This window comes from Streptomyces sp. SudanB25_2051 (assembly GCF_964272635.1).
Lineage (GTDB): Bacteria > Actinomycetota > Actinomycetes > Streptomycetales > Streptomycetaceae > Streptomyces.
This window is the reverse complement of the sequence record NZ_OZ186787.1, coordinates 4,139,617-4,195,134: the sequence shown is the minus strand read 5'-3', so window position 1 is coordinate 4,195,134 and position 55,518 is coordinate 4,139,617. Positions and strand designations below refer to the sequence as shown.

The following is a 55,518-nucleotide window of genomic DNA, read 5'->3' as shown; positions in this document are numbered from 1 at the left end:
CTCCGGGTCCACCAGGACGACGAGGTCGAACTCCAGGCCCTTCGCCAGCTGCGGGGTCAGCGACCGGACCCGGGGCCGCTCGCGGAAGTCCGGGGCGCCGATCACACACGCGACTCCGTCCGCGTGCTCGCCCAGCCAGCCGTCCAGGACCGCGTCCAGCTCCGCGACCGACCCGTACCGGACGGGGACGCCGCTGCGGCGGATCGACGTCGGCACGTTGGCGTCCGGCAGCGCGGCCCGGATGACCGGCTCCGCCTCCGCCATGACCTCCTCCGGGGTCCGGTAGTTGACGCTCAGCGACGCCACCTCCACCCGGTCGAGGCCGACCCGCGCCAGCCGCTCCTCCCACGACTCCGTGAAGCCGTGCCGGGCCTGCGCCCGGTCGCCGACCACGGTGAAGCTCCGCGACGGGCAGCGCAGCAGCAGCATCTGCCACTCCGCGTCGGTCAGTTCCTGCGCCTCGTCCACGACGACGTGCGCGAACGGCCCGGCCAGCGGCTCCACCTCGGCGGCGGGCAGCGCGGACTCGTCGATCAGGGTGTCCCGCAGGTCCTGCCCGTGCAGCATCGTCACCGCGCCCTCGCCGTCGTCGTCGGCGGCGATCACGTTGTCGATGACCCCCGCCATCCGCTCCCGTTCGGCGGCGACCGACGCCTTGTGGCGGCGCTTGCGCAGCGCCTCCTTCGGGTCGCCGAGCCGCTGCCGCGCCGCGTCCAGCAGCGGCAGGTCGGACACGGTCCACGCCCGCGCGTCCGCCCGCTGGAGCCTCGTCACGTCGTCACGGCTCAGCCACGGCGCGCACATCCGCAGGTACGCCGGTACGGTCCACAGGTCCCCGACCAGGTCCGCGGCGTCGATCAGCGGCCACGCGGCGCCGAGCGCGCCCGTCAGCTCGCGGTCGGCCGCCAGTGCCCGGCGGAACAGCCCGACCGGTACGTCCTCCTCGTACTTGTCCAGCAGGATCGCGACCAGCTCGTCCCAGATCAGCTCACGCGCCTCGTTGTGCGGCACGCCCGGTTCGGCCGCGTCGAACGCCTCCGCCCAGTCGTCGGCGCTCAGCGGCACCGGGCCCCACGGCGTCGTCACCGTCATGCCCTCGGTGGGCGGCGACTCGTAGAACCGGACGGCCTTCTCGACGGCCTTCACCAGGTCGGCGGACGCCTTCAGCCGCGCCACCTCCGGGTCGGCCTCCACGCCCGCCCGCGCGCCCTCCGGGACCAGGTCGCGCAGGGTGCACGTACGCACGCCCTCCTCGCCGAGGCTGGGCAGTACGTCCTCCACGTACGCGAGGTACGGCTCGTGCGGGCCGACGAACAGCACGCCGCCGCGCCGGTGGCCCAGGCGCGGGTCGGAGTACAGCAGGTACGCGGAACGGTGCAGCGCGACGACGGTCTTGCCCGTGCCGGGGCCGCCGTCCACGACGAGGGCGCCGCGCGAGCCCGCCCGGATGATGGCGTCCTGGTCGGCCTGGATGGTGGCGAGCACGTCCCGCATGCGCGCCGAGCGGTTGGTGCCCAGACTGGCGATGAACGCGGACTGGTCGTCCAGCGCGGCGTTTCCCTCCAGCCCGTCGGCGGTGAACACCTCGTCCCAGTAGTCGCTGATCCGGCCGCGGGTCCAGCGGTACCGGCGGCGGCTGGCGAGGCCCATGGGGTTGGCGTGGGTCGCCGCGAAGAACGGCTCGGCCGCCGGTGAACGCCAGTCCACCAGCAGGCGGCGGCCCGCGCTGTCGGTGAGGCCGAGGCGCCCCACGTACACCGGCTCCCCGCCGTCGGCCCCGACCATGTGGCCGAGGCACAGGTCGAGCCCGAAGCGGCGCAGGGTGCGCAGGCGGGCGGTCAGCCGGTGGATCTCGATGTCGCGCTCCATCGCCTCCCGGCCGGCGCCGCCGGGGGCGCGGCGCTCGGCGTCGAGGCGGTCGGACAGTTCGGCGATCGTCTGCTCCAGGCAGTGCGCGATGGCCGCGAAGTGCTCCTCGTCGCGGGCGATCAGCGCGGGGGCGGCCTTGGCGGCGAGCCGCTCGGACAAGTCGAACGCGCTGGTGGCACGGGGCTTCCCGGCAGGGCGAGCCTCGCCATGGACGAATGCGCTCATATCTGGTGAATCTCGCAATCCCGCAGGTTCCGGCAACAGGCCTGCGATTGTGCGCCACGAAGGGGGCCTTGCCGCAAGCCCCCCGGTGCGCTATACGTTGAGAGTGGCGAGGAGCGCGGCTCCCGCCTTTTTTGCTGCCCAGGCCGCGCGCCACGCGCCGCGGGGCGCCCACCCGGAGCACCCGGCCGGCAGCTCCCCGTCCGGCCCAACGCCCCCACACGCGTTTCTTCCCGCCCCTTCGCGAGGTGCCGCCCGGTGGAAGGGCCCCCGCAGCGGCCGGCGGCGGAACCCGGGCTCCCCGACCCCGCAGCGGAGGCCTCCGACGCCCCGCTTCGGCCGGCGCCCCTCGGCCACCGCGACCCGCTCTCTCGCCCCGCCCGCAGGGCCCGTGTCCGGGACACCGCCCGTGCCAGGCCCTGACCAGCCCGGACAGCCGGGGCCCGTCCGGGACAGCCGGTTGCCGTTGCCGCGGCCCGCCGGCGGCCAGCAGCCTGTGCCCTGCCCGGCCGACGAACGTGGGATCGCGGGGCATCCGTCACCGTTCCGCGCCTCCGTGGCACCGGAACGCCGACTAAGGAGAGTGCATTGATCAGGAAGACCGTGTCATCCGTTCTCGTGGCCGCAGGACTCGTCGCCGGAGGGCTCGTGGGCGCCTCCGCCGCGCAGGCCGCCCCTTCGGACTGCCCGACGGGCTATTTCTGCATGTGGCCCGAGTACGAGCACCGGGGCACGCCGCAGAAGTACAGCTGGCACAAGAGCGACCTCGGTTCCTTCAAGAACCGGGACCGTTCGTCGTACAACCGGATGTCGCAGGCCGGGATGGAGCTCTACCGGCAGACCGGCTACGTCGGATACATCGCCTGCTCCAGGCCGGGGTCGATCTGGACGCACCACAGCCCGGCGCTGGACACCGAGTCCGTCTACAAGGTGTCGAGCTGCTGACACGCCGCCGCGCGCGGGGGCCGGTACGGGGAGCCGCGCGCCGGCCCCCCGTACCGTCCGTCGCCGACCCGAGGAAGGCCGTCATGATCCGCCGTGGTGCACTCGTCCGTCCGCCGCTTCTCACCGCCGCGGTCCTCGCGCTGTCCGTCGCCGCCTGCTCCGCCCCCACCGCCGGTTCGCCTCCGCCGGCCTCGACGCGTACGGGCACCCCTCAGCCCGGCCCGGCGGAGCTCCGGCGTCTGGCGGACGGCCTGGACCTCGCGCCGCGCACCCGGCAGGTGCTGCACGAGGCCGAGTCCGCCCTGGTCCGGGAGTGCATGGCGGAGAAGGGGTTCGCGTCCTTCCACGAACCGCTGTCCCTGGAAGCGGCCAGGGCCACGGAGGAGAACCGGACGAGGGAGCTGAGCGGGGACGACGTGGACCGGGCACGCCGGGAAGCCTTCGGCGCCGACCGCCCGCAGACGCGGGCCACCGACACCGGACGCCGGGAAGCGGCCTACCTGGCCACGCTGTCCCCGGCCCGGCGCGACGCGTGGGTCCGGGCGCTCCACGGAGACCCCGCACAGCGGATGGTCGAGGTCGAGGTTCCGGGCGTGGGGACGCTGCGGGCCCCCACGGACGGGTGCTTCGCCTCCGCCAGGACCGGACTGTACGGCGACTACGAGAAGTGGGTGCGCGCGGACGCGTTCGTCACCTCCCGCTACCTGCCCGTGAACGAGGCGGTACGGAAGCAGCCCGCCTACGTCCGGGCCACGCAGCGGTGGAGCGCCTGCATGCGCGCGAACGGCCACCACTTCGCCGATCCCGGCGCGGCCGCCCGGTCCGCGGGCGCCACCGGGAACGGACCGGCGGCGGTACGGCTGGCGGTGTCGTCTGCCGTGTGCGACCGGCAGACCGGGCGGTCGCGTACCCATCGCGAGCTGTTCCGGCGGCAGACCCTCCAGTGGGTGAGGGAACACCATGCCGAGGCTCTCGATTTCACCGTCCTCAACCGCCAGGCCGCAGGGCGCGCCACGGCGCTGACCACGGCGAGGTGACGTCACCGCCCCCTGCATGGGCGAACCCGCGCTCCGGCGGAAGGGGGCCGCGCAGGGTCGCCCCCGCAGGGGTCGGCGGCACAACCCGGGCACCCGCCCTCAGGCCCCGAGCCGCCCCCGCCACCGCCACCAGCGGCACCACCAAGCCAGGCCCACCACCATCACCGCACCCCCTGTGACCCGCCTCACCCGCGCCCCGCTCACCTGCCGCTTCCGCCCCTCGGATGGCCTCCGCCGACCCCCGGGGCTGTACAGGCCGCTACGCGCGTAGATATGCTCCCCTGGTGACCATGCCCACCAATGCACTTGCTGACGTGACCGCGTCCGACAGCACTCTGCGCCGCTTCCTTCACGGGCTGCCCGGTGTGGATGCCGTCGGCCTCGAGGCGCGTGCCGCCGCGCTCGGTACGCGCTCGATCAAGACCACGGCCAAGGCGTACGCCCTCGATCTGGCCATCTCGATGATCGACCTGACGACGCTCGAAGGCGCGGACACCCCGGGCAAGGTCCGGGCGCTCGCCGCCAAGGCCGTACGTCCCGACCCGACCGACCGGACCACCCCGCACACGGCGGCGGTCTGCGTCTACCCCGACATGGTGGCGACCGCGAAGGCCGCGCTGGCCGCCGCGGGCGCGACCGAGGTGAAGGTCGCCTCCGTCGCCACCGCGTTCCCCGCCGGCCGCGCCGCGCTCGACGTGAAGCTCGCGGACACCCGTGACGCCGTCGCCGCCGGGGCGGACGAGATCGACATGGTGATCGACCGGGGCGCGTTCCTCGCCGGGAACTACATGAAGGTGTACGAGGAGATCCGCGCCGTGAAGGAGGCCAGCGGCGCCGCCCGCCTGAAGGTCATCTTCGAGACCGGCGAACTCTCCACGTACGACAACATCCGCCGCGCCTCCTGGCTCGGCATGCTCGCGGGCGCGGACTTCATCAAGACCTCGACCGGCAAGGTCGCGGTGAACGCCACCCCCGCGAACACGCTCCTGATGCTGGAGGCGGTGCGCGACTTCCGCGCCCAGACGGGTATCCAGGTGGGTGTGAAGCCCGCGGGCGGCATCCGCACCTCCAAGGACGCGATCAAGTTCCTGGTCCTGGTCAACGAGACCGCGGGCGAGGACTGGCTGGACAACCACTGGTTCCGCTTCGGCGCGTCGAGCCTGCTGAACGACCTGCTGATGCAGCGTCAGAAGCTGGCCACCGGACGGTACTCCGGTCCCGACTACGTGACGGTGGACTGATCACCATGGCATCTGCATTCGAGTACGCACCCGCTCCCGAGTCCCGCTCGGTCGTCGACATCGCCCCCTCGTACGGCCTGTTCATCGACGGCGAGTTCACCGAGGCCGCCGACGGCAAGGTCTTCAAGACGGTCGCCCCGGCCACCGAGGAGGTCCTCTCCGAGGTCGCCCAGGCCGGCGCCGAGGACGTGGACCGGGCCGTGAGGGCCGCCCGCAAGGCGTTCGCCAAGTGGTCGGCGCTGCCCGGCTCCGAGCGCGCCAAGTACCTGTTCCGCATCGCGCGGATCATCCAGGAGCGCTCCCGCGAGCTGGCGGTCCTGGAGACCCTGGACAACGGCAAGCCGATCAAGGAGACCCGCGACCACGACCTGCCGCTGGTCGCCGGGCACTTCTTCTACTACGCGGGCTGGGCCGACAAGCTGAGCCACGCGGGCTTCGGCCCGGACCCGAGGCCGCTGGGCGTGGCCGGCCAGGTCATCCCGTGGAACTTCCCGCTGCTGATGCTCGCGTGGAAGATCGCCCCGGCGCTGGCCGCGGGCAACACGGTCGTGCTGAAGCCGGCCGAGACGACCCCGCTGTCGGCGCTGTTCTTCGCGGACGTGTGCCGCCAGGCGGGCCTGCCCAAGGGCGTCGTCAACATCCTCCCCGGCTACGGGGACGCGGGCGCCGCGCTGGTCGAGCACCCGGACGTCGACAAGGTCGCGTTCACCGGCTCCACCGCGGTCGGCAAGGCCATCGCCCGGCAGGTCGCGGGCACCCGCAAGAAGCTCACGCTGGAGCTGGGCGGCAAGGGCGCGAACATCGTCTTCGACGACGCCCCGATCGACCAGGCCGTCGAGGGCATCGTCACGGGCATCTTCTTCAACCAGGGCCAGGTCTGCTGCGCGGGCTCGCGCCTGCTGGTGCAGGAGTCGGTGCAGGACGAGTTCCTGGACGCCCTCAAGCGCCGCCTGTCCACGCTGCGCCTGGGCGACCCGCTGGACAAGAACACCGACATCGGCGCGATCAACTCGGCCGAGCAGCTGGCCCGGATCAAGGCGCTGGCGGACACCGGCGAGGCGGAGGGCGCCGAGCGCTGGTCGCCCGCCTGCGAGCTGCCGTCCCAGGGCTACTGGTTCGCGCCGACGCTGTTCACCGGCGTCACGCAGGCCCACACGGTCGCCCGCGACGAGATCTTCGGCCCGGTCCTGTCGGTGCTGACGTTCCGTACGCCCGCGGAGGCGGTCGCCAAGGCGAACAACAGCCAGTACGGCCTGTCGGCGGGCATCTGGACGGAGAAGGGCTCCCGCATGCTCGCGGTCGCCGACAAGCTCCGCGCGGGTGTCGTCTGGGCCAACACATTCAACAAGCTGGACCCGGCGTCGCCGTTCGGCGGCTACAAGGAGTCGGGCTTCGGCCGCGAGGGCGGCAGGCACGGCCTGGAGGCGTACCTCGCCCTGTCGAGCCGGGAGGGTGAGCGCTGATGAGCAGCACCGATGAGCACAACCGTCTGAGCGTCTTCAAGACCTACAAGCTGTACGTCGGGGGCAAGTTCCCCCGCAGCGAGAGCGGCCGGGTGTACGAGGTGACAGACAGCAGGGGCAAGTGGCTGGCGAACGCGCCGCTCTCCTCCCGCAAGGACGCGCGTGACGCGGTCGTCGCCGCGCGCAAGGCGTTCCCCGGCTGGTCGGGTTCCACGGCGTATCTGCGCGGCCAGATCCTGTACCGGGTCGCGGAGATGATGGAGGGCCGCCGGGGCCAGTTCGTGCGCGAGGTGGCGGACGCGGAGGGCCTGTCGAAGTCGAAGGCCGCCGAGGTCGTCGAGGCCGCCGTGGACCGCTGGGTCTGGTACGCGGGCTGGACCGACAAGGTGGCCCAGGTGCTCGGCGGCGCGAACCCGGTGTCGGGGCCGTACTTCAACCTGTCCACGCCCGAGCCGACCGGTGTCGTCGCGGTCGTCGCCCCGCAGGAGTCGTCGCTGCTGGGCCTGGTCTCGGTGCTCGCCCCGGTGATCGCCACGGGCAACACCGCGGTCGTCGTGGCCAGTGAGAAGGCCCCGCTGCCGGCGCTGTCGCTGGCCGAGGTGGTGGCCACGTCGGACGTGCCGGGCGGTGTCGTGAACATCCTGTCGGGCCGTACGGCGGAGATCGCCGCGCCGCTCGCCGCGCACCAGGACGTCAACGCCATCGACCTGACGGGCGCGGGCGCCGAGCTGGCCCGCGATCTGGAGGTCGCGGCGGCGGACAACCTCAAGCGCGTACTGCGTCCACAGGCTGTGGACGGCGGCGCGGACTGGACCGCCGACCCGGGTACGGGCCGCCTCACGGCGTTCCTGGAGACCAAGACGGTCTGGCACCCGACGGGCTCCCTGGGCGTGTCCGGCTCGGCGTACTGACCGCCGGCCGCGCGGACGGCCCCGCCTTCCCGTGTCCGGGGAGGCGGGGCCGTGTCGCGTGCGGGCGCCCGCGTGCGGGGCTCCGCCGCCGCTTCAGCCGGGGATGAGACCGCCCAGCAGGGGACCGGCGACGGGCAGGTCGGGCGCGCTGGTCAGCGAGCCGGTCACGGATGTCGTGTCGACGGGCCGGAAGTCCGAGACCTGCGTGCCGACCCCGTTGTCGAGCGGGTCCACGCCCGTGCCCGCCAGCGGGTTGATCTTCAGGTGCTTCACCGGGGCCGCGACGTGCGGGACCGTGTCCGTGACGGCCTGCACGGCCGCCGCGGGGTCGACGTCCCGCAGGTCGGCCGCCTGGGCCTGGCCGCCGGCGGCGCCGAGCGCGGCGCCCAGGGCCGACACGGTCAGTCCGGCCTTCAGCAAGCGGTTCATGGGAGTTCCTGCCTGGAGGGGGTGAGCGGTCGGACACACACCGTAGGCGAGGTGTGATGCTCGATACCAACGGGTCCCCGGCGGGGTCCCCCTACCGGGTCAATGGTTCACACTGGTGTCCCGTGAGTTCCCAACCGATCCCGACCCGCGTCGTGCTGCTCGCGGGCCCCTCAGGCTCCGGCAAGTCGTCCCTCGCCGCCCGCGCCGGCCTTCCCGTGCTCCGGCTCGACGACTTCTACAAGGAGGCCGGCGACCCGACCCTGCCGCTCGTGCCGGGCAGCACGGACATCGACTGGGACTCCCCCGCGTCGTGGGACGCGGACGCGGCGGTCGCCGCCATCACGGAGCTGTGCGCCACGGGCCGCACGACGGTCCCGGTGTACGACATCTCCACGAGCTCCCGCGTCGGCAGCGAGCCCCTGGACATCGCCCGTACGCCGCTGTTCATCGCGGAGGGCATCTTCGCCGCCGACATCGTGCGCCGCTGCGAGGACCTGGGCGTGCTGGCGGACGCGCTGTGCCTGCGGGGCCGGCCGTCCACCACGTTCCGCCGCAGGCTGCTGCGGGATCTGCGGGAGGGCCGCAAGTCGGTGCCGTTCCTGCTGCGGCGCGGGTGGCGGCTGATGCGCGCGGAGCGGTCGATCGTGGCGCGGCAGACGGCGCTCGGCGCGCATCCGTGCGGCAAGGACGAGGCGCTGGGCCGGCTGGCGGCCGCGGCGGCGGGCCGCCACCGCACGCCGAGGGCCCCGGAACCGGCGTAACGGACGCGGCACACGCCCCCGGCGCGAGCGGACTGCCGCACGCGCCGGAACACGGTCCGTACGGTCCGGACGCCGGGACACGGCCCGCACGGTACGGACAGCCGGCGTCCGGACACGGCCCGACAGCCGGGGCGCGGCCCGGACACAGGAGTGCGCCGGACAAGCCCCCCAGCTTGCCCGGCGCGGTGTTTCCCCCGTGATACCCCCCGTTTCCCCCGTGGGTACCCCCTTGCTTCCCCGCGGCCGTGGAGGCTGCCCTCCGCGGCCGGCGGGAGCGGGTTCCGGGGCGCGAGGATCCCCCCGTGATCCCCGGGACTCCCGGTCCCCGCTTCCTCCCCCGTGTCCCCCCGTGCGGGATCCCACGTCCCCCGTGGATCCCTTGCCGGGCCCCACGTCCCCCGTGGGCCCCGTTCCCCCCGTCCCTCAGGCCACGAGCTGGCCGAAGGACTCCTCCTGGTCACGGCCGAAGCTGAGGACCTCGTCCTCGCGCAGCCGGCGGAGCGACCGCCAGATGCTCGACTTCACCGTGCCGACGCTGATGTCCAGTATGTCCGCGATCTCCGGGTCGGTGCGGCCCTCGTAGTAGCGCAGGACCAGCATGGTGCGCTGCAGTTCGGGCAGCCGGGCGAGCGCCTGCCAGAGCACCGCGCGCAGTTCCGTGCCGCGCATCGCGTCGGAGTCGCCCACCGTCTCCGGCAGTTCCTCCGTCGGGTACTCGTTGAGCTTGCGCCTGCGCCAGGCGCTGATGTGCAGGTTCGTCATCGTGCGGCGGAGATAGCCGCCCACGGCCGCCTTGTCGCTGATCCGGTCCCAGGCGCGGTACGTCGAGAACAGCGCGCTCTGCAGCAGGTCCTCGGCCTCGTGCCGGTCGCCGGTCAGGTGGTAGGCGGTGGCGTACAGGGAGGCGCGGCGCTCCTGGACGTAGGCGGTGAACGCGGCTTCCGCGCTCGCCCTCCCCGCCGGGGCCTTCCGCTCTCCCGTGACCTCCCCGTACGCCCTTCCCCCGTCAGACAGGGCGACCACTCGGGGCGCCTTGTGCTGACGTCCGACACCGCGGCCGCACCCCCGCATGGTCGCGGTGCCGGACTTCTCACCGCTCCGCGCGACGTCGTGGAGACGCGTGACAACTGCGTTCGAGGTGGTGCTGTGCTGCACTGCGTTCATCACGCCCCCCTGTCGTCGTGGAGTCGGCCGGTCCGTTCATCCGTGTGGAAAAAAGACTGCCGAGGGGAGTTCATGACGGTGTCCGCCGACTGTCACAGGCGTGTCACAGGGGCCGGTGACATACCGGTCTGGTACCGGACGGGCCCTGGGAGCGCTCCACGGGTCGAACTCGTCTCCTCCCATGGGACAGAATGACGCCGTGCCTTTCCTGTTGCTGATCGAGGACGACGACGCCATCCGCACGGCCCTCGAACTCTCGCTGTCCCGCCAGGGCCACCGTGTGGCCACCGCGGCGACGGGTGAGGACGGCCTGAAGCTGCTCAGGGAACAGCGTCCGGACCTGATCGTCCTGGACGTGATGCTGCCCGGCATCGACGGTTTCGAGGTGTGCCGCCGCATCCGGCGCACGGACCAGCTGCCGATCATCCTGCTGACGGCCCGCAGCGACGACATCGACGTGGTCGTCGGCCTGGAGTCGGGCGCGGACGACTATGTCGTCAAGCCGGTGCAGGGACGGGTGCTGGACGCGCGGATCCGGGCCGTGCTGCGGCGCGGTGAGCGGGAGACGACGGATTCGGCGACGTTCGGTTCGCTGGTCATCGACCGGTCCGCGATGACGGTGACGAAGAACGGCGAGGAGCTGCAGCTGACGCCGACCGAGCTGCGGCTGCTCCTGGAGCTGAGCCGCCGGCCGGGTCAGGCGCTGTCGCGGCAGCAGCTGCTGCGGCTGGTGTGGGAGCACGACTACCTGGGCGACTCGCGTCTGGTGGACGCGTGTGTGCAGCGGCTGAGGGCGAAGGTGGAGGACGTTCCGTCGTCGCCGACCCTGATCCGTACGGTGCGCGGCGTCGGCTACCGGCTCGATTCGCCCGCGTGAGCATGTGTGAGGAACAGGACGGCACGTCGGGCGGTGCCGCGAAGGGCGGGCGGAGAGCGCTGAGCGCGGGCAAGCGGTGGACGAGTCTGCGGGTGCGGCTGATCGTCGTGTTCGGTCTTGTCGCGTTGACGGCGGCCGTCTCGGCGTCGGGGATCGCGTACTGGCTGAACCGCGAGGCGGTGCTGACGCGTACGCAGGACGCGGCGCTCGGCGACTTCAAGCAGGAGATGCAGAACCGGGCGGCCGCGCTGCCGCTGCGGCCGACGCCCGAGGAGCTGCGGCGGACCGCCGAGCAGATGGCGCAGGGCGGCGGCGGGTACAGCGTGGTGCTGCTCGGCGAGCGTGACGAGGGCAAGCCCATCGTGGGCGTCTCGGACCCGGACCGGTTCACGCTGCGCGACGTGCCCGCGTCGCTGCGGGCGGCGGTGGACGAGGAGCAGGAGCTCGGCGCCGGCAACCAGCACTCGTACCACGTGTTCTGGCTGCGGACGAATCTGCGCGGCACGCCGTACCTGGTGGGCGGGACGCGGATCATCGGCGGCGGGCCGACCGGCTACATGCTGAAGTCGCTGGAGCCGGAGCGGCAGGACCTCAACTCGCTGGGCTGGTCGCTGGGTGTGGCGACGCTGCTGGCGCTGCTGGGCTCGGCGCTGCTGGCGCAGGTCGCGGCGACCACGGTGCTGAAGCCGGTGCACCGGCTGGGCGAGGCCGCGCGGCGGCTCGGCGAGGGCAAGCTCGACACGCGGCTGCGGGTGTCCGGCACGGACGAACTGGCCGAGCTGGCTCGGACGTTCAACAGCGCCGCGGAGAGCCTGCAGAAGAAGGTCGCCGACATGAGCGCCCGCGAGGAGTCCAGCCGCCGGTTCGTGGCGGACATGTCGCACGAGCTGCGCACACCGATGACGGCGCTGACCGCGGTGACGGAGGTCCTGGAGGAGGAGCAGGACAGCCTCGACCCGATGGTCGCGCCGGCGGTGTCGCTGGTGATCAGCGAGACGCGGCGGCTGAACACGCTGGTGGAGAACCTGATGGAGGTCACGCGGTTCGACGCCGGTACGGCGAAGCTGGTCCTGGACGACGTGGACGTGGCCGACCAGGTGACGGCGTGCATCGACGCGCGGGCGTGGCTGGACGCGGTGGAGCTGGACGCCGAGCGGGGCATCGTGGCGCGGCTGGACCCGCGCCGGCTGGACGTCATACTCGCCAACCTGATCGGCAACGCGCTGAAGCACGGCGGTTCGCCGGTGCGGGTGTCGGTGCGGACGGCGGGCGACGACCTGCTCGTGCGGGTGCGGGACCACGGGCCCGGCATCCCGGAGGAGGTACTGCCGCACGTCTTCGACCGGTTCTACAAGGCGAGCGCGTCCCGGCCACGTTCGGAGGGCAGTGGGCTCGGGCTGTCGATCGCCATGGAGAACGCGCTGATCCACGGTGGTGACATCACCGCGGCCAACTCGCCCGACGGGGACGGCGCGGTGTTCACGCTGCGGCTGCCCCGCGACGGTTCGGAGGTCGCGGCCCGCGACGGGGACGCCGGGGAGGGCGGCTCCGGGCGGAGTGGGGACGGCCGCGACGGCCGACGGAACGACGGTCCAGGGGATGAGGAACAGCACAGTGGCAAGCGGGATGCGCGTGCCTGACGCGGACGTACGAACGGCCCGCCGCCGGTCGGCCGGGGCCCCGCGGGCGGCTCGCGGCCTGCGGGTGCTGGCCGCCGCGGCCGTGCTGGCCGCGGTGACGGCCGGTTGCGGCATCCGTACGACGTCGGTGCCGGTCGACGCGGGCGGCGCGCCGTCGCGGGTGCCGTGCAGCCTGTCGGAGGCGGCGCTGACGGCGGCGCCGGACGCGGGCGTGCCGACGCGGGTGTACCTGGTGTGCGCGTCGGGCCTGGAGCCGGTGCACCGGACCGTACGGCCCGAGGGCGCCGGGCCGGGTGACTCGGCGCGGGTGGCGACGGCGCAGGCCCTGCTGGAGGCGATGCGGGAGCGGCCGTCGGAGCGTGAGCGGCAGGCGGGCTTCACGACGTACCTGGACGAGCCGCTGAAGGTGGCGGCGGGCCGCGCGGGCGACCCGGAGGGCGCGTTGCGGCTGAGCCGCCAGCCCGAGGACCTGCCGCCGGCGGCACTGGCGCAGATCGTGTGCACGTACGCCGAGTCGGACGCCACGTCCGTGAGCGGCACGGTGCTCCTGGGCGGCCCGGGGAAGTACCCGGTGCGCCGGTACGTGTGCGACGAGTCGGTGAAGGCCCGCCCGGAGAGCCCCCTGCCGACGAGGGCCCCCTGACCCCCGCACGCCGACCGGCCCCCTGACCCGCACTGTGCCTGTGCGGTGCGCGGGAGCCTGACGGCCGCACTCTGCCTGCACGGCGAGCGGGAGCCCGAAGGCCGCACTCTGCCTGCACGGCGAGCGGGAGCCCGAAGGCCGCACTACGCCTGCACGGCGAGCGGGAGCCTGACGGCTGAGCACCGGGACCGCGAGCGGAGCCGAAGGGGCGCGCGGGTGCCGAGAGGACGGCCGCGCGCAGCGCCCGAGGAACGAGGGCCGAGCACGGACGTCCTCTCGGCACCCGCACAAAGCGCCCCGGAGGCGAAGCGAGCCAAGAAGAAAGGGGAACCGATCCTGCCGGGGTGCGCGTCTTGGGGGGCGTGCAGCGTCAAGGTCAGGGCGGCATGGCCGCCATCCGCTACCGCGTGGCGGGGCTCGCTCTTCTCGTCGTCCATCTGGGGCTCGTGGGGTGGCTGACGCTGCGGCCGCTGGATGTGATGTGGGTGACGGCGGCGAATCTGGAGCCCCTGGCGGGGATAAAGGCCGATCTGGCCCTGGGTCCGGCGGAGGCCGCGCGGCGGATCGGTGAGGGCCTGCTGCTGCTGGCGCCGCTGGGTGTGCTGCTGCCGCTGGCGGACGCGCGGCTGGACGTGGCGCGGTGGGCGTCTCTCGTACGGACGGTGTCGGCGGGGGCGCTGGTGTCCCTGGGGATCGAGCTGCTGCAGACGGCGGTGCCGGGCCGGGTCGTGGACGTGGACGCGGTGCTGTTGAACACGACGGGTGTGGCGCTGGCGCATCTGGCGGTCGTTCCGGCGTGGCGGACGCGGCTGCGGCGCAGGCTGGCGGCCGGTCCGGGGGGCGGTGCCGGGGGGCCGCGCGCGGGGGCCGGTGCGGGGCGTCCTGCGGGGTCCGTCGCGGGGAGGAGCCGGCGGCGGGGCGGTGCCCTGCGCCGGGAGGACGTTTCCCAGGGGGCGACCCCGAGGATTCCCAGGGTCGGGATCGCCCCGTAGTCCGATGCTTTGTCCGGGGTAGGCGGGGAGGATGGACGTATCGGAGGCCGGTCGGCGGCTTCCGTGAAGCCCTGACGAAGGAGCCCACCATGGCCGCACTTGCCCGCCCGCGCGACGGACGCATGATCGGTGGAGTGTGCGCGGCGCTGGCCCGGCGTTTCGGCACCTCGGTGACGACGATGCGGGTCATATTCGTCGCGTCGTGTCTGCTGCCGGGACCGCAGTTCCTGCTGTACCTGGCGCTGTGGATGCTGCTGCCGTCGGAGAAGTCCGCGAACCCGGCCTGGTAGCGGCCGCGGCGTTCGCGCCAGGCCTGACGGCGACCGCACGACGGCGGGCGCGCCCCTTTTCCGGGTGCGCGCCCGCCGTCTTCGTGTGCCGTGCCGGGTCAGCCGAGGCCGGCGGCCGGGAGGCTGCCGCCGACGGGGAGGCCGCCGAGGAGGCCCACGACGGGGTCGACCGGGGTGTCGACGGGGACGGCGGGGGCGGCCTGGGTGACGGCGCCGAGGGCGCCTTCCGCGATGGCGGCGGTCTCGCCGGCGCCGCCGGGGAGGGCGGAGACGGCCTGCGCGACCGGGAGGGCCTTGGTGGCGGTCTCCAGGACGGGACCGGTCGGGACGGCGGTGAGCGCGGAGGCGCTGCCGGCGGCGGAGACGGCGAAAGCGGCACCCAGCGCGGCGACACCGAGGGTCTTGGCAGCGGACTGCTTCATCGAAATTCGTCCTTGGGGGTATTCGGGGGCATGAGCGGCTCTGCAACCTAGCGATCGCGTGATGCGGCCCGCAAACACCGCCGAACGGCCGGGTCGTGGTTTTCCCGGCCGTTCCCGCTGCCTCGCGCGTCGTGTCGTCTCAGGCGGTTTCGCTGGAAGAAGCCCTGGTGGTGACGGTCTGAGTGAACAGCCATTCGGATTTCAGCTCGGCGTATCCGGGCTTGATCACATCGTTGATCATGGCGAGTCGTTCATCGAAAGGAATGAACGCCGACTTCATTCCATTGACCGTGAACCACTGCATGTCGTCGAGCGTGTAGCCGAATGTCTCGCTCAGCAGCTCGAATTCCCGGCTCATGCTGGTGCCGGACATCAGCCGGTTGTCGGTGTTGACGGTGGTGCGGAAGTGGAGGCGGCGGAGCAGGCCGATGGGGTGCTCGGCGTAGGACGCGGCGGCGCCGGTCTGCAGATTGGAGGTGGGGCACATCTCCAGGGGGATGCGCTTGTCCCGTACGTAGGCGGCGAGGCGGCCGAGGGTGACGGTGCCGTCGTCGGCGACCTCGATGTCGTCGATGATGCGGACGCCGTGGCCGAGGCGGTCGGCGCCGCACCACTGGATGGCCTGCCAGATGGAGGGCAGGCCGAACGCCTCGCCGGCGTGGATGGTGAAGTGGTTGTTCTCCCGCTTCAGGTATTCGAAGGCGTCGAGGTGGCGGGTGGGCGGGAAGCCCGCCTCGGCGCCCGCGATGTCGAAGCCGACGACGCCCGCGTCGCGGTGGGCGTTGGCGAGTTCGGCGATCTCCAGGGACCGGGCGGCGTGCCGCATGGCCGTGAGGAGGGCGCCGACGCGGATGCGGTGGCCGCGTTCGCGGGCTCGGCGCTCGCCCTCGCGGAAGCCGTCGTTGACGGCGGCGACGACCTCGTCGAGGGTGAGGCCGCCCTCCAGGTGCTGCTCGGGGGCGTAGCGCACCTCCGCGTACACGACGCCGTCGTCGGCGAGGTCCTCCGCGCACTCGGCGGCGACGCGGAAGAGGGCGTCGCGGGTCTGCATGACGGCGCAGGTGTGGGCGAAGGTCTCCAGATACCGCTCCAGCGAGCCGGAGTCGGCGGCCTCGCGGAACCACCGGCCGAGCCGCTCGGGGTCGGTCTCGGGGAGGGCGTCGTAGCCGCACGCGCGGGCCAGGTCGACGACCGTGCCGGGGCGCAGCCCTCCGTCGAGGTGGTCGTGGAGCAGGACCTTCGGGGCTCGGCGGATCTGGTCCGCGGTGGGGAGGTTGAGGTTCTGGCTCGTCATTCGCGCACTGTAGCCCTTCACTCGATACGGAACAGTGACCGCGTGTACGGGTGGCGTACACCTCCTCTTCTGAGACTGTTCTGCCATGGCACACCACGCACTCGTAGGGCCGGGCCGTGCTCGGCAGCCGCGCCTGGGGCGGGCCGTCGGGGGGTCGGACGCGACGGCGGTCGGAGGGGTGGTGCTCCTCCTGCCGGACGGCGCGGCCGAGTCGGCGCGCAGGGCTTCGCCGTTGCACCGGGCCGCGCTGCTGCCGCTGGCGCGGCGCCTGGTCCGGGCGGGCCGCGACGACGGGGTGACCGCGCATGTGGTGCGGTACCGGGGGCGCGGCTGGAACGGCACGGACGCCCGGCTGGCGGCGGACGCGCAGTGGGCGGTCGCCGAGGTGGTGCGCCGCCACGGCGACGTACCGGTGTGCCTGGTGGGGCACGGCATGGGCGGCCGGGCGGCGCTGCGGGCGGCGGGGCACGCGGCGGTCGCCTCGGTGCTGGCGCTGGCGCCGTGGCTGCCGGAGGACGACGTGGCGGCGGAGCCGGAGCCGGTACGGCAGTTGGTGGGCCGTCAGGTGCTGATCGTGCACGGCACGACCGACGCGGTGGCCCATCCGGACCTGTCGTACCGGCTGGCCGTACGCGCGAAGAAGGCGAACCGGTCGACGTGCCGCTTCGAGGTCCACTCGGACGGGCACGCGCTGCGCCAGCACCACGAGGAAGTACTGTCGCTGGCCGCCGACTTCGTGCTCGGTTCGCTCTTCGGCCGCCCGTACACCCGGCCGGTCACCGACGCGTTCGCGGCGCCGCCGCCGCTGGGGCTGCGGATGCCGCTGGCGGCCGGGTTCGGGCGGTCGCTGCGGCCCTGAGCCGCCGGGCGCGTGGCGGTCACCGGTCGTCGTCGCGGCGGCGGCGCGGGTCGGGCTCTCCCCCGGCGATGGTGTCGGCGTACTCGGACGGGTCGATGGTGCCCTCGCGGTCCGGGTTGATGCCGGGGCTGCCGCCGGGCTGTCCGCCGCCGGTGGTGCCGTACCCGCCGGGGATGCCGGGCACGCTGTCCGCGTCGGCCTCCTCGCGGGTGACGTGCCGAGTGGCGCGGACGCCGGCGCGGCGCTCGCCGTGCGGATAGCTGAAGGGCCGGGACCCGGCGCGTTCCTCCTCGGCGCGGCGCGCCGCCTCGGCGGCCTCCGCCTCGTGGCCGGCGCGCTGGTCGACCGGGCGGCGCCCGGTGTCCCGCTCCTGTGCGCCGTGCGGCCCGGTGCTGTCCCGTCGTACGGGGTGCTGGTCGTCGTTGCTGGTCATGTCCGCCGGGTACCCGGACCGCGCCGACCGATGCCGCCGCCCCCTCGCGCGGTGGGCGCGCCGGGTGCGCGGAACATCGGGCGCGCGGCGCGGGGGCCGGGCGGGTGTACGGGGCGCGTGGCGGGCGCGGCTACTGTTCGGCGACGCCCAGGAGGCGGCCGCGGCGGGACAGCAGGAACTTCTTGAACGCCGCGACCGGGGGTGTGTCGGGGCGGCCCGCCTGCCAGGCGACGCCGATCTCCCGTACCGCGCGCGGCGCGGTCACCGTCAGCTCCACCACGCCCGGCCGGGGCACGGCGGGCGGCGGCAGCAGGGCGACGCCGAGGCCCGCGGCGACCAGGCCCCGCAGCGTCTCGGCCTCCTCGCCCTCGAACGCGACGCGCGGCCGGAAGCCCGCCTCGGCGCACAGGTCGTCGGTGATGCGGCGCAGCCCGTACCCCGGCTCCAGGGTCACGAACGCCTCGTCGGCCGCCTCCGCGAGCCGGATCCGCTTGCGGCCCGCCAGCCGGTGGTCGTCCGGCACGACCAGCCGCAGCCGCTGCTCGTCCAGGCGCCGCCCGACCAGGTCCGGGGCGTCGGGCACCGGCGAGGTCAGGCACAGGTCCAGCTCGCCCGCCCGCAGCCGCTCGATCATGGCCTCGCCGTAGTTCTGGACGAGCGTGAAGCGGACCTTCGGATGGTCGACGCGGAACGCCCGCAGCAGCGCGGGCACGGTCTCCGAGCCCATGGTGTGCAGAAACCCGAACGCGACGCGTCCGGCCGTCGGGTCCACGTCGGCGCGCACCGCCTCGGCGGCCCGCTCCACCTCGCCGAGCGCCCGCTCGACGGCCAGCAGGAACGTGCGGCCCGCAGGGGTCAGTGCCAGGGCGCGGCCCTTGCGGGCGAACAGGGTGACCCCGAGGTCGTCCTCCAGGCGTGCCACGGCCCGCGACAGCGTGGACTGCGGGACGCCCGTCTCGTGCGCGGCGCGCGTCACGTGCTCGTGGCGGGCCACCGCCGCGAAGTACGCCAGGCGAGGAGCGAGCAGCAGGCCCATTTCTTCTTCGTTACTGTTCAGTGACAGCCGAGGCTGCGACCTGTACTCATGCACCATGGGAACGATTAAAGCCGTTCCATGCATTGGACGCATGATCCGGCCCCTCCGTACGGTCGAGGCATGTCTCCCGCCAGTACCAAGGCGTCCACGGCAGCCGTGGACGCCGACACGCGCCTCGCCCCCGGACGCCCCGGCCACCGCCGCATGAGCCTCGCCCTCTTCGCCGCCGGCGTCGCGACGTTCGCCCTCCTCTACTCGACCCAGGCCCTGCTGCCCGCCGTCTCCGCCGACTTCGGCGTGACCGCTTCGGCCGCCAGCTGGACCGTCTCCGCCGCGACCGGCGCGCTCGCGCTGTGCGTACTGCCGCTGAGCGCCCTCTCGGAGCGGCTGGGCCGGCGGGCCATGATGACCGGCTCGCTGGTGACGGCCTCCGCCGTGGGCCTGCTGGTGCCGTTCGCGCCGAGCCTGGAGTGGCTCGTCGTGCTGCGCGCCGTGCAGGGCGCCGCGCTCGCCGGTGTGCCCGCGTCGGCGATGGCGTACCTGGCGGAGGAGGTCCGGCCGAAGGCGCTGGTCGGCGCGATCGGGCTGTTCGTCGCGGGCAACAGCGTCGGCGGGATGAGCGGACGGATCGTCACCGGCTGGGCGGCGCAGCTGTGGGGGTGGCGGGCGGGACTCGCCGCCGTGGGGCTGCTGGCGGTCGTGTGCGCGGTCGCGTACCGGCTGCTGCTGCCGGCCGCGCGGCACTTCACGCCGTCGCCGCTGGACCCGCGCGCGATCGGGCGGACGGTGCGCGGGCACCTGTCGGACCCGTTGCTGCTGCGGCTGTACGCGATCGGCGCGCTGTTCATGACGGTCTTCGGCGCGGTGTACACGGTGATCGGCTACCGGCTGGTGGAGGCGCCGTTCTCGCTGCCGCAGGGCGTCGTCGGGTCGGTGTTCCTGGTGTACCTGGTCGGTACGGCCTCGTCGGCGGCGGCCGGGCGGCTGGTCGGGCGCATGGGGCGGCGCGGGGCGCTGTACCTGGCGGTGGCGACCACCGCGGCGGGGCTGCTGGTGTCGCTGTCCGGTTCGCTGGCCGGGGTGCTCGCGGGCCTGGTGCTCATCACGGCCGGGTTCTTCGCCGGCCACGCGGTCGCCTCGTCGTCGGTGAGCCGCGCGGCGACGACCGGCCGGGCGCAGGCGTCGGCGCTGTACCAGTCGGCGTACTACCTGGGCAGCAGCGCGGGCGGCACGCTCGGCGCGGTCGCGTACCACGCGGGCGGCTGGGCGGGCACGGTCCTGCTGGGCCTGGCCGCGGTGCTGGGCGTCGTCTCGCTCACCCTGTACGGCACGCACCGGGCGCGCGTCGACGAGCGGCGGGCGCGGGAGCGGGACGGGGGCCGCGCCGGGCAGGGGCGGCGGACGCTGGTCGTGGCGGCGGGCGGCCCCCGCTGACGGACGGGCCGGTGCACGCCGGTGGACGCGCCCGTCGTGCGCCGTACCGCCCCTTCTGCTCCCGGTACGCCCTCGATAACGGAAAAGAGTCGGCTCTTGACGTAACCGGCCCGCTGCCCTGAACGTCCTACGGGACGACCACAGCGCGGCGTACGCGGGAGGGGAACAGGGGCATGGGGTTCAAGGGCGGGGCATGGCGGCGGCGCACCGGCGTCGCGCTGGGTGTGACCGGCATGGTGGTGCCGCTGACGATGGCGGTCGGCGCGGGCACCGCGCAGGCGGCCGCGTCGTGCACGGCGCAGACCGGGCCGTACCAGAAGCAGGTGGAGAAGTTCCTCGGCCGGCCGGTCGACGGCAAGCAGTCCACGGCGGACTGCAAGGCGATCCGCTCCTTCCAGCAGGCGCACGGCATCACGCCGGCCGCCGGCTACGCCGGGCCGCTGACCTGGCGCACGATGGACACGATCCTCAAGCAGCGGGCCGCCGGGAAGAACCCGAACAAGGCGGGTGCCTGCCCGGTCAACAAGGGCCGCATCGCCTGCGTCGACCTGACCCGGCAGCTCAGCTGGATCCAGGACGGCAGGAAGCTCGTGTACGGGCCGGTGCCGGTCCGCACCGGCCGCGACGGCGCGGAGACCCGCACCGGCGCGAAGAAGATCTATCACCGCAGCCTCAACCACTGGTCGACGATCTACAAGGTGTGGATGCCGCACTCGCAGTTCTTCGACGGCGGGCAGGCGTTCCACGCGACGAACAAGTCCATGTACAACCCGCCGGGTTCCGGGGGCTGCGTGAACATGCGCCCGAACGACGCGAAGGCATACTGGAACATGCTGAGGAACGGCGACGACGTGTTCGTCTACGGGCGCAAGCCCGGCACCTGACGGGCCGTTCCGGCCCGCGTTGTCAGTGCCCTCCGGTAGCTTCCTCAGGAGAAGGCAGTCACAGCGCGACAGGGGTGGACGCGATGGCGGACGTGATGGCTCCGGAAGGTCTCGAGGACCGGCTGGAGGAGTACCGGACGGAGCTGACCGGCTACTGCTACCGGATGCTCGGTTCCGCCTTCGAGGCGGAGGACGCCGTACAGGACACGATGGTGCGCGCCTGGCGGGCCATCGACCGCTTCGAGGGCCGCTCCTCGCTGCGCTCCTGGCTCTACCGGATCGCGACGAACGTCTGCATGGACGCGCTGAACGCCGGCAACCGCCGCGCCCGCCCCATGGACCTGACGGCGCCGACGCCCGTCGCGCAGGCGCAGCTCACCGCCCGCCCCGAGGTCACCTGGCTGGAGCCGGTGCCCGACGGGCGGGTGCTGCCGCAGACCTCCGACCCGGCGGAGGCCGCGCTGGCCCGCGAGTCGGTGCGCCTGGCGTTCGTCGCCGCCCTCCAGCACCTGCCGGCCAAGCAGCGGGCCGTGCTGATCCTGCGGGAGGTGCTGGCCTGGAAGGCGAGCGAGGTCGCCGAACTGCTGGAGACCTCCGTCGCCTCGGTGAACAGCGCCCTCCAGCGGGCCCGCGCGACCCTGGCGGCGTCGGAGCCGGCGAAGACGGACGCGGCGAATCCGCTGGACGAGGAGCAGCGGGACCTGCTGAACCGGTACGTGGCGGCGTTCGAGGCGTACGACATGGCGGCGCTGACGGCGCTGCTCCACGAGGACGCCACGCTCTCCATGCCGCCCTTCGACCTGTGGCTGCGCGGCCACGACGACATCGTGGGCTGGATGCTGGGCGTCGGCGAGGTCTGCCGGGGCTCGCGCCTGGTGCCGACCGTGGCGAACGGCACGCCGGCGTTCGCCCACTACCACCCGGACCCCGAGGGCGGCTTCAGCCCGTGGGCGCTCATGGTCATCGAGATCGAGGACGGCAAGGTCTCCGGGATCACGTCGTTCCTGGACGTGAAGCGCTGGTTCCCGCTGTTCGACCTCCCGGAGCGCCTGGAGGGCTGAGCAGCCGGTCCGCGAGCCCGACCAGCGCCAGCAGCGCCCGCAGGTCGGGCCCCGCGTTCCGCACGGTCAGGGGGTGGCCCAGGCGGCGGGCGGTCAGGTGCAGCCGGGCGAGCGCGTCGACGGCGGCGAGACCGGGCCGTATCAGGGCGTCCGCGTCCACGGCGGCGGGCGCGCCCGGCGGGGCGCCGTCGAGCAGCGCGGTCAGCTCGCCGCACAGGCGTGCGGCGTCGGCGGGCTCGACCAGCCCGCCGACCCGCAGAACGATCGGTTCGGTGTCCTCCACACAGACGAAGACCCCCGCCGCGCCCGGAACTAATCGGCCGCGACGGGGGTGACAACCGCCGTGGGCAGGCGTCCCCAGGGTCTCCCTGGACTGCGACGGGTCAGGCGATGCGGTCGAGGACGATCGGCTGCGGGGTGAACGCCGTGCCCGCCGGGGCGATGTCCCAGGCGCCCTCCAGGGACTTCAGCGCGTACGCGAACTTCTCCGGCGTGTCCGTGTGGAGCGTCATCAGCGGCTGCCCGGCCGTGACCGCGTCACCCGGCTTGGCGTGCAGTTCCACACCGGCGCCGGCCTGCACCGGGTCCTCCTTGCGGGCGCGGCCCGCGCCGAGGCGCCAGGCGGCGACGCCCACGCCGTACGCGTCGAGGCGGGTCAGGACGCCCGACTCGGGGGCGGTGACGACGTGCTGCTCGCGCGCGACCGGCAGCGCGGCGTCCGGGTCGCCGCCCTGCGCGGCGATCATGCGGCGCCACACGTCCATCGCGGAGCCGTCCGCGAGGGCCTTCGCCGGGTCGGCGTCCTTCAGGCCGGCGGCGTCGAGCATCTCGCGGGCGAGCGCGATGGTCAGCTCCACCACGTCGGCGGGGCCGCCGCCGGCGAGGACCTCGACGGACTCGCGGACCTCCAGGGCGTTGCCCGCGGTCAGGCCGAGCGGGGTCGACATGTCGGTGAGCAGGGCGACCGTGCGGACGCCGTGGTCGGTGCCGAGGCCGACCATGGTGGAGGCCAGCTCGCGGGCGTCCTCGATGTTCTTCATGAAGGCGCCGGAGCCGACCTTCACGTCCAGGACGAGCGAGCCGGTGCCCTCGGCGATCTTCTTCGACATGATCGAGGAGGCGATCAGCGGGATCGCCTCGACCGTGCCGGTCACATCGCGCAGCGCGTACAGCTTCTTGTCGGCGGGGGCGAGGCCGTCGCCCGCGGCGCAGATGACGGCGCCGGTGGTGTCGAGGACGTGGAGCATCTCCTCGTTGGAGAGCAGCGCCCGCCAGCCGGGGATGGACTCCAGCTTGTCGAGGGTGCCGCCGGTGTGGCCGAGGCCCCGGCCGCTGAGCTGCGGCACGGCGGCGCCGCACGCGGCGACCAGCGGGGCGAGCGGCAGCGTGATCTTGTCGCCGACGCCGCCGGTGGAGTGCTTGTCGGCGGTGGGGCGGGAGAGCGAGGAGAAGTCCATGCGCTCGCCCGAGGCGATCATCGCGGCGGTCCAGCGGGCGATCTCCGCCCGGTTCATGCCGTTGAGCAGGATCGCCATCGCGAGCGCGGACATCTGCTCGTCGGCGACCTCGCCGCGCGTGTACGCGTCGATGACCCAGTCGATCTGCTCCGGGGTCAGTTCGCCCCGGTCCCGCTTCGTGCGGATGACGGAAATCGCGTCCATGGGATCAGTGTTCCTTCCAGCGGGCTGCCGCGGAGTGTCTACGCGCATAGAGAGGGTGGGCGGCGCGGCCCTCCCCCGCCTCTCGACAGGGGAGGGTGCCGCGTCCGCCGGGGGCCGGGGCCGGTGCGGCGGCCCCGGCCGGATGGCCGGACGGGCCCAGTGGGGCCGCGTCCGGCCGTCGAGCGGCCGGGTCGCGGTACGGCTAGGCGAGGTGCTTGGGGCCGAAGGCCTGCGGCAGCATCTCGTCCAGCGTCCGTACGCCGTCCGGGGTGTCCAGCAGCAGCTCGCCGCCGCCGAACTCGAACAGCAGCTGCCGGCAGCGCCCGCAGGGCACGAGCGTCTCGCCGCGGCCGTCCACGCACACGAAGTGCGTGAGCCGGCCGCCGCCCGTGGCCTGGAGCTGGGAGACGAGCCCGCACTCGGCGCACAGGCCGATGCCGTACGAGGCGTTCTCCACGTTGCAGCCGGTCACGACCCGGCCGTCGTCCACGGTGGCCGCCGCCCCGACCGGGTAGCCCGAGTACGGCGCGTACGCGTGGGACATGGCGTCCCGCGCCGCGGCGTACAGGGCGTCCCAGTCGAAGGGCTGCCCGGGGGCGCCGGTCACTTGCCCTGGCCCCTCTTGTACGGCATGCCGTCCGCCTTCGGCATCCGCAGCCGCTGCGCCGACAGGGCCAGCACCAGCAGCGTCGTCACGTACGGCGCGGCGTCGACGAACTGGCTGGGCAGCGAGTCCGTCATGGCGTACCAGGCGAACAGCACGGCGGAGGCGACGGCCGAGACGGCGGCGGCCACGTACTTCTTCTTGTACAGCGTCCACACGACCGCGATGACCAGCAGGATCGCCAGCAGGAGCAGCATGGCGTGGACGTTCTCGGCGCCGCCGCGCAGCTTGAGGCTGTCGGTGAAGCCGAACAGGCCCGCGCCGAGGGCGAGGCCGCCCGGCATCCAGTTGCCGAAGATCATCGCGGCGAGGCCGATGAAGCCCCGGCCGCCGGTCTGGCCCTCCTGGTAGATGCCGGTCGACACGATCGCGAGGAACGCGCCGCCGAGGCCCGCGAGGGCGCCGGAGACGAGGACGGCGATGTACTTGTACTTGTAGACGTTGACGCCCAGCGACTCGGCGGCGATCGGGTTCTCACCGCAGGAGCGCAGCCGCAGGCCGAAGGCGGTGCGCCACAGGATCCACCAGGTGGCCGGGATCAGCAGCAGCGCCAGGACGGTCAGCAGCGACAGGTTGGTGACCAGGCCGCCGAGGACGCCGGCGAGGTCGGACACGAAGAACCAGTGCTTCGCCTGGAGTTCGGCCAGCCAGTCGGAGAGCCCCGGAACCGTGATGCGGTCGATGGCCTCGACGCGCGGGGACTGCTTGGAGGAGCCCCCGGGCGCCTCGGCGAACGTGAAGTTCGACAGGTAGCGGGTGGCGCCCACGGCGAGGATGTTGATCGCCACGCCGGACACGATGTGGTTGACGTTGAACGTGACCGTCATGACCGCGTGGAGCAGGCCGCCGAGCGCGCCGCCGAGCAGACCGACCAGGACGCCGGTCCACGGGCCCCACTGGTAGCCCGCCCAGGCGCCGAACCAGGTGCCGAGGATCATCATGCCCTCGAGGCCGATGTTGACCACGCCGGCCCGCTCGGCCCACAGGCCGCCGAGGCCCGCGAGGCCGATCGGCACGGCCAGCTGGAGCGCGCCGGACACCTGGCCGACCGACGTCAGGTCGTCGGCGCCGCTGATGACGCGGACCAGCGAGAACAGCGCGAGACCGCCCGCGATGATCAGCAGGATGACGGGCAGGGACATCCTGCGGCGCCCGCCGCCCTTCCGCGGCGCGGTGGCCGCGGGGGTAACCGTGCTCGTGGACTCGCTCATGCCGCCACGTCCTCCTTGTTCTTGCGGGCCTGGGCGGCGAGCTCCTCGCCCACCTTCTGCTGCTGCCGGCGGAGCCCGTACTGCCGGACGAGCTCGTACGACACGACCACCGCGATCACGATCAGGCCCTGCATGATCATGGCGATCTCCTTCTCGAAGTTCGGCGCGATGACCGAACCCGAGGCCTTCTCCAGGAAGGACATGAGCAGCGCGGCGAAGAAGATCCCGATCGGGTTGTTGCGGCCGAGCAGGGCGACGGTGATGCCCATGAAGCCGACGCCCGTGGGGAAGCTCAGGCTGTAGGTGTGGGTCTGGCCGAGCAGCAGGGGCAGGCCGGTGAGGCCCGCGACACCGCCGGAGATCAGCATGGCGGTGAGGACCATCTTCTTGGCGTCGACGCCGCTGGCCTGGGCGGCGGACTCGCTGGCGCCGGTGGCGCGCAGGTCGAAGCCGAACCGGGTGCGGTTGAGGACGAACCAGTAGACGACACCGAGCGCGAACGCGACGAGGGTGAAGCCGTAGATGTTGCCGCCCTCGACGGCGAGGCCGGTCATCCAGCCGGACTCGGGGATCTCGCCGGTGGTGAGGTCGTTGGAGCCCTTCAGCTGCTCGCCGAGGTTGGCGGGCAGGATCATCCAGGCGATCAGGCTGGTCGCGATGGCGTTCAGCATGATCGTGGAGACGACCTCGCTGACGCCGCGGGTGGTCTTCAGGAAGCCGGCGATACCGGCCCAGAAGGCACCGACGAGGACCGCGACGAGCACGATCAGCAGGACGTGCAGCGGGCCGGGCAGCTCGACGGACGCGCCGACGACGGCGGCGAGCATCGCCGCGAGGCGGTACTGGCCGTCCACGCCGATGTTGAACAGGTTCATCCGGAAGCCCACGGCGACGGCGAGGGCCGCCAGGTAGTAGGCGCCGGTCTGGTTGATGATGAGGACCTGGACGTCGGGGAACTCGACGGTCTCCATCATCAGGACGTACGGCTCGATCGGGTCACGGCCCGACGCGAGCAGCACGAGTGTGGTCAGGACGAAGGCCACGGCCAGGGCGAGCGCCGGGCCCGCGATGCCCAGCAGCACCTTGTCCTTGTCGAACTTCTTCATCGGCCCTCACCGTCCGCGTCGTTGTTGTGCTCGAGGTGACCGGTGGCGGCGCCCGTCATGGCCGAGCCCAGCTCCTCGGGGGTGATCGTGGCGGGGTCGGCGTCCGCGACGAGACGGCCCCGGTACATCACCCGCAGGGTGTCGGAGAGCCCGATCAGCTCGTCCAGGTCGGCGGAGATCAGCAGTACGGCGAGGCCCTCGCGGCGGGCCTCCCGGATCTGGTCCCAGATCTGCGCCTGCGCGCCGACGTCCACACCGCGGGTGGGGTGGGCGGCGATCAGGAACTTCGGGTTGTGGCTCATCTCGCGGCCGACGATCAGCTTCTGCTGGTTGCCGCCGGAGAGGGACGCCGCGGTGACCTCGATGCCGGGGGTGCGGACGTCGTACTCGCGCACGATCCGCTCCGTGTCCTGGCGGGCCGCCTTGGGGTCGAGGACGCCGCGCCTGCTGTTGGGCGCCTCGGTGACGTGGCCGAGGATGCGGTTCTCCCAGAGCGGGGACTCCAGCAGCAGGCCGTGCCGGTGGCGGTCCTCGGGGATGTAGCCGATGCCGCCCTCGCGCCGCTTGCGGGTGGGGGCGCGGGAGATGTCCGTGCCGTCGAGGGTGATCACGCCGCCGTCCGGGACGCGCATGCCGATCAGGGCCTCGATCAGCTCGGTCTGGCCGTTGCCCTCCACACCGGCGATGCCGAGGACCTCGCCCTTGTGGATGGTGAACGTGATGCCGCCGAGCACCTCGCGGACCACGCCGTCCGGGTCGGTCTGCGCCAGGCGCAGGTCCTGGACCTGCAGCATCGGCACATCGGTGACCGTGGACTCGCGGGTCTCGGGCGAGGGGAGCTCGCTGCCGACCATCAGCTCGGCGAGCTGCTTGGGGGTGGTGGTCTTCGGGTCGGCCGTGCCCACCGTCGTACCGCGCCGGATGACGGTGATGTCGTCGGCGACGGACAGCACCTCGCCCAGCTTGTGGGAGATGAAGATGACGGTGAGGCCCTCGGCCTTGAGCTCGCGCAGGTTGTCGAAGAGCGCGTCGACCTCCTGCGGGACGAGGACCGCGGTGGGCTCGTCCAGGATGAGCGTGCGAGCGCCGCGGTAGAGGACCTTGAGGATCTCCACGCGCTGGCGGTCGGCGACGCCGAGGTGCTCGACGAGCGCGTCGGGGCGGATGTTCAGCCCGTACGCGTCGGAGATCTCCTTGATCTTGTCGCGGGCGCGGGAGCCGATGCCGTACAGCTTCTCGCTGCCGAGGACGACGTTCTCCAGCACCGTCAGGTTGTCCGCCAGCATGAAGTGCTGGTGGACCATGCCGATGCCGGTGGCGATGGCGTCGGCGGGGCTGTGGAAGGAGACCTGCTTGCCGTCGATGGTGATGGTGCCCTCGTCCGGCTTCTGCATGCCGTAGAGGATCTTCATCAGGGTCGACTTGCCGGCACCGTTCTCACCGACCAGGGCGTGGACGGTGCCCTTGCGGATGGTGATGTCGATGTCGTGGTTGGCGACGACGCCGGGGAAGCGCTTGGTGATGCCGCGCAGTTCCACGGCGGGGGGGCTGGACGCGTTGATGACGCACTCTCCTTGGCGAGAAAGGAGCGAAGAAGCGGGGCGGGGGGACGGGCGGGGCACGCTGGGCACGGTGGGACTTCGTGGCTGGTCGTTTGTCGTCTTCGGTGGCCGAGGGACTCTTCGGTGGCCGAAGTTATCGCGCCGGAGAAGGTTCTACGCGCGTAGCGATCCTTAATGCCAAAACCCATGGCCAGGACGTGACCCGGGGTCCGGAAGGCGGTGGACACCGTCCTTCCGGACCCCTGGGCCGAGTCCTGGCCCGTGACCGTTACGGAGCGGTCTTGACCTTGACCTTGCCGGACGCGATGTCCGCCTTGGCCTTGTCGACCGCGGCGGTGACCTCGGTCATCTTGGTGAAGGCCGGGTTGGAGGTGGCCAGGCCCACGCCGTTGGCGTCGAGGCCGTAGCGGACCTCACCGCTCTGCGGCTTGCCGTCCTTGACCGACTTGATCAGGTTGTAGACCGCGCCGGAGACGTCCTTGGTCACCGAGGTGAGGATGTACTCCTTGTACGCGGCGAGACCGGACTGGTTGTACTGGTCCGAGTCGACGCCGATGGCCCACTTCTTGGCCTTGGCGGCGGCCTCGATGGAGCCGGAGCCCGCGAGGCCGGCGGCGGCGTAGATCACGTCGGCGCCCGCGTCGATCTGGCCCTGCGCGGCGGCCTTGCCCAGGTCGGGCTTGGAGAAGCCACCGAAGTCCGGCGGCTGCGTCAGGTACTGGACCTTGACGTTGACGTTCTTGTTGGTGTCCTTGACGCCCTGGACGAAGCCCGCCTCGAACTTCTTGATCAGCGGAGTCTCCACGCCGCCGATGAAGCCGACGGTGTTCGACTTGGTCACCTTGGCGGCGGCGACGCCGGCCAGGTAGGAGCCCTGCTCCTCGTTGAAGACCAGGTTGGCGATGTTCTTGCCGGTCTTCGACGTGTCGTCGATCAGACCGAACGTGGTGTTCGGGAACTTCGGGGCGACCTCGGCGATGGCCGGGGCGTACGCGAAGCCGACGCCGATGACCGGGTTGTTGCCGGCGCGCGCGAGCGAGGTGAGGCGCTGGACCTTGTCCGGGTCACCCTCACCCTCGCTGGGCTCGGCCTCCGTGCCGGAGATGCCGAACTCCTTCTCGGCCTTCGACAGGCCGGCGTAGGCGGCGTCGTTGAACGACTGGTCGCCGCGGCCGCCGATGTCGTACGCGATGGCGGCCTTGCCGTCCTTCGAGTCGGAACCGGCGTCCGACTTCTTGTCACCTCCACAGGCGGTGACGCTGAGCGCGAGCGCCGCGGACGCGATACCCGCGGTGGCGATCCTGGTGATCCGGCGCAAGGGGGGCTCCTTCGACCTGACCGAAGCGCCTCTTCCGGCGCTGGTTTCGCGGGCGATCGTAACGCGCGTAGATGTCAGATAAAGCCCTGTACGGAAGCCGTTATCGATTCGTCGCGAACAGGCCGCCCACCAGCCCCCTTCCGGCAGCCTCCACCGGGTACGGGGTCACCCAGCGTGTCCCGCCGACCACGGGTTGTCGACGCGACGTGCGGGGGGTGGGTGAGGGTTCCGCCCTACCGGAGCAACACGGTTTCGGCCAAGGGGTGAGGGGTGGGAGGCGGGTGCGGCGCGCGGGGGTGCCGCGGTGGTGCGGGGCGCGAAGGCGGCATACGCGGGTGGGGGTGCGTGCGCGAGTAAGTACGTCGGCCGGGGCGGGGTGCGCGGGTGCGGCGGCGAGCGAAGCCCGCCCTGCGCGGGCAGCGGGAGTTCGCGGGGCTTCCCCTCCGGTCCGCGGGGCGGGCGTGTGATGATCACGCGGTGACTATGCGCGTGGTGCGGACCGGTGAGGGTGAGTGGACCGGGGAGCAGTTGGCGGAGTTGTTCAGTGAGGGGTTCCCCGAGTTCATTTCGGCTGACCGGCTGGTGAAGAAGTACATCGGCCGGGTCCGGGAGTGGTTCGGGGAGCTGGATCTGACGCTCGTGGACGAGCGGGGCGCCCCCGTCGCGTCCGGGTGGGGCGTGCCGGTCCATTGGGACGGGCGGCCAAAGACGCTGCCGGGCGGGTACACCGACGCGCTCGTACGGGCCGTGGAAGGCCGTGAGCGGGGTCTGCGGGCCGACACGCTGGTCATCTGCGGCGCGGTCGTCACCCCGTCGCTGAAGGGGCGCGGGCTCGCCGGGCAGGTCCTCACGGCCTTGCGGGACGAGGCGGGCGAGGCCGGGCTCGAACGGGTCGTCGCGCCGGTGCGGCCGACGACGAAGGCGCGGTACCCGCTGACGCCGATCGAGAGCTTCATGCGGTGGAGCCGCCCCGACGGGTCGGCGCTCGACCCATGGGTCAGGACCCACCAGCGGCTCGGCGCGGACATCCTGTGCGCGGCCCCCGCGTCGCAGACCATGACGGGCACGGTCGCCGAGTGGGAGCGGTGGACGGGGCTCGCGTTCCCCGAGTCCGGCGCGTACGTCATCCCCGACGGGCTCTCCCTGCTGCGGATCGACCGGTCGGCCGACGAGGGCGTGTACCAGGAGCCGAACATCTGGATGCGGCACCGCTGAGGCGTGGAGCGGGGCCCGCGTCCTGTCCGCCTTCGACCCGGTGCGACGAGCAGTGCCGCCGGTCGCGGGCGGCGAGGCCGGAAACCGGGTAGCGCTTCCCAGCGAGTGGGATGTCGGTGTCGTACAGCGCTACCGGCAACGCCTCGCCGAAATCGACACCAGGGGGTACGCATGAGCACCGTCGGCTGGAGGAGACGAAGCGCGCCATGCGCGCGCGCCGGGAGGCCGCGGGGCTGCCGGTTCGGTCGGCTGAGGAGAAGCAGGCCGACATGGAGAGGCTGAGGGCCGGAATCCGCGCGTACCGGCTCGCGGAGACCCGGCGGGAGCGGCCGCTCACGCGGCACCCCGTCGCCTGACCGGAAGAGCGGGGCCCGGGTGGGCCCCGCTCTTCCGGGTTACGCGGCGCCCGCGTCGATCAGGGCCGCCGCGGTGAAGAGCTCGACGCCCACCTTGATCGCGGACTCGTCCACGTCGAAGTTGCCCCGGTGGAGGTCCAGGTGGGTGGTGTCGGTGGGGCGGCGGACGCCGAGGCGGGCCATCGCGCCGGGGACGTGCTCCAGGTACCAGGAGAAGTCCTCGCCGCCCAGGGACTGCTCGGTGTCCTCCACCGAGTACGGGCCCCGGCGGCGCTCCATGGCCTCGCGGAGGAGCTCGGTGATCACCGGGTCGTTGACCACCGGCGGCACGCCGCGCACGTAGTCGATCTGGGTCTTCGCGCCGTGCAGGGTCGCGACCTCGTCGATCGCCGCGTACACCTGGTCGGGTGCGCCGCGCCAGGCGTCGATGTCCAGGCAGCGGACGGTGCCGCCCAGTTCGGCGTGCTGCGGGATGACGTTCGGGGCGTGGCCGGACTCGATGCGGCCCCAGGTGAGGACCAGGCCGGAGCGGGCGTCGATGCGGCGGGCGAGGAGCGCCGGGACGTCCGTGGCGACGCGGGCGGCCGCGGTGACCATGTCGGTGGTCAGGTGCGGGCGCGCCGTGTGGCCGCCGGGGCCGTCGAGGGTGACCTCCAGGCGGTCGCAGGCCGAGGTGATGGGGCCGACGCGCAGGCCGATCTTGCCGGCGTCGACGCGCGGGTCGCAGTGGACGGCGATGATCCGTCCGACGCCGTCCAGGACGCCGGCCTCGATGGCGTCGACCGCGCCGCCGGGCAGGACCTCCTCGGCGGGCTGGAAGAGGAGCCGTACGGGTCGCGGCAGGAGGCCCTGGCGGTGCAGGTCCGCGAGGACGAGCCCGGCGCCGAGGACGGTGGTCGTGTGGACGTCGTGCCCGCAGGCGTGCGCCCGGTCCGGGACCGTCGAGCGGTACGGGCAGTCGACCTTGGTGTCCGGGATGGGCAGGGCGTCGATGTCCGCGCGCAGGGCGAGCATGGGGCGGTGGCCGTCCCAGGTGCCGATGTCGCAGGTGAGTCCCGTGCCGCCGGGGAGGACCCGCGGGTGGAGACCGGCGGCCTCCAGCCGGGCCTTGAGGGCGGCCGTGGTGCGAAACTCCTGGTTGCCGAGCTCGGGGTGCATGTGCAAATCCCGGCGGAAGGCGATCAGCTCGGCGCGGAGTGACTCCGGCAGCGTGCCGAGGAGGGGCGTTTCGTCGGGAACGTCGGCTTCGGTCTCGCGGGACATCAACGTGTTCACCCATCACAGGGTAGGCGGCTTTACCCTTCAACTTACGTGTGATCTACAAAACTTCCGCCCGTTCGGGGAAAGAAACCCGGCCGAGTGGGCTTGAGGGGGTTCCGCAGTGGGTAAGCTCACGCGTTTCGAGGCTTGATCGATCTTCGTCGGGACACTCGGTTAACAATCGTTTACGTTCCGGTCAGCGACAGTCCGTGCGCGGTGCGGGCCGTCTCGGTCACCGCCGCGAGGAAGCCGCGCGCCCGGGGCGGGGCCGTGGCCCGAAGCCACTCGGGGGCCACGTCGCAGACCGTGATCGTCACGCCCGTTCCGGCGAGGGCCGCCGGGAGGGTGTGCACGACGGTGGACGGGAAGCTGAGCACCGTGCGGCCGATCGGGCCGCGTCGCGCGATCAGCTCCAGCGGCAGCTCCGGGCGGACGATCTCCAGACCGGTCGTGGTGGCGATGCGGTGCAGCTTCGTCACGCTCTCCCGGCGGTGCGCGAAGTAGCGGGTCACGCCGTGCGCCGAGGCGAGGGCGGCGACCGCCTCCACGTACCGGTCGGGGTCGACCACGCCGGTCTCCACCAGGGACGTGCCGACCAGGTCCGCGCCCGCGGTGAGCCGGGGCGGCCCGAACCGGGCGCGGGTCCAGCCGAAACGGTTCCCGCTCACCACCGTACCCTCGGGCGCCTCGACGGGCAGGGCGGTGAAGACCTCGACGGTGCGGCGCCTGCCGGGTGCCAGCCGGCGGCGGGCCAGGGCGGTGACCGGCGCGAGGGCCAGTTCGCGCGGGTCCCGGCTGCCGCGCCGGTGCCAGCGCACGAGGCGCTCGCCGCGCGCCAGCTGGGCGGCGTACTCCATGGTGGCCGTGCCGTCGTCGACGACGGTCACGCGGCGCGGCGGGAACACCCCGAGCAGCAGCTGCACGTACCGCGAGAACGGGTCGCCCACCACGACCCGGTGGGCGCCTCGCAGCAGGGGCGCGAGGTCGCGGAGGGTGCGGACCGGGCCGCCGCGCCGCGCGGTGGCGCCCCGCGCCTCCTGCCAGCGGACGGTGACGCCCTCGTCGCGGGCCATGGCGGCCATGCGGCGCAGCTGGCCGCGCGACATGGGGTCGGTCGGCGGCAGGACGACGAGGGTCAGGGGGTCGCCGCCGTCGTCCTCGGGGCGCGCGTGCCGCCACTCCAGGACGTTCAGGACCTGGACGGGGCTTTCGGCCAGGGCGACGACCGGGGCGGGGTGCGCGGGGTCGCGGGGGCGGCGGTTCATGCCGGGGCCAACACCCTGCGGAGCTTCTTCATGGGCGCGAGCTCGGAGTCGTACACCCGCTTCACGCCGTCGCCGAGCGCGGTCTCGATGGTGCGGATGTCGCGTACGAGACGGGTGAGGCCCTGCGGTTCGACGGAGGCGGCCTGGTCGGAGCCCCACATCGCGCGGTCGAGGGTGATGTGGCGCTCCACGAAGACGGCGCCCAGCGCGACGGCGGCGAGGGTGGTCTGCAGGCCGGTCTCGTGGCCGCTGTAGCCGATGGGGATGTTCGGGTAGTCGCGGCGCAGGGACTCGATGACGCGGAGGTTCAGCTCCTCGGCCTTCGCCGGGTAGGTGGAGGTGGCGTGGCAGAGCAGGATGTTGTCGGAGCCCAGGACCTCGACGGCGTGCCGGATCTGCTTGGGCGTGGACATGCCGGTGGAGAGGACGACCGTGCGGCCGGTGGCGCGGACGGCGCGCAGCAGCTCGTCGTCGGTCAGGGACGCGGAGGCGATCTTGTGGGCCGGTACGTCGAACTTCTCCAGGAACGCGACGGCCTCGGTGTCCCACGGGGAGGCGAACCAGGCGATGCCGCGCGCCCGGCAGTGCTCGTCGATGGCGCGGTACTCGGTCTCGCCGAACTCGACGCGGTGCCGGTAGTCGATGTACGTCATCCGGCCCCAGGGGGTGTCGCGCTCGATGTCCCACTGGTCGCGGGGGGTGCAGATCTCGGGGGTGCGCTTCTGGAACTTCACGGCGTCGCAGCCCGCGTCGGCGGCCGCGTCGACGAGCGCGAGGGCCTTGTCGAGGTCGCCGTTGTGGTTGATGCCGATCTCGCCGGTGACGTAGACGGGGTGGCCGGGGCCGACGGGGCGGGTGCCGAGGGTGCGCGTGCGCAGGTCGTTCATGGTCACTTTCCTCGCGGGATGCGGTGGGTGGGGCCGGTGCGGGGTGTGGTGGGGCCGGGGGTACGGGGTGTGGTGGGGCTCAGGTCCGGGCCGAGGAGCCAGGCGGCGATCTCGCGTACGGCTCCCGCGCCGCCGCGCGTGGTCGTGACGGCGCGGGCGGCGGCCCGTACGGCGGCGTGGGCGTCGGCCACCGCGACGGGCCAGCCGACGAGGGCGAGGCAGGGCAGGTCGTTGACGTCGTTGCCGGCGTAGAGGACCCGCTGCGGGTCGACGCCGTACTCCTCGCACCAGTGCTTGAGGGCGGCGTCCTTGCGGTCGACGCCGTGCAGCACCGGCACGTGGAGCTTGCGGGCGCGTGCGGCGACGACCGGGTTCTTCTCGGTGGAGAGGATCAGCAGGTGCAGCCCGGCGCGGCGCAGCGCGGCCACGCCGAGGCCGTCGCCCCGGTGGACGGCGACCAGTTCGCGGCCGTCGGCGTCGATCAGGACCCGGTCGTCGGTCTGGGTGCCGTCGAAGTCCAGGACCACGGCGTCCACGTCGGCGCGGGTCGGCAGGTCCGGCGGGTCGAGCAGCGGCGCCAGCGCGCGGGCGCGGGCGAGGTCGTGGGGGTCGTCGATCTCCAGGACGCGGGCCGGGTCGGTCGGGACGAGGGCGGTGCGGCCGAAGAACCGGTGCCCGTGGGCGCGGAGGCCGGCGGCGTCCATGGCGTACGCGGCGCCCGTCTCCAGGTACTCGGGCGTCCGCTCCTGGCGGCGGGGGCGGTGGGCCTTGTCGTGGTTGACGCCCTCGGCGTGCGGGGCGGGGGCGGCGTGCGGGGCCTGGAGGGCGGGCGCGGGCCGGGCGGCGTACGACGGCCCGGCGGCGGGCGCGGCCGGGGACGTGTGCGGGGCCGGGAGGGTGTGGCGCCAGAGGAAGCCGTGCGTCGGGGCGGCCGTCAGGGCCGTGTCGGCGCCGCCGTCGAGGACCTCCGCCGCGACGCCGTCCACGTCGCCGGGCGTGAGGAACGGGCTGGTGCACTGGACCAGGAGCACCACGTCGGCGGGGCGGCCGTGCCGGGCCTCGTGGACGTCCAGGGCGTGCAGCAGGGCCGCCTCGCTGGTGGCCGTGTCGTCGGCCAGGGCGGCCGGGCGGTGGACCACCTCGGCCCCGGCGCCCGCGGCGACCGCCGCGATGTCCGGGTCGTCCGTCGACACCGCGACGTGCGTCACGCGGCGCGCGGCCCGGCACGCCCGGACGGCGCGGGCGACCAGGGGGACGCCGCCCACCGGGGCGAGGTTCTTGCCGGGGACGCCCTTGGAGCCGCCCCGGGCCGGGATCACCGCCAGTACGGTGCGCGGGGCGCTCACAGCTCCCCCAGGCGGCGGATGACGGGCGCCACGTGCTGGACGCCGTGCCGGTACGCGCCCCTCGCCGCCCCGCGCGCCGCGTCGCGCAGCACCCGGCGCACCCCGCGCGCCCCGCGCCCGCCGGGCGGCGCCGTCGCGTCGGCCTCGTCCAGGCGGTGGCGGGCCAGGATGCCGGGGAGGTAGCCGGGGGCGGAGGTCCGCGTGTAGTACGGCGCGATGGGCGGCAGGGAGCCGCGCTCCAGCAGCTCGGCCACCCGCCGCCGGGCCTGCGCGAAGGCGGCGTCCCCGCCCGCGTGCGGGGCGCCCGCGGGGTCGACGCCCTGGTCGGCGAGCCACGCCCCGTCCGGTACCGGCTCCTCGCCGGCGTCCAGGCGGTCCCAGGAGGTGAGCAGCCCGGAGCCGATGAAGTGGTGGTTGCCGAGCGCCTCGCGCACGCCCAGGTCGGTGAGCACCGCCGTCGGCACGCCCCGGTGCAGGGCCTCCAGCGCGGCCGTCGACGAGACGGTGACCAGCAGGTCCGTACGGTCCAGGACGGCGCCCATGTGCCCGTACACCAGGCGCAGGTTGGGCGGCAGGGGCAGGGCGCGGGCGAGCTTCTGGTACGGGAGCTCCTCGATGTGCGTGGTGTGCTCGCCCGGCCTGGAGCGCAGCTTCAGCAGCACCTCGCGCTCCGGGTGCAGCCGCGCGTGCCCGGCCAGCCGGCGCAGCAGGTACAGCCGGTCGGCGCGCGCCGCGGGTACGGACGGCTGCGCGGCGAAGACGACGGTGTGCCGCCCCGGCACGGGCCGGTGCGGGGCGCCGCCGAGGAACGGCAGCCGGGCCTCCACCACGGCCGACGGGTCCGCGCCCACGCCCTCGTACACGGCCCGGAACCGGCGCGCGTCGTACGGGGAGTTGGCCAGCACCACGTCGGCGCCGTGCCGCAGCAGCAGCCCGTCGGCGAGCTTCTCGTAGACGACGCCCACATAGCCGGTGACGACGACCGGGCGGCGGGCCCCGGCCCGCGCGGCCAGCCCGTGGAGCAGCGCCTGCACGGTGCCGCCGACGAGGGCGAGGACGACCACGTCGTACGCCTCGTCCCGTACGGCCCGGAGGAACTCGGCGCCCGTCACCTCGCGGGGCGTGCCGAGCCCGGCCTCGGCGAGCTGCCGGGCGGTCGGGGTGGCCCGGCCGCGCAGCGCGTAGCCGGTGATGTCGGGGGCTCCCGGTGCGGGCGGGGCGATCCGGCGCGCGGTGAGCGCGCCCCATTTCCAGCGGGTGTCGGAATCCGCCAGCACGGCGATCCGAGGTGTGGGCGAAGGCACGCCGAGGACGTTAGGAATGCATTTCGGTACGCGGCCCAACTCGACCGCAACAAACGGTGAACAGAGTCCGGCGGACACCGGGTTCAGCGGCGCGCCGCCCAGTGTTCACCGCGCATCCCTTCCCGTGTCGCGGGAAATGCGGGGGCGACGCCCTAACGTCCGGTGCGTGGTCAAGCTCTCCGTCGTCGTGCCGTTCTTCAATGTGCAGCGCTACGCGCCCGACGCCCTCAGAAGCCTGCGCGCCAACGCCCGTGAGGATTTCGAATTCCTGCTGGTGGACGACTGTTCCACGGACGGCACGCCGGAGATCCTGCGGCGGGCCGTGCGGGAGGTGCCGGGCGCGCGGCTGCTGCGGCACGAACGCAACCAGGGGCTGGCGACGGCCCGCAACACGGGGCTGGACGCGGCGCGCGGCGAGTACCTCGCGTTCCTCGACGGCGACGACTGGACGGCACCGGGCCACTACGCCCAAGTCCTGTCGGTGATAGAGCAGTTGGGATGTGACTTCGTCCGTACGGACCATGTCAGGTGCACCGGCCGCGAGCGGTCGCTGCAGCGGGTGCCGGTGGGGCGGCGGGGCGAGGTGCTGCGGCCGCGCGACGCGATCCTGCCGGCCGACCGGTCGACGTCGGTGGACTATCCGTACGCCTGGGCGGGGATGTACCACCGGCGGCTCGCGGAGCGCGGGCTGCTGCGTTTCACGGACGGGCTGCGCACGGCGGAGGACCGGCCGTGGATCTGGCGGCTGCACCGCGAGGCGGATTCCTTCGCGGTCGTCCCGGGGGCGCCGGGAATCTTCTACCGGCGCGGTGTGGCCTCGTCGCTCACACAAATCGGGGACATTCGCCAACTGGATTTCATCCGGGCTTTCGACCAGGTACTCGAAGAAACCGCGAATGATCCGGAGGCGGACCGGCTGATGCCGAAAGCGGTGCGCACGTACTGCGCGATCATCGCCCACCATGTCGGTTCGGCGGAGCGTTTCGAACCGGTCGTCCGGAGGAAACTGCGGGCCTGGAGCGCGGCCGCGCTGCGCCGGATGCCGCAGGACGTGCTCGCGGAGGCGCTGGACGGGATGGACCCCGCCCGGGCGGTGGTGCTGCGCCGGCTGCGGCGGCGGCCCGCCCTGGTGGGCTCGGGGGTGCCGGCATGACGGTCCGGCTGCTGTACGCCTCCAGCCTGTACGGCGCGGCCACGCTCGCCGCCGCGCTGGACGCGGGGCTGCTGCCCGCCGACGGGCGGCGGGTGCTGGTGGTCGCGAACAACGCGGCGGTGCCCGAGGCGACGGCGCCGCTCGACCGGATGCCCGGGTTCGAGCGGCTGCGCGACCGGTTCGACGCGGTGCGGTCGTGGAACGAGGCGGTCGCGCCGCTGCACCCGGCCGGCTGGATGCCCCGCGCCGACGACGTCCCGCTGTGGGAGCGGCATCTGCGGCTGCTGTGGGGGCTCGGCGCGGAGCCGGTGGAGCTGGTGGTGGAGTCGCTGCAGGTGGCGCCCGCGCTGGCGCTGGCGCGGCTGTTCCCGGACGCGCCGCTGGACGTGTACGCGGACGGGCTGATGAGCTACGGCCCGACGCGGGACCGGCTCGACCCGCTGGTCGGGGAGCGGGTGCGCCGCGTGCTGCACCCGGAGCTGGTGCCGGGTCTGCGGCCGCTGCTGCTGGCGGAGTTCGGGGCGGAGCCGGTGGTGGTGCCGGAGGACGCGTTCACGAAAGTGCTGGACGAGCTGGCCGGGCACGAGACGCTGCCGGAGGTCCCCGACGAGGGCGGCGCGCTGCTGCTGGGGCAGTACCTGGCCGCGCTGGACATCCTGACGCCCGCCGAGGAGGAGGCGCTGCACACGCGGCTGGTGCGGGGCGCGGTCGCGCTCGGGCACCGGCGGCTGGTGTTCAAACCGCACCCGGTGGCGCCGCCCTCGTGGGCGCGGACGCTGGAGCGGGAGGCGGAGGCGCTGGGCGCGGAGCTGACGGTGCTGGAACGCCCGGTCCTGGCGGAGGTGGTGTTCCGGCGGATGCGGCCCGACCTGGTGGCGGGCTGCTTCTCGACGGCGCTGTTCACGGCGGCCCGGTTCCACGCCATCCCCGTGGCGCGGACCGGCACCGGGCTGCTGCTGGAGCGGCTGGCCCCGTACGAGAACAGCAACCGGGTGCCGGTGACCCTCGCCGACGTACTCCTGCCGGACCTGGACGGGGGCGCCGCCGGGGCGCCGCGCGCGGTGGACGCGGAGGTGACGGGCCTGGTGGAGGCGGTGGGGTACGCGATGCGCCCCCGGGTGCGCCCCGACCTGCGCCCGTCGGCCGAGCGGTACCTGGCGGCGGCGGACCCGGCGGACGTGGCCCGGTACTTCCGCCGCCGCAGGCTCACCGCCCTGGGCCTGCCGGGCGGCCTGCCGGTCACCGCCGGCCCGGCCGCCCGCCGGCTGGCCCGCCGGGCGCTGCGCCTGCGCGGGCTGCGCCGCCTCCGCCGCCGCCTGGCGTCCTGAGGGCCGGGCCCGGCGCTGAGGGCGGGCCCCACCGCCTGGCGTCCCGGGGGCCGGGCTCCGGCGCCGGTCCCGTGGCGTACCGGGAAGGGGCGGGGGGCCCGGGCCACCGGGCGGGAGGGCCGCGCGGGCTCAGTCGACCAGCGGCTCCTGGAGTTCCGTGACCCACTGGGTGCGGTCCTCCGGACACTCCAGGTACAGCTCGCGGGCGTAGCCCGTGAGGCGGTGGCCGTGGGCGGCGGCCCAGCCGGCGAGGGTCTGGTACGTGGAGACCACCTCGTCGATCAGCCCGTGGTGGATGACGGTCGCGGCGCGCTCGACGGGCGGCAGCTCCACGAAGTCGACGTCCGGGACGGTGGTGCCCGGCGGGACGATCATGCCCGCGTGGGCGAGGATCGCGCCGTCGCCGCCGGGCGCCTCCTCGTAGTACGCGAGGCCCGGACCGAAGCCGGTGACGCCGGCGTCCTCCAGGCGGGCGCACAGCCGCTCGTACAGGGAGCTGACGACGGGGCCGATGTCGGCGGGCTCGTAGCTGGCGGCGACACCGCTCAGCTCGGCCAGCCGCACGGCGGGCAGGCTCTTGACGACGACGTCCTGGTCGGACATGTGTCCCTCGCTCTCGATGGCCCGGAGCCTCGCCGCGACCTGCCCGAGCCGGGCGTTGGCCTCGGCGACCGCCGCCTCCAGCTCGGCCCGCCGCAGCCGCAGCATCCCGCGCAGCTCGTCCGCGCCGACCTCGTCGTCCACGATCGACCGCACCTGGTCGAGCGTGAAGCCGAGGTCCTTCAGCGCGAGGACCCGGTTGAGCCGGGCCAGCTGGCCGGCCTCGTAGAACCGGTAGCCGCTGTGCGGGTCGACGTGGGCGGGCCGCAGCAGTCCGATGGCGTCGTAGTGGCGCAGCATGCGGACGGACACGCGGCCGTGCCGGGCGAAGTCTCCGATGGTGAACATGACGCCTCCTACGACACGGCCTCACACGGTGTCAGGGTCAAGCCGCCCCCGCCGCGCCCCGCCGTCCCGGCTCAGGCGCCGCCGGTCGACAGCTTCGCGGCGAAGCCGAGGAACAGGGCGCCAGCCGCCGACGTCGCCGTCGCCGACAGCCGCCTGCGGCTGCGGAACGCGGCGGCCAGATGCGTACCGGCGAAGATCAGCAGGGACAGGTAGAGGACGCTCGCCACCTGCGCGAGGGTGCCCAGGACGATGAACGACAGCGCCGGGTAGGGGTACGCCGGGTCCACGAACTGCACGAAGAACGCCACGAAGAACAGGATCGCCTTCGGGTTGAGCAGGCTGATCACGAAGGCGCGGCGGAACGGCCGCTCCCCCGCCGGCTCCGGGCCCGCCGCGGCCGGCTCGGCGTCGGCCGGGTCGACGCGGCCGCGCCACATCGCCCACGCCGACCGCAGCATCCCCACGGCCAGCCACGTCAGATAGCCCGCCCCGGCGTACTTCACGATGCCGAACAGCACGGCGTTCGCCTGGAGCAGCGAGGCCACGCCGGCGGCGGACAGGGTCATGAGGACCGTGTCGCCGCACCACACGCCGGACGCGGCGACATAGCCCTTCCGGATGCCGCTGCGGGCGGCGACGGAGAGCACGTACAGCGAGTTCGGGCCCGGCAGGAGGACGATGACGAGGAGGCCGGCCAGATAGGTCGGCAGATCGGTGACACCCAGCATGAGGCGGAGTGTCGCACAGCTGTGCGGCACTCCGCCTCCGGGTTCCGATTCGTGGAACGACGCAGGTCAGCTCGGGTGCGCCGGGATCAGAACGCGTCGGTCGGGACGTAGGTGCCCCACACCTCGCGCAGCGCGTTGCAGACCTCGCCGACGGTGGCGCGGGCCCGGAGCGCGTCCTTCATCGGGTAGAGGACGTTGGCCGTGCCCTCCGCCGCCTTCCGCAGCTCGGCGAGGGCCGCGTCGACGGCCGCCTGGTCCCGCTCGGCGCGCAGCTTGGCGAGGCGCTCGGCCTGCTGCGCCTCGATGGCCGGGTCGACGCGGAGCGGCTCGTACGGCTCCTCCTCGTCGAGCGTGAAGCGGTTGACGCCGACGACGACCCGCTCGCCGCTGTCGGTCTCCTGGGCGATGCGGTACGCGGACCGCTCGATCTCGCTCTTCTGGAAGCCGCGCTCGATGGCGCTGACGGCGCCGCCCAGCTCCTCGACCTTGCCCATCAGCTCCAGGGCGAGGGCCTCCACCTCGTCGGTCATCCTCTCGACGACGTACGAGCCCGCGAACGGGTCGACGGTCGCCGTCACGTCCGTCTCGTACGCGAGGACCTGCTGGGTGCGCAGGGCGAGGCGGGCGCTCTTGTCGGTGGGCAGCGCGATGGCCTCGTCGAAGGAGTTGGTGTGCAGCGACTGGGTGCCGCCGAGCACGGCCGCGAGGCCCTGGACGGCGACGCGGACCAGGTTGACCTCCGGCTGCTGCGCGGTCAGCTGGACGCCGGCGGTCTGCGTGTGGAAGCGCAGCATCCACGACTTGGGGTTCTTCGCGCCGAACTCCTCGCGCATGACCCGCGCCCAGATCCGGCGGGCGGCGCGGAACTTGGCGACCTCCTCCAGGATCGTCGTACGGGCGACGAAGAAGAACGACAGGCGCGGGGCGAAGTCGTCCACGTCCATGCCGGCGGCGACGGCCGTGCGGACGTACTCGATGCCGTCGGCGAGGGTGAACGCGATCTCCTGCGCGGGCGACGCCCCGGCCTCGGCCATGTGGTAGCCGGAGATCGAGATCGTGTTCCACTTCGGGATCTCGGCCTTGCAGTACTTGAAGATGTCCGCGATCAGGCGCAGCGACGGCTTCGGCGGGAAGATGTACGTGCCGCGGGCGATGTACTCCTTCAGCACGTCGTTCTGGATGGTGCCGGTCAGCTTGTCGGCGGGGACGCCCTGCTCCTCGGCGACGAGTTGGTACAGCAGGAGGAGCAGCGCGGCGGGCGCGTTGATCGTCATCGACGTGGAGACCTTGTCGAGCGGGATGCCGTCGAACAGGACGCGCATGTCGTCGATGGAGTCGATGGCCACGCCGACCTTGCCGACCTCGCCGTGCGCGATGGGGGCGTCGGAGTCGTGGCCCATCTGCGTGGGCAGGTCGAAGGCGACCGACAGGCCCATGGTGCCGTTGGCGATGAGCTGCTTGTAGCGGGCGTTGGACTCGACGGCCGTGCCGAAGCCGGCGTACTGGCGCATGGTCCAGGGGCGGCCCGTGTACATCGTCGGGTAGACGCCTCGGGTGAAGGGGTACGAGCCCGGCTCGCCCAGCTTCTCCGCCGGGTCCCAGCCCGACAGGGCGTCCGGCCCGTACACCGGCTCGATGGGCAGTCCCGACTCCGACTCGCGCGCCATGTGCTGTGCCTTCCCGATAGACCTACTCGCAGGTACCGACCCTCGCGACGGACTGTAGCGGCGGGCGTGCGGCCGGTGGAGAGCCGCACGCTGGGACCTTCCTCACAGCCCCCGCCCGGCCGTGTGCCCCGCCCTGGCGTCACAGCATCGTCACACCACCCCGGAGTCGGGCAACCGTGCGCGGCGGGGAAGTATCCCTACCTACACAGGATCGAACCCCGGGGGGCTCACATGAACCGTCGTCTCACCGCCATACGCAGAGGCGCGCTGGCCGCCGCCGCGCTCGCCCTGGCCACCGGCTGCTCGGCCCAGGCCGTGGGGGCGGCCGGGGCGGACGCGTCCCCGGCGGCCGCCGCGTCCTCGGCGCCGTCGCCCGGCGGGGCGTCACCGGCGCAGTCGCCCTCGCCGGCCGCCTCGTCGGCCTCGCCGTCCGCCCCGGCCCCGGACGGCTCCTCGTCGCCGTCGCCGTCCGCGTCGGAGAGCGGCGACGGCAAGCCGTCCGCTCCGGCGGCGCCCGGCGGGAAGGTGCTGATGGCGAAGGGCACCGAGAACGAGCAGGTGCGGGAGCTCCAGGCGCGGCTGCGGCAGATCGGCTACTTCCACCGCAGCCCGACCGCCTTCTACGGCGCCCTGACGGCCGAGGCGGTCGCGGAGTTCCAGACGAAGCGGCAGCTGCCGGCGACGGGCTCGGTGGACGAGACGACGTGGGCGAAGCTCGTCGGGATGACGCGGCAGCCGACGGCGAACGAGCTGCGGCCGCAGACCACCAACGAGCTGGACACCCCGGACCCGCGCTGTATGAAGGGCCGGGTGCTGTGCATCAGCAAGGAGAGCCGGACGCTCGCCTGGATGATCGACGGCAAGGTCGTTACGGCGATGGACGTGCGTTTCGGCTCCGTCAACACGCCGACCCGCGAGGGCACCTTCAAGGTGGACCGCAAGGAGCGGACGTGGACGTCGACGCTGTACCACTCCGAGATGCCGTACTCGATGTTCTTCAGCCGGGGCCAGGCGGTGCACTACTCGGCGGACTTCGCGGCGCGCGGCTACAACGGCGGCTCGCACGGCTGCGTGAACGTCCGGGACAAGGCGCGTCTGGCACAGGTCTTCGAGCAGGTGCGGGTGGGCGACAAGGTGGTCGTCCACTGGTGACGCGGGGGTGACCGGCGGGGCCGGGAGAGAAGGGCGCGGGCGGGACCGGGGGAACGTGTCCCGCCCGCGCCATATGCGCTGAGCCGTAGGTACGGGGGGAACCCCGGCTCTTCGCGCCGCCGATGACCAGTCGGCTCACTCAGTACTGCGTCACGGGCTCGAAAAGTGTCACACCTGCTCGAAAAAACCACGAAACCGCAGGTCAGGGACGTACGGCGACCCACTCAGGCGGGCGCCCGGCCACGCGCGACCGGGGGCCGATTCGTGGCGGGGAAGGCTCGCGGGGCGCGCGGGGGCGGTGGGGCGCGGCGGCAGGGCCTGGCGGGGCGGGTGTACGGGGCCGGGCGGCTGGGTCACGGGGGGGCGGGGCGGCCGTACGGGCGTGGCGCGGCCGGGTGGCTGGGTTTCGCGGGGCGGGGCGGCCGTACGGGCGTGGCGCGGCCGGGCGGCTGGGGCACGCGGGCGCGGCGGATGTACGGGCGTGGCGCGGCCGGGTGGCCAGGTCACCGGGGCAAGGCGGAGCCAGGCCGCCCGCCGAGGGACGCGGTCGTGTGAAGGGGCCGGTCCGGGGCGTGGGGTGCCGCGGCGTCAGGCGGACTTGCCGGAGGACGGCTTGCCCGGGGACTTCTCGTGCGGGGCCTTCTGGGTACCGGACGCGCCCTTGCCGCCCGTGTCGCCCTTGCCGTCGGTGCGGCCCTTGCCGCCCGTGCCGCCGCCCTTGCCGCCGCGGTCGGAGTCGGGGTCGCCGCTGTCGCGGTCGCCGCCCCCGGTGGAGCCGCCGGCGCTCGTACCGCCGCCCGTGCTGCCGCCGCCCGTGCTCGTACCGGTGTCGGGCAGGCCGCCGCCCGTGCCGGTTCCGGTGGAGGTGCCGCCGGGCTGGCGGGCGCCTCCGGAGAGGACCTGGTCGCAGAACCTCTGGACGCCGCTGCCCTTCGCCGCGAGCTCCAGCTGCTGCCGGCGCGCCGCGTCGAGGCGGCCGTCGCGCAGGTCGCGGCACGCCTGGGTGGTGCGGGCCGGCCAGGTGCCGTCGGGCGCCATGGTGACCGTGCGGCCCCAGTCCGGTTCCGTACGGCCCGGGGAGGGGGCGTCGCCGTCCGGGGTGCCGCCCGGGGCGGCGGTGCCGGTGTCGCCCGCGCCCTTGGACGGGCCCGGCGACACGAGCGGCGGCGGGCTCGCCGGATCGGCGGGCGTCCGGTGGCCGTGGGAGCCGCGCGGGGTGACCTCCGGTTCGTGCGGCGCCTCCGGATCGCCGGGGGCGGCGGCCGACACGGCGGGCGCGGGCGCGTCGTGGCCGCCGAACGCGGGGATGACGCCCGTACCGGCGGCGACGGCGACACCGCCCACCGCGAGCCCGGCGACCGACGCGGCCAGGCCCCAGCGGGCGGGGCGCAGCCAGCCGCCCGGGCGGGCCCAGCGCGGGCGCAGCGCGGCGCCGATCCGTACGGACCCGAGGTCGGAACCGGCCGCCACCTGCGGTTTCGCGGCGCGCCGAGTGGGCGGCGCGGAAGGCGGCGAGGGCGGCGGCCTCGCCGGGCAGTTCACCGGAGGGTGCTGCGGGGTGCGGGGCGGCCGCGCCGCGCGCGCTGTCCAGCGCCTTCGCCAGGCGTTCGACCTGCCACCGTGTGTAATCGTCGTCGGCGTCGACCGGCTCACCACGCAGCAGTCGCTCCGCCGCCTCGTGGTCGAGCCACTCATTCCGCTCGTCGGCCATCACATGTCCTTCTGCGTCCGCGAGCGCGATTGCGTCACAGCGCGGCGCGCGGCGGGGGTCTGCGCGCCGGACCCGGCACGGGGGCCCGGCTGCGGGGGTACGGCGCTCAGGGCGGCGCCGTCGGGGTCGCCCGCGCCGAGGAGTTCCGCGAGCCGCTTCAGGCCGCGGTGGGCCGCCGTGCGTACGGCTCCGGGGCGTTTGCCGAGGGCCTCTGCGGCGCTCTTCGCATCGAGGCCGACGACGACCCGGAGGATCACCGCCTCGGCCTGATCCTGCGGGAGCTGCGCGATCAGGTCCATCGTGTGGCCGGTGGCGAGGGCCTCGTATCCGAGCAGCCGCGGGTGCACGGCGCGGTACACAGTCCGGAAGGCGTCTTCGTTCCCGTCCTGTGCCGCGAGCACCGCGGCGGTCAGCTCCGCGTCGTCCCCCAGCACTCCCACAACCCGTTCGTCATCGCGGCAGGCACATCAGGCCGGTCCGCCCAGCGCGCAGCAGCACGCTACGTGCTGCTGCCGTATCTCGTCCATGTTTGTACAACATGCAACGGCCTGGGTCTGCGGGCGGGTGTGACAGAAAACGCACCCCTGGCGCTGTATGGAGTACGGGGCCGTCCTGCGGACCCGCGGACGGCGACCGGGGCCTCTCCTGTGGGGGGTGGCGGCCCCGGTCGTCGCTCCGACCCCGCCGCCCCTGTTTCCCCGTGAGCGCGGCGGCACACCTCTCCCCCGCCGATCCGGGCCCGGAAGCGCGCCCCGAGACCCCTCGGGCCCTTCAGGGAGGCCCGACCGGCCCTTCCAGCCGCCGCGACAGGTTCCTCAGAGCCCTGCACGTCGCCGCGCGTACCGCCCTGCGGGGCCTGCCGAGCACCCGTGCCGCCGCTCCCGCGTCGAGGCCGAGCAGCAGCCGCAGCAGGACCGCCTCCGCCTCGTCACGCGGCAGAGCGGTGATCACGTCGAGGGCCGCGTCCGCCGACGGGACGTCCGGGACGTCCGGTGCGGCAGATGCGGCCGGTGCGGCAGATGCGGCTGGTGCGGTCGGGTCCGGCGCATCCGACGGGCCGGGGCCCTGCGCGGTGCCGGGCTGCGCGGCGCCGGCCTCGTGGGCGCCGCGCCGCGGGGCCGTACGGCGCCCTCGGTCGTGGTCGCGCACACGGGCGAGTGCCCGGCGGCGGGCGACGGCCGCCGCCCAGGCGCGGAAGTCGGCGCCGCCGCCCCGGAACCGGCCCAGGTCCCGCGCGATCTCGCGCCACGCCTCCTCCGCCACGTCCTCGGCGTCGTCGCCGGCGAGGGTGCGCAGATAGGCGAGCAGCCCCGGCTGCACCGCCCGGTAGACCTGCGCGAAGGCCCGCTCGTCGCCGCCCCGCGCCCGCAGGACGGCCTCCCCCAGCTCTCCACCGTCGTCTGCCCCCACACCACAGCCTGCGTGCGGGCGCCCGGAAGTGTCACAGGAAGGGTGACCTACATCACTGCTCGGTTGACGCTAATCAAGTTTGACTACAGCGCTCGGCGGAGATACCTTCCTTCGAGTGGTCAAACTTGACCACCAGACCACGAGGAGACTGTGTGACCTTCCTGCCCGAGACCGGATACGTCCCCACCGCCGAGGACCGCGCCGGCCTGGACGCCTGGTTCGCCGAGTACGACGCCCGCAGCGCGCGGCGCGACGTGGAGGGGATGGCCGACATGGCCGTCTTCCCGCTGAACCTCGTCAGCGACGACGAGGCCGGCGACGGACGGTCCGCGCAGTGGGACCGCGAGCGGTTCACCGCCGTCATGACCGGCGTGATGGGCGACGGCGCCGACGACATCACCTTCGAGTCGACGCGCACGCCCGTCTTCCTGTCGCCCTCCATGGCCGTCGTCTTCACCGACTCGACCATGACCGCAGGCGGCGAGAAGCGGCAGCTGCGGTACGCCGACATCCTCATCAAGCGCGGCGGGAGCTGGGCGTTCCAGACGATGATCCAGGGCGGCTGGGGCGACAACCTCTAATACGCCCCCGGGCGGCGCCGCCCGTGTCGCGATAATGCGCGGGTGGACACCACGTCGCCCCTCCCCCTGCCCGCCGACCGCATACCGCCCGGCACCGCCGACTGGCGGTCCGCCGACGCCCGGCGCTGGCTGGACGCCGTGCCCGCCGCCTGGGCGCATCCGCTGTGGGCCGTATTGGCCCTGGTGCTCGCGGCCCTGTGGGTGATCGCGGCGGCGCCCGACACGGTCTGCACCCCCGCCGAACCTTGCGGGACGGACTGGCCGGGCCTGTGCGTGGCCGCGGCGCTGCCGCTCACCCTGTACTGGGTGGTGCGGCAGCCGCGGCTCGCCCTGCCCGGCCTCGCCGTCCTCGTCCTCGGCGACGTGGTGGTGAGCGGGTCCGTCGCGTCGCTGGGCGAGCCGTCGATGCTGGGGTTCGTCGCCGCGTCGGCCTTCACCGCGGCCGGCCTGCTGCACCGCATCGGCGCGGCCGCCCGGCAGCGGGCCCTGGCGCGGGAGGCGGCCGGGCCGGCCGTCCACCCCGTGCCGGCGGCGGCGCTGACGTTCCGGCGCGGGAGGCTCTCGTTCGCGCTGGCCGGCCTGCTGCTGGCCGCCGCCGTGTTCGGCTTCTGGCAGGCGCAGCGGGTCGTCGACGACTTCGAGCGGCGGGCCGCCGCGCTGACGCCCGTGACCGGCACGGTCACCAGGTCCGACGCGGACGAGCTGGTGATCGACGTCGCCGTCGGCGAGCGGGTCCACCGCGTGGAGACCGCGTTCTCCGAGCGCTACCCCGTCGACAGCCGGGCCGATCTGCTGGTGGACGGCGACTGGGCGCGGCTGGCGGCGGAGCCGTACGACGTCTTCGGGTGGGAGCTGCTGGTGCTCGCCGGGCTCGTCGGCGGGCTGGCGTTCCTCGCCAACGCGGTCGACGGACGGACCCGCTCGCGGCAGCTCCACCGCGGCCCCCTGCCGGTGCTGCGGGTGCTGGTCCGCGAGGGCCACGACGACGGCAAGACGTGGGTGTACGCGGCGGACGACCCGGCCGCCGAACGGCCCCTCCTCCACTTCCACTCCCTCCACTCCTTCGAGGAGGACCCCGACGGGCCGGGCGATCCGCACGACGAGGACGACGACGAGGACGACGAGGACGACGACGAGCTGGCGGAGGGACTGCGCAAGGTCGGCGCCATCCTGAAGGGCGAGGACCCGCCGCCGCCGCTGCGCGAGGCCGTCCTGTACGGCCTGCCGTACACCGGTGCCGAGCTGGCGTTCATCGCGCCCGACGACGAGGACCCCGGCGAGGTGGCCGTCGAGTGCAGCGTCACCGCCGTGAAGCCGGCCGTGCCGGGCCTCTTCGGCGGCGGGCTGCCGACCCCCGCGCCGGGGCGGCCCGGGCACCCGGACGGCGCGCGGCCCCGGCGGCGGCCGGTGGACGAGGTCGCCGCGACCCTGGCACCCTCCCCCGCGCCGCGGACCTGGGGCGCGACCGGTGTGTCGCGGGGCGTCGGCGTGTTCCTGCTGCTCGTCCAGGGCGGCGGTGTGTGGTCGCTGCTGGACGGCGAGGTGTCGTGGCTCTCGGTGTTCCCGCTGATCGGCCTGCTCTTCGTGGTCACGTCCGCGTCGACCGCGCTCAACTGGCGGCTCACCGCCGACCGCGACGGCCTGTGGATCGCCGGGCCGTGGCGGGTGCGGCGCGTCCTGTGGGACGAGGTGGCGGCCGTACGCCACAACCGGGGCGGCGACCTCGTCGTCGTACGGGAGGCGGACACGGAGGTGACCCTCTCCCCCGTCGGCTGGCCCTGGCTGGAGCGGCGCCTGGGGCGCGAGCCGTACGGGCCGCGCGCCGCCGACGAGGCCCACGCCCTGCTGCGCAGGCCCGCCCTGCGCCCGGAGCAGCCCGCCACCGCCGCCCAGCAGGGCATGCCGGCCGGCCCGCTCCTGGCGGTGGCCTCCGTCCTGTGGGGGGCGGCGGTACTGCTGCTGTTCTGAGTACGGCCCCCGCTACACCGTGCGGGAGCGGCGGGACAGGACGGCCTGGAGGACGCGGCGGCCCTCGGCGGAGAGGTCCAGGGCGCGGCGCAGGCCGCCCGCGGCGCCGTCCGCGAGGACCTCCAGGACCCGCACCTGGCGGCGCAGTTCGCCGTCCGCCAGCGGGCCGACGCCCTCGGACCGGCCCGTGCGGCAGCGTTCCAGCACCTCCGCGAGGCCCGGCGACGGGGCGGCGCACAGCCGGTGGTGCAGCTCCAGGGCGGCCAGCGAGCACACGTCGGCCCACTCCCGCAGCGGCTCGCGCGCCCAGGCGTCCGGGGCGGTGTCGAGCATGCGCCGGACGAGCGCGGCCTCCTCCGCGTCCGCCGGGGCGGCACCGGCCTCCACCGCGGCCCGCGCCTCGGCGAGCCGGTCCGGCCAGCCGTCGCCCGCCCGCGCGACGCCGAGCCACAGCGGGCGGAGCTGGTCGGCGGCCTGCGGGTCGAGCAGCGGCAGACAGCGGTCGAGGCAGGCCAGCGCGGCGGCGGCCAGCCCCCGCTCGTCGGCCCGCGCGATCAGCTCCACCAGGCTCGGGGTCGTGCTCGTGCTCGGACTCATGACGTCTCCCGTCGCGGACGCGCTCCTTCCCCTTACAGCGCCGCCCCACGGGAAAGCGTCACGTCCCGGAGCCCGCACACCCCGGACGCCGTCACGCCCCGCACGCCTTGGACGGCCGCACGCCCGCAGACCCCGGGACGCCGTCACGTCCCGGAGCCCGCGCCCGACAGGCGTCCGGCGAGTGCCGAGAACTCCCCCCAGCCCAGGGCCGGCGGGCGCGGGTCCCAGACCTTCTGCGCCAGCGCCCGCAGCGGCATCCGGATGCCCGCGGCGACCTGGTCCTGGGTCTGGGCGTTCGCGAGGTCGCACCACACGGCGAACCGGCCGCCCAGGATCTGCCCCGAGTACCGCGACGGCACCGCCTGCGTGCCGCGCAGCACCAGCGGCGTCCACGACGCGTAGATCTCCCGGCCGGTCGGGTACGTGAACTCGTTCGGCTCGCCCAGCACGTAGTAGAGGTACCGGTCGTTGACGTTGACGACCCGACGGCCCTCGCGCAGATACTCCGCCGGAGGACGGGCGCCGATCTCGCGGCCCGTCCAGTACTCGACCTCGACGCCCTTGTCGGCGGCGACCACACCGCCCCGGAAGAACCCGTCGTTCCACGCCTTCGGCTGCTTGCCGGCCGCCCGCACCGTCTTCGCCCGGTCGTTGAGCCACGCCGTCGCCAGGTCCTGGACGCGCCCCCCGGGGCCGTACCGGCGGCGGGCCTCGGCGGCGAGCGCCGGGTACGACGCCTCCGGGTCCGACACGGCGAGCGCCCGGTACTCGTCGGCGCCGATGTGGAAGTACCGGCCGGGGAACAGCCGCGCGTACTCGCGCAGCAGCTCGTCGACGATCCGCGCCGACTCGGGGTTCGCGATGTCGATGGCGCCGCGCGCGACCGTGCCGTTCGCGTTGCGCAGCCGCAGGGAGGGGTGCGCGGCGAGGACCGCCCCGAGGTGGCCGGGCGAGTCGATCTCGGGGATCACGGTGATGTGCAGGCTCGTCGCGAGGGCGACGAGCCGGCGTATCTCCGCCTTCGTCAGGTGCGGCCGGGACACCACCTCGGGGTGACTGTCCGACGCGATGCGGAACGCCTGGTCGTCGGAGAAGTGCAGACCCAGCTGGTTCAGCTTCAGATCGGCCATCTCCCGCACGCGGGCCTCCAGCCAGGCGGCGGTGAAGTGCTTGCGGGCGATGTCGACCATCAGCCCGCGCTGCGGGCGGTCCGGGCGGTCGCGTATGACGCCCTCCGGTACGGCCCCGCCGGAGCGCAGCGCCTGCTTGACGGTCCGCGTCCCGTAGAAGACGCCCGCCTCGTCGGGCCCGGTGATGCGGACCCGGCCGTTCCGGGCGGTCAGCGTGTACGACTCCGGGGCGCCCGACCCGCCGCCGCTCAGCGCCAGCTCGATGTCCCCGGCGCGGGCGGGCGCCTCGCCCCGGTGCGCGATGCCCAGTTCGCGCGCGAGGAGCCGCGCCTCGTCGCTCAGCACGCCGCTGCCGCGCGCGACGACCACGCCGCTTCCGGCGCCCGGCCGCCACCCGGGCCCGCGCGCCGGCTCGTGCTCCCGCACGGCGGGGATGGTGCGGGGCGCGGTGGACAGGGGGTAGGTCCGCGTGGGGCTGGGCGTCGGCGACGGCGAGGGGGCGGCGGACGTACGGGCGGCGGACGGCGCGGTGGTCGCCGCGCCGGGGCTGGCGGCCCCGCTCTCGCCGCCGCCCCCGCCGCAGCCGGCGAGCCCGAGGGTCACCGCGAGCGCCATCCCAGCGGCCACGGCCCGCCCGCCGAAGCGGCGCGGGGCCGACGGGGCGTCGTCTGCGGGCTTCTTGTGGGCGGTCACGGGTGGGCCTCCTCCCCCGGGACCCCAGAGTCCCGGTACCGACGCGCCGAGTGCGTCCATTCCTTGCGTTGAAACTCTGCCTTCCGAGTGAAATACGGAAAGGCTTCGGACCACTGTTGCTCACCCTCGGTAACGTCGTGACCCTTCCCTCACAGGTTTCGCACCACTTCCGCACCCCGCCGCCCCAGCCCGCTTCGTTCCGTTCGAGGAGCCCACGCTGTCCCGCGATCCCCTCTCCGGCGCCCCGCAGACCGCCGGCGCCCCGCACACCTCCGGGGCCACCGCGGCCATACCGGGCCAGGCCGCCCGCGCCGCCGCCCGCCCCGCGGACCTCCTGGCGCTGTTCAACGACGCGCCCCGCCCCGCCGCCGAGGCGGCCCTCCTGGCGTGCTGCGGGAGCCGCCGCTGGGCGCACCGGGTGGCCGCCCACCGCCCGTACCCCACGGTCGAGGCGCTGCTCGCCGCGGCCGACGAGGCCGCCTACGACCTGTCGCGCGCCGATCTGGACGAGGCGCTCGGCGACGAGACCGCCCCCGTCCTGCCGCCGGGCACGCCCGCGTCGGCGCACACGGCGCTGCGCCACGCCCACGACGCGTACCTGGCGCGCTTCGGCCACGCGTACATCGTCTGCCTCGACCCGGACCGCCCCGAGGAGCACCTGGACCGGGTGCTGGGCGGGATCCGGTCACGACTGAACAACGAAGCGGAGGAGGAGCGGGTGGTGTCGGCCGACGAGCTCCGCCGCCTCACCCGGACACGCCTTGCCCGACTTGTTACGGAAAAAGGCGGTTCGACCGGCCACAGTAGGCCGTCCGTGCCTGTTTGATTGCCTGTTTGATCACACATACGGACCCCGCGCGAGGGAACCGACAAGTCGTCGCTACCATGACCGGGGCCGGTGGACCGTACCCGGCCGGGTCTGACCGACAGAGAAGCCGGCCGACCCTGATCCCCGCTCCCGGAGGGTTTTTCCGTGCCGGCTGGAACGCTGTACCGCGGCCGGGAAGGCATGTGGTCGTGGGTGGCTCATCGAGTCACCGGCGTCCTCATCTTCTTCTTCCTGTTCGTACACGTATTGGACACCGCTCTCGTCCGCGTCTCGCCCGAGGCCTACGACGAGGTCGTGGCGACCTACAAGACGCCGATCGTCGCGCTGCTGGAGTACGGCCTCGTGGCCGCCATCCTCTTCCACGCGCTGAACGGTCTGCGCGTCATCGCCGTGGACTTCTGGGCCAAGGGCGCCCGCTACCAGAAGCAGATGCTCTGGACCGTCGTGGGCATCTGGATCGTGCTGATGGCGGGCGCCGTCTACCCCGTCCTCGGCCACGCCGCACGTGAACTGTTCGGGAGCTGACGCCACATGTCCGCTGACCTCACCAAGACCTCCGTCGGCCCCGTCGAAGGCGTGAGCCTGTACGACGTCGACAACCCGGCCCCGCTGATCGAGCCGCCCCGCAAGCGGACCAAGCGGACCCCGAAGTCGACGCGCGGCAACTTCGAACTGGCCGCCTGGCTGTTCATGCGCCTGTCCGGCGTGGTCCTCGTCGTCCTCGTCATCGGCCACCTGCTGATCCAGCTCGTGCTGGACGGCGGCGTCTCCAAGATCGGCTTCGCCTTCGTTGCGGGCCGCTGGGCGTCCCCGTTCTGGCAGGTCTGGGACCTGCTGATGCTGTGGCTCGCGATGCTGCACGGCGCGAACGGCCTGCGTACCGTCATCAACGACTACGCCGAGCGCCCGAACACGCGCCTGTGGCTCAAGGGCCTGCTGTACACCGCGACGGTGTTCACCATCCTTCTGGGCACGCTGGTGATCTTCACCTTCGACCCGAACATCCGCTAGGCACGGGCTGAGGTAATCCACGCCATGAAGATCCACAAGTACGACACCGTCATCGTCGGCGCCGGCGGCGCCGGCATGCGCGCCGCCATCGAGGCGACGAAGCGCAGCCGCACCGCCGTGCTGACGAAGCTCTACCCCACCCGCTCCCACACGGGCGCCGCGCAGGGCGGCATGGCCGCCGCGCTGGCCAACGTGGAGGAGGACAACTGGGAGTGGCACACCTTCGACACGGTCAAGGGCGGTGCGACCAGGACGCCGCCGAGATCCTGGCGAAGGAGGCCATCGACGCCGTCCTCGACCTGGAGAAGATGGGCCTGCCGTTCAACCGGACCCCGGACGGCACCATCGACCAGCGCCGCTTCGGCGGCCACTCCCGCAACCACGGCGAGGCCCCGGTCCGCCGGTCCTGCTACGCCGCGGACCGCACCGGCCACATGATCCTCCAGACGCTGTACCAGAACTGCGTCAAGGAGGGCGTGGAGTTCTTCAACGAGTTCTACGTCCTGGACCAGCTGATCACCGAGGTCGACGGCGTCAAGAAGTCCGCCGGCGTGGTCGCGTACGAGCTGGCCACCGGCGAGATCCACATCTTCCAGGCGAAGGCCGTCATCTACGCCTCCGGCGGCTGCGGCAAGTTCTTCAAGGTGACGTCGAACGCCCACACCCTGACCGGTGACGGCCAGGCCGCCGTGTACCGGCGGGGCATCCCGCTGGAGGACATGGAGTTCTTCCAGTTCCACCCGACGGGCATCTGGCGCATGGGCATCCTGCTGACGGAGGGCGCCCGCGGTGAGGGCGGCATCCTCCGCAACAAGGACGGCGAGCGCTTCATGGAGAAGTACGCGCCGGTCATGAAGGACCTCGCGTCCCGTGACGTCGTCTCCCGCTCCATCTACACGGAGATCCGCGAGGGCCGCGGCTGCGGTCCCGAGGGCGACCACGTCTACCTGGACCTGACGCACCTCCCGCCGGAGCAGCTCGACGCCAAGCTCCCGGACATCACCGAGTTCGCGCGGACGTACCTGGGCATCGAGCCGTACACGGACCCGATCCCGATCCAGCCGACCGCGCACTACGCCATGGGCGGCATCCCGACCAACGTCGAGGGCGAGGTCCTGGCGGACAACACCACCGTCGTGCCGGGCCTGTACGCCGCCGGCGAGGTCGCCTGCGTGTCGGTGCACGGCGCCAACCGCCTGGGCACCAACTCGCTGCTCGACATCAACGTCTTCGGGCGCCGCGCCGGCATCGCCGCCGCCGAGTACTCCGCGAAGCACGACTACGTGGAGCTCCCCGAGGACCCGGCGTCCTTCGTGCAGGAGCAGGTCGAGCGCCTGCGCAACTCCACGGGCACCGAGCGGGTCGCGGAGCTGCGCCGCGAGCTGCAGGAGACCATGGACGCCAACGTCATGGTGTTCCGCACCGAGCAGACGATCAAGACCGCGGTCGAGAAGATCGCCGAGCTGCGCGAGCGGTACAAGAACGTCGGCATCCAGGACAAGGGCAAGCGGTTCAACACGGACCTGCTGGAGGCCATCGAGCTGGGCAAC

General features: G+C 73.6%; 52 protein-coding genes and 1 pseudogene (2 of these 53 cut by a window edge). 26 read left to right on the top strand and 27 right to left on the bottom strand.

Features of this window, described 5'->3' with window-relative positions:
- Positions 1-2,094 carry the 5' portion of an RNA polymerase recycling motor ATPase HelR gene (helR, locus tag ACSUPT_RS18975; protein ID WP_436945056.1) on the bottom strand. The gene continues 90 nt to the left of window position 1, outside the view, so 2,094 of the gene's 2,184 nt are visible here — the first part of the coding sequence; it begins with the start codon at positions 2,092-2,094; its stop codon lies off the left edge, out of view.
- A 600-nt stretch (positions 2,095-2,694) separates the two neighbouring features.
- Here helR and ACSUPT_RS18970 point away from each other — a divergent pair.
- From ACSUPT_RS18970 to ACSUPT_RS18950, 5 genes are all read left to right on the top strand, one after another.
- The gene (locus ACSUPT_RS18970; RefSeq protein ID WP_351963476.1) at positions 2,695-3,036 is read left to right on the top strand and encodes a peptidase inhibitor family I36 protein; all 342 of its coding nucleotides are present in this window, start codon (positions 2,695-2,697) and stop codon (positions 3,034-3,036) included.
- A gap of 83 nt (positions 3,037-3,119) precedes the next feature.
- Positions 3,120-4,073: a hypothetical protein gene (locus ACSUPT_RS18965; protein ID WP_436945054.1), complete on the top strand. Its 954-nt coding sequence runs from the start codon at positions 3,120-3,122 to the stop codon at positions 4,071-4,073.
- A 290-nt stretch (positions 4,074-4,363) separates the two neighbouring features.
- Complete coding sequence (gene deoC, locus ACSUPT_RS18960; protein ID WP_365725381.1) at positions 4,364-5,314, top strand: deoxyribose-phosphate aldolase; 951 nt, start codon at positions 4,364-4,366, stop codon at positions 5,312-5,314.
- 5 nt (positions 5,315-5,319) lie between these two features.
- Positions 5,320-6,777, top strand: a complete 1,458-nt coding sequence (locus tag ACSUPT_RS18955; RefSeq protein ID WP_351963473.1) for an aldehyde dehydrogenase family protein — start codon at positions 5,320-5,322, stop codon at positions 6,775-6,777.
- Positions 6,777-7,688 (top strand): aldehyde dehydrogenase family protein, encoded by a 912-nt coding sequence (locus ACSUPT_RS18950; protein WP_351963472.1) that lies wholly within the window; start codon positions 6,777-6,779, stop codon positions 7,686-7,688. The genes ACSUPT_RS18955 and ACSUPT_RS18950 overlap by 1 nt, the downstream gene beginning before the upstream one ends.
- A gap of 93 nt (positions 7,689-7,781) precedes the next feature.
- Here ACSUPT_RS18950 and ACSUPT_RS18945 read toward each other — a convergent pair whose 3' ends face one another.
- Entirely contained in the window at positions 7,782-8,117 is a 336-nt protein-coding gene (locus tag ACSUPT_RS18945; RefSeq protein ID WP_351963471.1) for a hypothetical protein, read from the bottom strand.
- A gap of 56 nt (positions 8,118-8,173) precedes the next feature.
- On the opposite strand from ACSUPT_RS18945, the gene ACSUPT_RS18940 reads away from it, so the two are divergent.
- Complete coding sequence (locus ACSUPT_RS18940) at positions 8,174-8,878, top strand: uridine kinase family protein (RefSeq protein ID WP_351963470.1); 705 nt, start codon at positions 8,174-8,176, stop codon at positions 8,876-8,878.
- Between the two features lie 423 nt (positions 8,879-9,301).
- On the opposite strand, the gene ACSUPT_RS18935 is transcribed toward ACSUPT_RS18940, so the two are convergent.
- Positions 9,302-10,042: a SigE family RNA polymerase sigma factor gene (locus ACSUPT_RS18935; RefSeq protein WP_361654862.1), complete on the bottom strand. Its 741-nt coding sequence runs from the start codon at positions 10,040-10,042 to the stop codon at positions 9,302-9,304.
- Between the two features lie 199 nt (positions 10,043-10,241).
- Between ACSUPT_RS18935 and afsQ1 the strand changes: the two genes are divergently transcribed.
- From afsQ1 to ACSUPT_RS18910, 5 genes are all read left to right on the top strand, one after another.
- Positions 10,242-10,919: a two-component system response regulator AfsQ1 gene (gene afsQ1 / locus ACSUPT_RS18930; protein WP_198549299.1), complete on the top strand. Its 678-nt coding sequence runs from the start codon at positions 10,242-10,244 to the stop codon at positions 10,917-10,919.
- A 2-nt stretch (positions 10,920-10,921) separates the two neighbouring features.
- On the top strand, positions 10,922-12,559 hold the full coding sequence (locus tag ACSUPT_RS18925) for a HAMP domain-containing sensor histidine kinase (RefSeq protein WP_361655017.1): 1,638 nt from the start codon (positions 10,922-10,924) through the stop codon (positions 12,557-12,559).
- Positions 12,546-13,202, top strand: a complete 657-nt coding sequence (locus ACSUPT_RS18920; protein ID WP_351963468.1) for a hypothetical protein — start codon at positions 12,546-12,548, stop codon at positions 13,200-13,202. Before ACSUPT_RS18925 ends, ACSUPT_RS18920 begins: the two co-directional genes overlap by 14 nt.
- A gap of 386 nt (positions 13,203-13,588) precedes the next feature.
- Positions 13,589-14,194 (top strand): VanZ family protein, encoded by a 606-nt coding sequence (locus ACSUPT_RS18915; protein ID WP_351963467.1) that lies wholly within the window; start codon positions 13,589-13,591, stop codon positions 14,192-14,194.
- Between the two features lie 89 nt (positions 14,195-14,283).
- Positions 14,284-14,484, top strand: a complete 201-nt coding sequence (locus ACSUPT_RS18910; protein WP_351963466.1) for a PspC domain-containing protein — start codon at positions 14,284-14,286, stop codon at positions 14,482-14,484.
- 98 nt (positions 14,485-14,582) lie between these two features.
- Here ACSUPT_RS18910 and ACSUPT_RS18905 read toward each other — a convergent pair whose 3' ends face one another.
- Positions 14,583-14,906, bottom strand: a complete 324-nt coding sequence (locus ACSUPT_RS18905; protein ID WP_351963465.1) for an ATP-binding protein — start codon at positions 14,904-14,906, stop codon at positions 14,583-14,585.
- Between the two features lie 139 nt (positions 14,907-15,045).
- Complete coding sequence (locus ACSUPT_RS18900; RefSeq protein WP_436945049.1) at positions 15,046-16,200, bottom strand: adenosine deaminase; 1,155 nt, start codon at positions 16,198-16,200, stop codon at positions 15,046-15,048.
- A gap of 85 nt (positions 16,201-16,285) precedes the next feature.
- On the opposite strand from ACSUPT_RS18900, the gene ACSUPT_RS18895 reads away from it, so the two are divergent.
- Positions 16,286-17,059 carry an alpha/beta hydrolase gene (locus tag ACSUPT_RS18895; RefSeq protein ID WP_436945047.1) on the top strand — a complete coding sequence of 258 codons (774 nt, stop codon included), beginning with the start codon at positions 16,286-16,288 and terminating at the stop codon, positions 17,057-17,059.
- Between the two features lie 19 nt (positions 17,060-17,078).
- On the opposite strand, the gene ACSUPT_RS18890 is transcribed toward ACSUPT_RS18895, so the two are convergent.
- Together ACSUPT_RS18890 and ACSUPT_RS18885 are read right to left on the bottom strand one after the other, a co-directional pair.
- Positions 17,079-17,492: a hypothetical protein gene (locus tag ACSUPT_RS18890; RefSeq protein WP_361654853.1), complete on the bottom strand. Its 414-nt coding sequence runs from the start codon at positions 17,490-17,492 to the stop codon at positions 17,079-17,081.
- Positions 17,493-17,622: 130 nt separating this feature from the next.
- Positions 17,623-18,585, bottom strand: coding sequence for a LysR family transcriptional regulator (locus ACSUPT_RS18885; protein ID WP_351963461.1), 963 nt, complete (start codon positions 18,583-18,585; stop codon positions 17,623-17,625).
- Positions 18,586-18,648: 63 nt separating this feature from the next.
- Between ACSUPT_RS18885 and ACSUPT_RS18880 the strand changes: the two genes are divergently transcribed.
- From ACSUPT_RS18880 to ACSUPT_RS18870, 3 genes are all read left to right on the top strand, one after another.
- Positions 18,649-19,962: an MFS transporter gene (locus ACSUPT_RS18880; protein WP_436945045.1), complete on the top strand. Its 1,314-nt coding sequence runs from the start codon at positions 18,649-18,651 to the stop codon at positions 19,960-19,962.
- Positions 19,963-20,195: 233 nt separating this feature from the next.
- Positions 20,196-20,846: a L,D-transpeptidase family protein gene (locus tag ACSUPT_RS18875; protein ID WP_351963546.1), complete on the top strand. Its 651-nt coding sequence runs from the start codon at positions 20,196-20,198 to the stop codon at positions 20,844-20,846.
- A gap of 95 nt (positions 20,847-20,941) precedes the next feature.
- A complete protein-coding gene (locus tag ACSUPT_RS18870; RefSeq protein WP_361654845.1) occupies positions 20,942-21,907 on the top strand; it encodes a sigma-70 family RNA polymerase sigma factor in 966 nt (321 codons plus the stop codon).
- Here the strand turns inward: ACSUPT_RS18870 and ACSUPT_RS18865 are convergent.
- From ACSUPT_RS18865 to ACSUPT_RS18835, 7 genes are all read right to left on the bottom strand, one after another.
- Entirely contained in the window at positions 21,840-22,190 is a 351-nt protein-coding gene (locus ACSUPT_RS18865) for an STAS domain-containing protein (RefSeq protein WP_351963458.1), read from the bottom strand. The genes ACSUPT_RS18870 and ACSUPT_RS18865 overlap by 68 nt on opposite strands.
- Positions 22,191-22,290: 100 nt before the next feature.
- The gene (locus ACSUPT_RS18860; RefSeq protein ID WP_351963457.1) at positions 22,291-23,568 is read right to left on the bottom strand and encodes a thymidine phosphorylase; all 1,278 of its coding nucleotides are present in this window, start codon (positions 23,566-23,568) and stop codon (positions 22,291-22,293) included.
- A gap of 202 nt (positions 23,569-23,770) precedes the next feature.
- On the bottom strand, positions 23,771-24,175 hold the full coding sequence (locus tag ACSUPT_RS18855) for a cytidine deaminase (protein ID WP_351963456.1): 405 nt from the start codon (positions 24,173-24,175) through the stop codon (positions 23,771-23,773).
- A complete protein-coding gene (locus ACSUPT_RS18850) occupies positions 24,172-25,443 on the bottom strand; it encodes an ABC transporter permease (protein WP_351963455.1) in 1,272 nt (423 codons plus the stop codon). The genes ACSUPT_RS18855 and ACSUPT_RS18850 overlap by 4 nt, the downstream gene beginning before the upstream one ends.
- Positions 25,440-26,549: an ABC transporter permease gene (locus ACSUPT_RS18845; RefSeq protein WP_351963454.1), complete on the bottom strand. Its 1,110-nt coding sequence runs from the start codon at positions 26,547-26,549 to the stop codon at positions 25,440-25,442. The genes ACSUPT_RS18850 and ACSUPT_RS18845 overlap by 4 nt, the downstream gene beginning before the upstream one ends.
- Positions 26,546-28,087, bottom strand: coding sequence for an ABC transporter ATP-binding protein (locus ACSUPT_RS18840; RefSeq protein ID WP_351963453.1), 1,542 nt, complete (start codon positions 28,085-28,087; stop codon positions 26,546-26,548). The genes ACSUPT_RS18845 and ACSUPT_RS18840 overlap by 4 nt, the downstream gene beginning before the upstream one ends.
- Before the next feature lie 292 nt (positions 28,088-28,379).
- Positions 28,380-29,429 carry a BMP family lipoprotein gene (locus tag ACSUPT_RS18835; protein ID WP_351963452.1) on the bottom strand — a complete coding sequence of 350 codons (1,050 nt, stop codon included), beginning with the start codon at positions 29,427-29,429 and terminating at the stop codon, positions 28,380-28,382.
- 483 nt (positions 29,430-29,912) lie between these two features.
- Between ACSUPT_RS18835 and ACSUPT_RS18830 the strand changes: the two genes are divergently transcribed.
- On the top strand, positions 29,913-30,644 hold the full coding sequence (locus tag ACSUPT_RS18830) for a GNAT family N-acetyltransferase (RefSeq protein ID WP_436946237.1): 732 nt from the start codon (positions 29,913-29,915) through the stop codon (positions 30,642-30,644).
- Positions 30,645-30,850: 206 nt separating this feature from the next.
- Complete coding sequence (locus tag ACSUPT_RS18825) at positions 30,851-31,000, top strand: hypothetical protein (RefSeq protein ID WP_436945043.1); 150 nt, start codon at positions 30,851-30,853, stop codon at positions 30,998-31,000.
- Between the two features lie 39 nt (positions 31,001-31,039).
- Here the strand turns inward: ACSUPT_RS18825 and ACSUPT_RS18820 are convergent, their stop codons facing one another.
- The 5 genes from ACSUPT_RS18820 to ACSUPT_RS18800 all read right to left on the bottom strand — a co-directional run bounded on the left by ACSUPT_RS18820 (position 31,040) and on the right by ACSUPT_RS18800 (position 37,062).
- Complete coding sequence (locus tag ACSUPT_RS18820) at positions 31,040-32,263, bottom strand: M20 family metallopeptidase (protein WP_351963544.1); 1,224 nt, start codon at positions 32,261-32,263, stop codon at positions 31,040-31,042.
- A gap of 182 nt (positions 32,264-32,445) precedes the next feature.
- The gene (locus ACSUPT_RS18815) at positions 32,446-33,525 is read right to left on the bottom strand and encodes a hypothetical protein (protein WP_365725673.1); all 1,080 of its coding nucleotides are present in this window, start codon (positions 33,523-33,525) and stop codon (positions 32,446-32,448) included.
- On the bottom strand, positions 33,522-34,412 hold the full coding sequence (locus ACSUPT_RS18810) for an N-acetylneuraminate synthase family protein (RefSeq protein ID WP_361654831.1): 891 nt from the start codon (positions 34,410-34,412) through the stop codon (positions 33,522-33,524). Before ACSUPT_RS18810 ends, ACSUPT_RS18815 begins: the two co-directional genes overlap by 4 nt.
- A 2-nt stretch (positions 34,413-34,414) precedes the next feature.
- Positions 34,415-35,758, bottom strand: coding sequence for a cytidylyltransferase domain-containing protein (locus ACSUPT_RS18805; protein ID WP_436945041.1), 1,344 nt, complete (start codon positions 35,756-35,758; stop codon positions 34,415-34,417).
- The gene (locus tag ACSUPT_RS18800; RefSeq protein ID WP_361654825.1) at positions 35,755-37,062 is read right to left on the bottom strand and encodes a DUF6716 putative glycosyltransferase; all 1,308 of its coding nucleotides are present in this window, start codon (positions 37,060-37,062) and stop codon (positions 35,755-35,757) included. Before ACSUPT_RS18800 ends, ACSUPT_RS18805 begins: the two co-directional genes overlap by 4 nt.
- A 166-nt stretch (positions 37,063-37,228) precedes the next feature.
- Between ACSUPT_RS18800 and ACSUPT_RS18795 the strand changes: the two genes are divergently transcribed.
- Positions 37,229-38,215: a glycosyltransferase family 2 protein gene (locus tag ACSUPT_RS18795; RefSeq protein WP_351963446.1), complete on the top strand. Its 987-nt coding sequence runs from the start codon at positions 37,229-37,231 to the stop codon at positions 38,213-38,215.
- Complete coding sequence (locus ACSUPT_RS18790; protein WP_436945039.1) at positions 38,212-39,543, top strand: polysialyltransferase family glycosyltransferase; 1,332 nt, start codon at positions 38,212-38,214, stop codon at positions 39,541-39,543. The genes ACSUPT_RS18795 and ACSUPT_RS18790 overlap by 4 nt, the downstream gene beginning before the upstream one ends.
- Before the next feature lie 129 nt (positions 39,544-39,672).
- Here the strand turns inward: ACSUPT_RS18790 and ACSUPT_RS18785 are convergent, their stop codons facing one another.
- From ACSUPT_RS18785 to ACSUPT_RS18775, 3 genes are all read right to left on the bottom strand, one after another.
- Entirely contained in the window at positions 39,673-40,491 is an 819-nt protein-coding gene (locus tag ACSUPT_RS18785; RefSeq protein WP_436945038.1) for a MerR family transcriptional regulator, read from the bottom strand.
- Between the two features lie 71 nt (positions 40,492-40,562).
- Positions 40,563-41,219 carry a leucine efflux protein LeuE gene (leuE, locus tag ACSUPT_RS18780; protein WP_351963443.1) on the bottom strand — a complete coding sequence of 219 codons (657 nt, stop codon included), beginning with the start codon at positions 41,217-41,219 and terminating at the stop codon, positions 40,563-40,565.
- Between the two features lie 86 nt (positions 41,220-41,305).
- Positions 41,306-42,886, bottom strand: coding sequence for an acyl-CoA mutase large subunit family protein (locus ACSUPT_RS18775; RefSeq protein ID WP_351963442.1), 1,581 nt, complete (start codon positions 42,884-42,886; stop codon positions 41,306-41,308).
- Positions 42,887-43,117: 231 nt separating this feature from the next.
- Here ACSUPT_RS18775 and ACSUPT_RS18770 point away from each other — a divergent pair, with 231 nt between their 5' ends.
- Positions 43,118-44,038 (top strand): L,D-transpeptidase family protein, encoded by a 921-nt coding sequence (locus tag ACSUPT_RS18770; protein ID WP_399216964.1) that lies wholly within the window; start codon positions 43,118-43,120, stop codon positions 44,036-44,038.
- Between the two features lie 588 nt (positions 44,039-44,626).
- Here ACSUPT_RS18770 and ACSUPT_RS18765 read toward each other — a convergent pair.
- From ACSUPT_RS18765 to ACSUPT_RS18755, 3 genes are all read right to left on the bottom strand, one after another.
- Positions 44,627-45,508 carry a hypothetical protein gene (locus tag ACSUPT_RS18765; protein WP_436945037.1) on the bottom strand — a complete coding sequence of 294 codons (882 nt, stop codon included), beginning with the start codon at positions 45,506-45,508 and terminating at the stop codon, positions 44,627-44,629.
- Between the two features lie 240 nt (positions 45,509-45,748).
- Complete coding sequence (locus ACSUPT_RS18760; RefSeq protein ID WP_436946236.1) at positions 45,749-46,183, bottom strand: sigma factor-like helix-turn-helix DNA-binding protein; 435 nt, start codon at positions 46,181-46,183, stop codon at positions 45,749-45,751.
- 337 nt (positions 46,184-46,520) lie between these two features.
- On the bottom strand, positions 46,521-47,159 hold the full coding sequence (locus ACSUPT_RS18755) for an RNA polymerase sigma factor (RefSeq protein ID WP_436945035.1): 639 nt from the start codon (positions 47,157-47,159) through the stop codon (positions 46,521-46,523).
- Between the two features lie 152 nt (positions 47,160-47,311).
- Between ACSUPT_RS18755 and ACSUPT_RS18750 the strand changes: the two genes are divergently transcribed.
- Together ACSUPT_RS18750 and ACSUPT_RS18745 are read left to right on the top strand one after the other, a co-directional pair.
- Positions 47,312-47,740, top strand: coding sequence for a nuclear transport factor 2 family protein (locus tag ACSUPT_RS18750; protein WP_351963438.1), 429 nt, complete (start codon positions 47,312-47,314; stop codon positions 47,738-47,740).
- A gap of 42 nt (positions 47,741-47,782) precedes the next feature.
- Complete coding sequence (locus ACSUPT_RS18745; RefSeq protein ID WP_351963437.1) at positions 47,783-49,708, top strand: hypothetical protein; 1,926 nt, start codon at positions 47,783-47,785, stop codon at positions 49,706-49,708.
- A 12-nt stretch (positions 49,709-49,720) separates the two neighbouring features.
- On the opposite strand, the gene ACSUPT_RS18740 is transcribed toward ACSUPT_RS18745, so the two are convergent.
- Together ACSUPT_RS18740 and ACSUPT_RS18735 are read right to left on the bottom strand one after the other, a co-directional pair.
- Positions 49,721-50,305: a hypothetical protein gene (locus tag ACSUPT_RS18740; RefSeq protein ID WP_361654801.1), complete on the bottom strand. Its 585-nt coding sequence runs from the start codon at positions 50,303-50,305 to the stop codon at positions 49,721-49,723.
- Between the two features lie 143 nt (positions 50,306-50,448).
- The gene (locus ACSUPT_RS18735; RefSeq protein ID WP_404144679.1) at positions 50,449-52,050 is read right to left on the bottom strand and encodes a beta-N-acetylhexosaminidase; all 1,602 of its coding nucleotides are present in this window, start codon (positions 52,048-52,050) and stop codon (positions 50,449-50,451) included.
- A 295-nt stretch (positions 52,051-52,345) separates the two neighbouring features.
- Between ACSUPT_RS18735 and ACSUPT_RS18730 the strand changes: the two genes are divergently transcribed.
- The 4 genes and pseudogenes from ACSUPT_RS18730 to sdhA form a co-directional block, all read left to right on the top strand.
- On the top strand, positions 52,346-52,954 hold the full coding sequence (locus ACSUPT_RS18730; RefSeq protein ID WP_436946235.1) for a 2-oxo-4-hydroxy-4-carboxy-5-ureidoimidazoline decarboxylase: 609 nt from the start codon (positions 52,346-52,348) through the stop codon (positions 52,952-52,954).
- A gap of 147 nt (positions 52,955-53,101) precedes the next feature.
- Complete coding sequence (sdhC, locus tag ACSUPT_RS18725) at positions 53,102-53,482, top strand: succinate dehydrogenase, cytochrome b556 subunit (RefSeq protein WP_351963435.1); 381 nt, start codon at positions 53,102-53,104, stop codon at positions 53,480-53,482.
- A gap of 6 nt (positions 53,483-53,488) precedes the next feature.
- Entirely contained in the window at positions 53,489-53,968 is a 480-nt protein-coding gene (locus tag ACSUPT_RS18720) for a succinate dehydrogenase hydrophobic membrane anchor subunit (RefSeq protein WP_031135019.1), read from the top strand.
- 87 nt (positions 53,969-54,055) lie between these two features.
- Positions 54,056-55,518, top strand: a pseudogene (gene sdhA / locus ACSUPT_RS18715) (succinate dehydrogenase flavoprotein subunit) (it continues 219 nt past the right edge of the window).

What these genes read in the sequence shown, in the direction of transcription:
- ACSUPT_RS18885 (WP_351963461.1), bottom strand. Translation starts at nt 18,585, where the DNA reads ATGGTGCATGAGTACAGGTCGCAGCCTCGGCTGTCACTGAACAGTAAC.
- ACSUPT_RS18830 (WP_436946237.1), top strand. Translation starts at nt 29,913, where the DNA reads ATGCGCGTGGTGCGGACCGGTGAGGGTGAGTGGACCGGGGAGCAGTTG.
- ACSUPT_RS18875 (WP_351963546.1), top strand. Translation starts at nt 20,196, where the DNA reads ATGGTGGTGCCGCTGACGATGGCGGTCGGCGCGGGCACCGCGCAGGCG.
- ACSUPT_RS18940 (WP_351963470.1), top strand. Translation starts at nt 8,174, where the DNA reads ATGCTCGATACCAACGGGTCCCCGGCGGGGTCCCCCTACCGGGTCAAT.
- ACSUPT_RS18815 (WP_365725673.1), bottom strand. Translation starts at nt 33,525, where the DNA reads ATGAACCGCCGCCCCCGCGACCCCGCGCACCCCGCCCCGGTCGTCGCC.
- leuE (WP_351963443.1), bottom strand. Translation starts at nt 41,219, where the DNA reads ATGCTGGGTGTCACCGATCTGCCGACCTATCTGGCCGGCCTCCTCGTC.
- ACSUPT_RS18825 (WP_436945043.1), top strand. Translation starts at nt 30,851, where the DNA reads ATGCGCGCGCGCCGGGAGGCCGCGGGGCTGCCGGTTCGGTCGGCTGAG.
- ACSUPT_RS18735 (WP_404144679.1), bottom strand. Translation starts at nt 52,050, where the DNA reads ATGGCGCTCGCGGTGACCCTCGGGCTCGCCGGCTGCGGCGGGGGCGGC.
- ACSUPT_RS18955 (WP_351963473.1), top strand. Translation starts at nt 5,320, where the DNA reads ATGGCATCTGCATTCGAGTACGCACCCGCTCCCGAGTCCCGCTCGGTC.
- ACSUPT_RS18790 (WP_436945039.1), top strand. Translation starts at nt 38,212, where the DNA reads ATGACGGTCCGGCTGCTGTACGCCTCCAGCCTGTACGGCGCGGCCACG.
- ACSUPT_RS18740 (WP_361654801.1), bottom strand. Translation starts at nt 50,305, where the DNA reads ATGAGTCCGAGCACGAGCACGACCCCGAGCCTGGTGGAGCTGATCGCG.
- ACSUPT_RS18890 (WP_361654853.1), bottom strand. Translation starts at nt 17,492, where the DNA reads ATGACCAGCAACGACGACCAGCACCCCGTACGACGGGACAGCACCGGG.
- ACSUPT_RS18950 (WP_351963472.1), top strand. Translation starts at nt 6,777, where the DNA reads ATGAGCAGCACCGATGAGCACAACCGTCTGAGCGTCTTCAAGACCTAC.
- ACSUPT_RS18920 (WP_351963468.1), top strand. Translation starts at nt 12,546, where the DNA reads ATGCGCGTGCCTGACGCGGACGTACGAACGGCCCGCCGCCGGTCGGCC.
- ACSUPT_RS18895 (WP_436945047.1), top strand. Translation starts at nt 16,286, where the DNA reads ATGGCACACCACGCACTCGTAGGGCCGGGCCGTGCTCGGCAGCCGCGC.
- ACSUPT_RS18820 (WP_351963544.1), bottom strand. Translation starts at nt 32,263, where the DNA reads ATGTCCCGCGAGACCGAAGCCGACGTTCCCGACGAAACGCCCCTCCTC.
- ACSUPT_RS18935 (WP_361654862.1), bottom strand. Translation starts at nt 10,042, where the DNA reads ATGAACGCAGTGCAGCACAGCACCACCTCGAACGCAGTTGTCACGCGT.
- ACSUPT_RS18905 (WP_351963465.1), bottom strand. Translation starts at nt 14,906, where the DNA reads ATGAAGCAGTCCGCTGCCAAGACCCTCGGTGTCGCCGCGCTGGGTGCC.
- ACSUPT_RS18880 (WP_436945045.1), top strand. Translation starts at nt 18,649, where the DNA reads ATGTCTCCCGCCAGTACCAAGGCGTCCACGGCAGCCGTGGACGCCGAC.
- ACSUPT_RS18860 (WP_351963457.1), bottom strand. Translation starts at nt 23,568, where the DNA reads ATGGACGCGATTTCCGTCATCCGCACGAAGCGGGACCGGGGCGAACTG.
- ACSUPT_RS18915 (WP_351963467.1), top strand. Translation starts at nt 13,589, where the DNA reads ATGGCCGCCATCCGCTACCGCGTGGCGGGGCTCGCTCTTCTCGTCGTC.
- ACSUPT_RS18925 (WP_361655017.1), top strand. Translation starts at nt 10,922, where the DNA reads ATGTGTGAGGAACAGGACGGCACGTCGGGCGGTGCCGCGAAGGGCGGG.
- ACSUPT_RS18785 (WP_436945038.1), bottom strand. Translation starts at nt 40,491, where the DNA reads ATGTTCACCATCGGAGACTTCGCCCGGCACGGCCGCGTGTCCGTCCGC.
- ACSUPT_RS18810 (WP_361654831.1), bottom strand. Translation starts at nt 34,412, where the DNA reads ATGAACGACCTGCGCACGCGCACCCTCGGCACCCGCCCCGTCGGCCCC.
- ACSUPT_RS18945 (WP_351963471.1), bottom strand. Translation starts at nt 8,117, where the DNA reads ATGAACCGCTTGCTGAAGGCCGGACTGACCGTGTCGGCCCTGGGCGCC.
- ACSUPT_RS18850 (WP_351963455.1), bottom strand. Translation starts at nt 25,443, where the DNA reads ATGAGCGAGTCCACGAGCACGGTTACCCCCGCGGCCACCGCGCCGCGG.
- ACSUPT_RS18965 (WP_436945054.1), top strand. Translation starts at nt 3,120, where the DNA reads ATGATCCGCCGTGGTGCACTCGTCCGTCCGCCGCTTCTCACCGCCGCG.
- ACSUPT_RS18870 (WP_361654845.1), top strand. Translation starts at nt 20,942, where the DNA reads ATGGCTCCGGAAGGTCTCGAGGACCGGCTGGAGGAGTACCGGACGGAG.
- ACSUPT_RS18910 (WP_351963466.1), top strand. Translation starts at nt 14,284, where the DNA reads ATGGCCGCACTTGCCCGCCCGCGCGACGGACGCATGATCGGTGGAGTG.
- ACSUPT_RS18845 (WP_351963454.1), bottom strand. Translation starts at nt 26,549, where the DNA reads ATGAAGAAGTTCGACAAGGACAAGGTGCTGCTGGGCATCGCGGGCCCG.
- ACSUPT_RS18775 (WP_351963442.1), bottom strand. Translation starts at nt 42,886, where the DNA reads ATGGCGCGCGAGTCGGAGTCGGGACTGCCCATCGAGCCGGTGTACGGG.
- ACSUPT_RS18720 (WP_031135019.1), top strand. Translation starts at nt 53,489, where the DNA reads ATGTCCGCTGACCTCACCAAGACCTCCGTCGGCCCCGTCGAAGGCGTG.
- ACSUPT_RS18900 (WP_436945049.1), bottom strand. Translation starts at nt 16,200, where the DNA reads ATGACGAGCCAGAACCTCAACCTCCCCACCGCGGACCAGATCCGCCGA.
- ACSUPT_RS18770 (WP_399216964.1), top strand. Translation starts at nt 43,118, where the DNA reads ATGAACCGTCGTCTCACCGCCATACGCAGAGGCGCGCTGGCCGCCGCC.
- deoC (WP_365725381.1), top strand. Translation starts at nt 4,364, where the DNA reads ATGCCCACCAATGCACTTGCTGACGTGACCGCGTCCGACAGCACTCTG.